This is a genomic window from Pseudomonas sp. PB101 (genome assembly GCF_009764265.1).
GTDB lineage: Bacteria > Pseudomonadota > Gammaproteobacteria > Pseudomonadales > Pseudomonadaceae > Aquipseudomonas.
Genome location: NZ_RWIR01000024.1, coordinates 115,344 through 173,014, shown reverse-complemented (window position 1 = coordinate 173,014; position 57,671 = coordinate 115,344). Strand labels below are relative to the sequence as shown.

Genomic DNA, 57,671 nt, shown 5'->3' with positions numbered 1-57,671 from the left:
TCCTTTAGCTGCACCGACAATCATGGCGGGTCTGAATCAGGCATTAATGTTGTCACTTTCCATGGTGGTGATCGCATCAATGATTTCGGTTGGTGGGTTGGGGATGATGGTACTTCGTGGGATTGGCCGCCTTGATATGGGCTTGGCAACCGTCGGTGGATTGGGGCTGGTATTGTTGGCGATTTTCCTCGACCGACTGACCCAGGCGATGGGCGAACGCAGTAACAGGGCAACCAAGGGTGAACACTGGTACCAGACAGGTCCGGCGGGTGTCATTTATCGCCTGAAGAAAAAAAACACGCTTACGAAAATAGAAGTCAGTCCCAAAAAAAGCTAACTCCGCTCAGCGGCGCGTCGTGAACCAAAAAAATACCAACTTCTTAATCCAGCCCAGGTAAACGATAATGAACTTCACAACATTCGGAATAAAACAGAAATTCATTCATTCTATCGCGCTTTTAGCAATAGCGGTTTCACCTGTTTTCGCATCGGCCGCGACGGCGCAGGAGCCCGGAAAAGGTGTATCTATCACCCCGATTTTTCCGACAATTGCCGAAGAGCGATTCCGCGGAGAGATTGCAGTGGCGGGCCTCAAGGAATTGGGCTACGACGTTGAAACTCCGAAGGAAACCGAGTTTTCCACCATGATGGTAGCGATTTCCAATGGTGACGCTGATTTTTCGGTTCATCTGTGGGAGGAACTACACAAATCCTTCTACCAGAAGGCCGGCGGCGATGAAACGATGGTGAAAACCGGCGACATTATGCCGGGCGTACTACAGGGCTACATGATCGATAAGAAAACGGCTGATGAGTATCACATCACCTCTGTCGATGATCTGAAAAAGCCAGAGATAGCCAAGCTGTTCGACAGTAATGGCGACGGTAAAGCCGACCTGACGGGTTGCAACCCCGGTTGGGGCTGTGAGCTGGTCATTGCCCATCATATGAAAGCCTATGGCCTGGAAAAAACCGTCACAAATAACCAGGGCTCCTATTTTGCCCTGATGGCCGACACCATTGCTCGTTACAAACAAGGCAAGCCGGTTCTCTATTACACCTGGGTACCTCAGTGGATCTCCGGTGTTTTGGTCGAAGGTAAAGATGTTGTGTGGTTAACCGTGCCGCGTACGGATCTTCCAGGTGGCAAAAACGATGTCAACACTACCTTTAATGGTAAAAACCTTGGTTTCGCGGTAGACAGTGTCAAAGCGGTAATCAACAAAGAGTTTGCCGAGAAAAATCCGGCTGCCGTGAAGTTCCTGTCTGAAATGCAGATTACTACCGACGATGAAAGCGCCCAAAATCTGAAAATGCACAATGGTGAAAAAAGTGCAGCTGACATTACTCGTCACGCCAAAGAATGGATCGCGGCCCATCGCGCGAAATATGACAGCTGGCTGGCAGACGCACGAGCCGCGGCTAATGCCGCCACCGCAAAAAATTAGTCCCTTCATTTAAATCTGCATAAAAGGTTGCCCTTCCCCGGGCAACTTTTTCATCCGTTTCGGCGTTCATCATTCAGGAATCATGAAATGCAGTTGTATTCATTCGTCCAGAATTTCAGTTACAAGGACGCGCCCCTGCATACACGCGAGTTGGTTAAAACTTGCCTGCTCGACATCATTGGTGTGGCCGCAGGTGCTCGCGACAATCAAACCAGCGTGACGCTCAAAACCTACGCTGACACCCACTACTCTGCCAACAAGCTGTCCAGCCGCCTTTGGTTCGACGGCAGAGCCGTACATCCATTGGGCGCCGCGTATGCAGGCGGTTTCTGCGTTGATAGCCTGGATGCACATGAAGGTCACTTCACCTCCAAGGGGCATGCAGGTGCAACTGTTGTCCCGGCCATTGTTGCATTGGTTGACGCGTATCGCAGTCAGGGCAAAGACATCAGCGGCGAAGAACTCCTCAGCGCACTGTGCATCGGTTACGAGACCGCCTTACGGGCGGGCCAGGCATTGATGGCCACCGCCCCTGAATATCATGCCTCAGGCGCCTTTTCCGGGATCGGGGTCGTTTGCGCCGGTGCCCGCCTGCTGAAGCTTGATGAAACGACATTCCGTCATGCACTGGGTATCGCGGAATACTTCGGCCCGAGGTGCCCGATGATGCGCCTGGTGAGCTTTCCGACAATGTTGCGTGATGCCCACGGCGCCGGGGCGTATGCCGGACTGAACGCATTACTTATGGCACAGCTCGGTGTCACTGGCGCTCCAGCCGCCACCGTTGAACCTTTGGAGATTTCCACTTTCTGGCAGGACATCGGAACCCGCTGGGAGATCGACGAGCAATATTTCAAACCGTGGCCGGTATGTCGCTGGGCGCAACCGGCACTCACGGCCATGACCGATTTGATGCGTGCACATCCAGTCATCACAGCTGAGTTGATCGAGACCATCGATGTCGAGACATTCCACGAGTCTGTGTGTTTGCAGGGGCATTTTCCGAAGAATGCGGATGAGGCCCAATATGCGCTCGCATTTCCACTGGCCGCCTTGATCGTTCGTGGAAAGCTGGGCCCTGACGAAGTCACCGGGGATTCCATTCATGCGCCGGACATCTTGAACATCAGCGGGAAGATAACCCTTCATGAGGCGCCCGACCTGTCCGCCAGGTTCCCTGAGGAAATTCTCTCCCGCGTCACCGTTACCCTGAAAGACGGCACGCGTCTTACGAGCCCAACCGCGACGGCCAAGGGCGACCCCGGCAACCCTATGTCGAGTGCCGAACTCACGGCTAAATATCATTTGCTGGCTGATGACAGTTTGGGATCCACGCTCAGCAATGCGATCAAGAACAGTGTTGAAACACTACCAGAGAGCGATGACTGCAAGGCATTCTTTGATTTGTTGCTGTCTGCTCCAAAAACCGCTGTCTAGATTGCGCAACGGTTTCGTAGCTATTGGTAAAGGTGTCAAAGAGGATTTATGCCATTCGTATTCGAGAGCGTGCTTAAAGACAAGAATATGGGGTACTCCTATACGGCGGAGAAACCATTAATGCCGCAGGCGGTGACTCGTGTAGCTTTCGTGCTTTTGAACAATTTCTCGATGATGTCGTTCACCGGCGCTATCGATGCGCTGGTGACCGCCAACCTGATTAGCGAGACACCGGCGTTTGAGGTGTTGACGGTCGGTATCAAGAACCGTCTTGTGATGAGCGATCTGGGAATCGCAATTTCAGCGGACCTGGAGTTATCCCAACTACCGGATCGTATCGACGTTCTCATTGTCGCTGGTGGTTTGCGAGTGAAGCTGATGAGCGACCCGCTGTTACGGCGCAAGCTACGTAACGTCGCATCTCTTGGCGCGACCATGGGCGGTTTGTGGAATGGTGCGTTTTTTCTGGCGGAAGCTCAATTAATGGACGGTGTCGAGTGTGCCTTCCATCCAGATGGGCGAGCGATGATGGAGGATGTTTTCCCCAAAGTCCTGGTCACTTGTCGGACTCACGTATTAGATAGAAACCGTATCACATGCGCCGGCGCCAGCAGTTCGTTACGAATGATGCTGGAGCTCATCACCGCTAAACAAGGCGTGTCGCTGACCCACGCTGTCGAGGAAATACTCAGTTGCGATCAAACCGCTGAAGTCTCCGGAATATCGACTGTCATCGTTGACACTGACCCCACCTTGCCACAAACCCTGAAGCTCGCTTTAGAACTGATGCAAAAGAACATCGAAGAGCCACTATCGATCGACGAACTGGCTGAATGTGTGAAAATTTCCCGACGACAATTGGAGCGGCGCTTCTGCCGTTTCGTGGGCGCCACGCCCACACGCTACTACCTTGAGCTGCGCTTGACTCGAGCGCGACAGCTTATTCTGCAGAGCAATCGGCCGATCACCGATATCGCGATTGCGACCGGCTTCTGTAGTTTCGCCAACTTCCATATGCGCTTTCGTGACTTCTTTGGCGTAGCGCCAAGCAGCTATAGAGCAACGTATGAGCGCAGGCGTTAAGTTTCGAAACCCGGGCGCGCGAAAAACATACGAAACCCGCACTGTCTAAGCCGAGTAAACGATGGCTAGCATCATCGATAAGGATTACCGAGAATTATGAATGCTCCATCGCCGGTGTTATTACCCACGACTAACCACAGCGAGCGGATGTCTACACGCATTGCCTTCCTCATCGCGGGCTTACTCATGTCCGCTTGGGCGCCTCTGGTTCCATTGGTTAAAGCACGCGCCGGCCTGGACGATGGTGGCCTGGGGTTGCTGCTGCTTGGCCTTGGCGGTGGATCTATTGTGGCCATGCCCTTCGCTGGGTATCTCACTGCACACTATGGATGCCGACCGGTCGTAATCTGGGCGACGATTGTCTTGTGTGCCGTTCTTCCGCTGTTGAGCACCTTGGTGTGGCTGCCGGGTCTGGTCATCGCTGTCATTATCTTCGGCGCCAGCATGGGCATGCTTGATTGCGCCATGAATATACAGTCCGTCATCGTCGAGAAAAACAGCGGGCAGGCACTTCAGTCCGGCTTCCATGGCCTTTACAGCGTCGGAGGCATATTGGGCGCCGGGGCGATGACCGCTCTGCTGACCTTGGGCCTGCATCCGTTGATTGCTGCGCTCTGCATCGTTGCCACAGTATTGGGAGCGCTTTACAAGGCAGCGCCTGCTTTTCTGACTTATGGCACTGAACGGGGTGGACCAATGTTCGCGGTGCCCAGGGGTATCGTGCTGTTTTTAGGGGCGCTCTGTTTCATCGTCTTCCTCACTGAAGGCGCAATCCTCGACTGGAGCGCAGTTTTCCTTGTCTCGAGCCGAGGGTTAGAGCCGAGCATCGCCGGCTTGGGCTACGCATCCTTCGCCGCTGCGATGACGGTGGGCCGCCTGACAGGAGATGCCATCGTTAGCAAACTAGGTGGCGTGCGCGTCGTTGCGCTAGGTGGACTTTGCGCGGCCGCAGGCATGATCGTGTCGCTTGGAATCGATGGCTGGGCCGCGTCCTTGATTGGCTACGCTCTGGTCGGTGCTGGGTGCTCAAACATTGTCCCTGTGCTCTTTACCGCCGTGGGCCGCCAGCAACGCATGCCACAGGCAGTAGCCATCCCCGCTGTCATCTCGATGGGCTACGCGGGGATTCTGATCGGTCCCGTATTTATCGGGGCTGTCGCCCATCTGAGCACCTTGTCATTCGCTCTTGGCTGCGTGATTGTTTTGCTGGTTTTTGTCAGTGCGACAGCTCGATTACTTCGCAATTAACCGAATCGTTTCAGGCGCGATTTCAGCATTGGCCATTGCGAATCGAGCTCAATCGTTCAGAAAGCCAAGAGACAGCTCGATGGATGTATCACTGAATTCTCAAAGTGACCTGCCAGGTACGTTCAAGAGGTAAACGGTCATGCAGCCGTATTCACAGATGTCGGAACAAGCACTCCTGATACAGGGAGTGGTGATGCGGGAGGCACTCCTGCGAATCCTGGCCCGGCATTCTCAAGTGAGTGGTGTTGATGGCGTGGATACAGAAATCTGTGTTCGCTCCTTGAGCAATGCGCGCCTGGACATCGGCTTACCTCCGTACTCGGGCACTTCCCTGCCCGCTTGCCTGGAGCCAACGGTAGCGCGGGCATTGGCGGATGCTCCCCGAACGGATCGGGACTTCAAGATTCTGCTATCGGCTCTTGAGACCCTGTTGTCCAGTAGTCGCTGGATAAAGCGATCCACTTCAGAAGGGGACGATGATGCGTTTGAAGAAAAGCACCGACATGCGCTGATTCTCGGCAAGGGCGCACTGCTTGAATGTTCAACTTTGACAGTGGGGTTGGCGGTAATGGAGCCCGAACTTTACTATCCGTACCACAAGCATCCTCCGGCAGAGTTTTATGTCGTTTTATCGGAAGGTTACTGGTACCGAAAAGATGTCGGCTGGTGGAACCCCGGGCCGGGCGGCGTAGTGTTCAACCCACCATCGGCTGTCCATTCCATGAGGTCAACCGACAAGCCGTTGCTGGCACTTTGGGGACTTTCCCATGCAGTGGATTGATGCACCGACAATCAGCAGACTGCTCGACTATCCAAGCTTATGTGCCGCTTTTGCCCAGGCACATAGAGAGCCGCTGCCCGTCATCGCCGATCTACACCTTGAGCACCCTGGTAGCGCTGATCGTTTCATGTTGCGCTCCGCTTGGAGTGAACGGCAAATGGTGGGAGTGAAGCTTGCCACCGAGTTTCCTGGCAACCAGCACCGACACCCGGCCTCCCCTTCGATACAAGGCGTCTATGTCGCGTTTGATGGCATCACCGGCTCCCCTGTATTCCTTGCTGATGGCGCGGCCCTTACGGCCCGCAAGACTGCTGCCGACTCGGCCCTGGGACTTGATCTGCTTGCACGCCAGGATGTCCGAACGATGCTGATGGTCGGTGCCGGTAACATGGCAGGCCCACTGATCGAGGCATTCACCGCGTTGAGACCCTCGTTGCGCCAGGTTTTTATCTGGAACCGCACGCGACCTCGCGCAGAGAAGCTGGCTGCCGACCTTCAAATCCCCGACGTTGAACTCACTGTTGTCGATGATCTAGACGCGGCATTACCTGAGGCTGAAGTTATCTGCGCCGCAACCATGAGCGACCAGCCTTTGATCCGTGGCGCCCAGGTTGCTCCTGGCACGCATGTCAATCTGGTGGGCAGTTGGCTGCCGCACATGCGTGAGGCCGATAACGAAGTTCTGATTCGCGGCCAACTCTATGCGGACTTTCGACCGACTGCTCTGGCAAGTGGCGAGCTCCAACTTCCGTTAGCAACTGGCGTGATCTCGGTCGACGATATAATTGGCGATCTCTTTGATCTGTGCGGTGGTAGTCCGCCTTGCTTCACTACAGATCAGATCACTGTGTTCAAGAATGCCGGGGGAGCCCACCTTGACCTGTTTACGGCTCAACTACTGGCGAGACGAATGGGAATCGAACAAGCGGCGCGACAGGTCGGAAACGAGTCCACCTAGCCCTTGCTCGCGCCTCGAAGAAAAAACATTTCGATCAGTGCCACCATCCCCGACCGAGCCACTCGGCCACGGCGCTCAGCATCCACCAGCCCGAACAGTATGGAAGCGAAGATCTCCGATAGCACAGGGGCTGCGATATCGATCCTGAACACACCCTCCGTCTGACCTCTCAGAAAAAACGCATCCAGAGCATCCGAGTAAGGCAACCAGCGATTACCTGCTTCTCCGTCCAGTGAGTCGGGACGCCATTGAACGATTAGGAAGACCAAGAGCTCACGGTGCGTCAAGTGTTGCTCAATGAGTTTGTGTAGAGCGTCAAGCGCTGGTGACTTTACAAGGTCCGCAGCAGCAATCGCTCGCTCCATCACCTCTGAGGCGTAATTCATCAGCATCTCGATTAGGTTATCTCGAGTGCCACAGAAGCGGTTCAGGGTCGCTTTGCTCACCCCGGCGGCTTGGGCGAGGTCTTTGAAAGTGCCTCGGGGACGATCAACGATGGCAATGGCCAGCGCTTTCAAAAGCTTCTCGTCAGCAGGGGTTAATTCCATTGCGTGACCTTCCAAATGAGTAGAAACATGCGCTCATTTTGCACATAAACAGTTCATTTTTGAAATAGATCTGCAATATTGAGCCTTAAACGCATCCAATGAGACACTATTGACTCTTTTGATGCGAAAGGAGGATCATGCGCGCCTTTAGCGATTAACGGGCAGCGCCCGAGGTGAGAAATGATCAGGTTGCGCAGTTGGCGTGTTTTGCCGGTATCCACGCTACTGGCCCTGGGGCTGGCGGGATGTGGTCAATCAGACCAGAGCGCCGAAACGGTGGCAGGTCCCAAGGAAGTGGAAGTCGTCCAGGTTCGTACCGAGAGTTTTACCCAGAAGGCTGAACTGCCAGGCCGTATCGAACCGGCGCGGGTCGCAGAAGTGCGAGCACGGGTGGCGGGAATTGTGCTCAAGCGCAATTTTGAGGAAGGCGCGGACGTCAAGGCTGGCGACCTGTTGTTCCAGATAGACCCTGCCCCATTCAAGGCCGCGCTTTCGCGCTCTGAAGGCGAACAAGCCAAAGCGCAGGCCGCGCTGATCCAGGCACAGGCCACGGTCAAGCGCTATGAGCCGCTGGTAAAACTCGAGGCCATCAGCCAACAGGATTTCGACGCCGCCACCGCCGCACTGCAGAGTGCCCTGGCAGCGAAACGCTCCGCTCAGGCCGATGTTGAAACGGCCCGACTCAATCTCGGCTACGCCACGGTCAAGTCGCCGATTACCGGTCGTATCGGCCGGGCGTTGGTGACCGAGGGTGCACTGGTGGGCCAAGGCGAAGCGACCATGATGGCGCGGATCCAGCAACTCGATCCGATCTTCGCAGACTTCACTCAACCGGTGGCCGAGGCACTGCGCATGCGCGCCGACATCGCCCAAAGCAAAGAGCCGGGTGGCGTGGATAAGGCCTTGTCGCTGCACATCGAGGGCACCGATCTCGAGAGCCGCGGCAAGCTGCTGTTCACCGACATCACCGTAGACCGTGGCACTGGCCAGGTATCGCTGCGTGGGCTTTTCCCTAATCCTGACGGCGTTTTGTTGCCGGGCATGTATGTACGCGTGTCCATCCCGCAGGCAACGGATGACTCGGCCATTTTCATTCCGCAGCGCGCTGTTCAGCGCAGTGCGGACGGCCAGGCGCAGGTACTGGTGGTCAGCAAGGAAGCCAAGGTCGAATCGCGGCCGATAAAAACCGGTGCAATGAATGGCTCTCGCTGGAAGATTACCGAAGGCCTGTCGGCAGGCGACACGGTGATCGTCGGCGCTCTGAACGGCCTGACTCCAGGCGATGACGTCATTGCCAAAGAGCCCGCTCCCTTGAAAGCCACGATCCAGTAACGGCCACGCTTGCGGCGCCCGAGGAAACATCATGCCCCTGTTTTTTATCAAGCGTCCCAACTTCGCGTGGGTCGTCGCCTTGTTCATTTCTCTGGCTGGATTGCTGGTCATTCCAATGCTGCCCGTCGCGCAGTACCCCAACGTCGCACCACCGCAGATCTCGGTGACGGCGACCTACCCCGGTGCTTCGGCCAAGGTACTGGTCGACTCGGTGACGAGTGTTCTGGAAGAAGAACTCAACGGGGCGAAAAACCTGCTGTATTTCGAATCCACCAGCAACTCCAACGGTGTGGCAGAAATTATCGTCACGTTTGACCCGGGCACCGATCCCGATCTCGCCCAAGTGGAAGTGCAGAACCGCCTGAAAAAAGCCGAAGCGCGCTTGCCGCAAGCGGTGTTGACCCTGGGCCTGCAGGTTGAGCAGACCAGCGCCGGCTTCTTGATGATTTATGCGTTGAACTACAAGGAAGGTGCCGCAGAACAGGACACCGTCGCGCTGGCCGACTACGTCGTGCGTAACGTGAACAACGAGCTGCGCCGGATCGATGGTGTCGGCAAGCTGCAGTTCTTCGGCTCCGAAGCCGCCATGCGTGTGTGGATTTCGCCACAGAAGCTGGTGGGCTATGGGCTGTCGATCGATGACGTGAGCACCGCCATTCGTGGGCAGAACGTGCAAGTCCCCGCGGGTAGCTTCGGCAGCTCTCCCGGCACCTCCGAGCAAGAGCTGACCGCGACCTTGGCCGTCAAGGGCACACTGGATAACGCCAATGAATTCGGGCGCATCGTGTTACGCGCAAATCAGGATGGCTCCACCGTTACACTGGCTGACGTCGCCCGTCTTGAAGTAGGCAGTCAGGACTACAACTTTGCCACCCGCTTGAACGGCAAGCCGGCAGTCGGTTCGGCGATACAGCTGTCGCCTAGTGCCAACGCGATACAGACCGCACGAGCTGTTTCCCATCGCCTGGAAGAGCTGTCGGCGAACTTTCCGGAGAACGTCGAATACTCGGTGCCGTACAACACTTCGCGGTTTGTCGACGTCGCCATCGAAAAGGTTTTGCACACTCTGCTCGAAGCCATGGTGCTGGTATTCCTGGTGATGTTCCTGTTCCTGCAGAACGTTCGCTACACGCTGATCCCGACCATTGTGGTGCCAGTCTGCCTCGCGGGCACGCTCACTGTGATGTACCTGTTGGGCTTCTCGGTCAACATGATGACCATGTTCGGCATGGTCCTGGCGATCGGTATATTGGTCGACGATGCCATCGTCGTGGTGGAGAACGTCGAGCGGATCATGGCCGAGGAAGGCCTGTCGCCTGCCGCTGCAACTGCCAAAGCGATGAGCCAGGTCTCGGGCGCCATCATCGGGATCACCCTGGTGCTGTCGGCGGTGTTTTTACCTTTGGCGTTCATGGCTGGTTCGGTGGGCGTTATTTATCAGCAGTTCTCGCTTTCGCTGGCCGTATCGATTCTGTTCTCCGGTTTCCTCGCGCTGACCTTCACCCCGGCCCTGTGCGCGACGCTGCTCAAGCCGATTGACCACGGGCACGCGGAAAAGAAAGGGTTTTTCGGCGCCTTCAACCGTCTGTTTGCGTCCATGACCGAACGCTACAGCAAGCTCAATAGCCGACTCGTGAAGAGTTCCGGTCGCATGATGCTGGTCTACCTGGGCATCGTCGTGCTGCTCGGATTCTTTTACCTGCGCCTGCCAGAATCCTTTGTGCCCGTGGAGGATCAGGGCTACATGATCGTCGACGTGCAACTGCCACCTGGCGCGACCCGCGCACGGACATCGGCCACCGGACAAGAGCTGGAGCAATACCTGGGCTCCCAGGACAGTGTCGCTTCAACCTTTCTGATTTTGGGCTTCAGTTTTTCCGGTATGGGCGAAAACGCCGCCATGTCCTTCCCTACTCTGAAAGACTGGTCGGAACGTGGCAAAGGCCAATCGGCTCAAGACCAGACTGAAGGCGTCAACCAGCGCTTCGCCAGTGTCAGCGACGGCACAATCATGGCCGTGTCTCCGCCGCCGATTGAAGGGCTTGGCAACTCGGGTGGCTTCGCATTGCGCCTGCAGGATCGCGGCGGACTGGGCCGAGAGGCATTACTGGCCGCGCGCGACGAGCTGATCGGCAAGGCCTACGGCAACCCGAAAATTCTTTACGCAATGATGGAAGGCCTGGCCGAAGCGCCGCAGCTGCGACTGGCCATCGACCGTGACAAGGCGCGCACCCTGGGCGTGAGTTTCGAATCGATCAGCAGCGCGCTGTCTACCGCTTTCGGTTCTGCTGTGATCAACGACTTCGCCAATGGTGGCCGCCAGCAGCGCGTCGTGGTTCAGGCTGAACAGGCCGATCGAATGACCCCGGAAAGCGTGTTCGAGTTGCGGGTTCTCAACGATAAAGGAGCACTGGTGCCCCTCAGCGCTTTCATCACCACATCCTGGGAAGAAGGTCCGGTGCAGCTTGCCCGTTACAACGGGTATCCGACGATAAAAATCTCCGGCGATGCAGCCCCCGGCGTCAGCACCGGTGAAGCAATGGCCGAGATGGAGCGCCTCGCCAGCGAACTGCCGCAAGGCATCGGGTACGAATGGACGGGGTTGTCGTTCCAGGAAAAAGTTGCCAGCGGTCAGGCGTCGAAATTGTTCGCGCTTGCTTTGCTGGTGGTGTTCTTGCTGCTGGTCGCGCTTTATGAGAGCTGGGCGATTCCGCTGTCTGTGATGTTGATCGTACCGGTCGGTGCTTTGGGCGCGGTACTGGCAGTCACGTTGGTGGGCATGCCCAACGACGTTTACTTCAAGGTCGGGCTGATCACCATCATTGGTCTGTCGGCGAAAAACGCCATCCTGATTGTCGAATTTGCCAAGCAGCTCCACGAGCAGGGTCGTTCGCTGCGTGATGCCGCGATTGAGGCTGCACGCTTGCGCTTTCGCCCAATTGTCATGACATCGCTAGCGTTCATTTTGGGCGTCATCCCACTGGTATTGGCCAGCGGTGCAGGTGCCGCAAGTCAACGTGCCATCGGCACTGGCGTGATCGGCGGCATGCTCAGCGCAACATTGCTAGGGGTCATTTTCATACCGATTTTCTTCGTTGTTGTGCTCTCGCTGATCGAGCGTAAATCGCCCAAGCCGGACCCAGTGTTCAGCCTACCCAAACACGCTGAAGAATAAGTCATGCACCTGACAAAGACTTCGCCCTTGCCCCTGCTGGCACTAGTCCTGGCGTTGCCCGACTACTCGTTGGCGCCGAATTACCTGCGCCCGGATTCACCAGTGGACGACTGCGCCACGAGCGTAGACCTACGACCTGGCTGACTGGCGTTCCTTCGTTCTCGGTCTGCGCTGCGAACGCTGGTCAAAACGGCGTTGGTCAACCACCGCGACCTGCGCCCGGCGTTGCTCAATATCGAAGCCGCCCGGGCGCAATACCGTATCCAGCGATCCGATCGACTGCCTTCGATCATCGCCAGCGTCACCGGTAACCACCAGCGGATGCCTCAAGATCGGTCCACCATCGGCGCAGCCGGAGTATCGCGCAGCTACCAGGTCGGCCTGGGCACTACCGAGTTTGAGATCGATCTGTTTAGCCGAGTCAAGAACCTGTCTGATGTGGCACTGGAAAGTAACCTGTCCACGGCCGAGGCGACGCGAGCAACGCAGCTCAGCCTCATCTCGAAAGTGATCCAGACTTATCTGACACGTACCGGTGCGCAACGGCGTCTCGCGCTGGTCGATCAAACCTTGCAGAGCCGCGAGCGTTCACTGAATCTGGTCATGCAACGGCGCCAGCCTGGAACCGCCACCGCGCTAGCACGCGCCGACTGGGAAAGTACCGTACGGCAGTTACGTCAGGCCGGCAACGCCCCCGGTGTTGCTCACGGGCACACGCAACAGCGTGCTGGCACTGACACCAGCCCGGTCGATCGATTGCTGCTGGTTCAGGACATCGCTCCCGGCACTTCCTCGGTGTTGATCGAACGCCGTCCGGACATTCTGGCGAGCGAGCTTCGCTTGAAAGCACGCCCCAGTCAGCGAACTGAAGGTCATGAGTCAGGGCTTGATGCTCTTCAGTTTGGTCAGCAGTACCAGTAACTGCTCAAGCTGCTCCTCGCCGAACTGCTCCTGGATCTTCAGATAGTTGCTTTCCATTCCCGCACTCATATCGACGAAACACTGCTGCCCCCGCTCGGTGAGAGCGACGAACACCCGACGCTGATCTTCGGACGACTTCCTGCGCCGCACGATACCGTCGCGCTCCAGCCGGGACAGGACGCCGGTCATGCTGGGTTTGAGGATGCACGCCAGATGAGCCAGTTGATGGCTCTCCAGTTCACCCTGCTGGCGCAGGATGCGAATCACCCGCCACTGCTGTTCGGTCAGATCATGCTCGTTGAGCAATGGTCGGAAAAATGCCATGGCCGCTTCGCGTGCCTGCAATAAGGTGAGCGTAAGGGACGGTCTGGGGGTTTGCATGGTTTACGCACAAAAGAGGTCGAAGCAACGAAGCTTAGAGTCGGTACTGAGCACTTGCAACATCGCATCGCGCAACAAGTCATCAACCTGAAAACAAATTATTGACCTCACGCTACAGCCTGTCCTTGCGAATACCCTCCTTTGAAAAGTGCAATCGGTTCCCTGTAAAAGCCATTTTTCAGGGCACCGACTACGGCCATGATTGCTCCACAACTGCGAGTGTTTTTTATAAGCCCATCGAGTAGCGAGCATGGCTGCATCAGCGCAAACCCGACTGCCGCAGGCGATATTCCCCAGGGGTCATCTGCGCATAACGCTGGAAGAACCGGCTGAAATAGGCCGGATCCTTGAAGCCCAACTGGTAGCAGACTTCATTGGCCGAACTGCCAGTGAACAGCAACAGGCGCTTGGCCTCTTGCATCATTCGTTCGAGGATCAACCGTTTCGACGGCAGGTCGGCAATACGCCGGCAGACATCGTTGAGCCTTGCCTCGGTAACACCAATACCGTCGGCATAGCGCGACAGTGGCCAATGTTGCAGGTAATGGTCTTCGATCAATTCGTTAAAGCGGTGAAAGATCCGCAGGTCTTCATGGCGCGCCGGGCGGGCTTCCAGGGAGTTGGCGCAGAGCCTGAGCAGACTGACCATGATCAATCGCGTCAGGCTGTCCAGCGCCGAACCCCGCCCTGGCCCATTGGCATTGATCTCGCTGCACAGTTCCTCGAACAGAAACTCCAGCCTTCTGACCTCGGGATGGAATTGCGGCGCCAGCCGCGCCAGCGCGACGCAAGCCGCCGGCAACTGCGGGCCGGGCGCCAGGCTCGGGTCAGCATCGATCAACTGCCAGACCAACTGCTGGCGCACCGTCAGCACATGCCCATCGGCGTCCGCTTCGGTGACGAAGGAATGAGCCACCGTCGGTGGCGTGAGGAAAAACATCGGTCCCGACTCGAGGTATTGCTGGTCATCCAGATAGACCCGAACTGCGCCGCTCTTCACGTAATGCACCTGGAAGAACCGGTCGTGTCGATGCACCGGCATGTTGCGACCGAAAAACTCCGCCAGGTTGCCGAGTTTGTCGTAGTGCACTTCGGCATCGCTGTAGCGCTGGTCGTAGACCTGACCGATGTTGATATTGGGGATCGGCTGACGATCGATCATCGCTTGGTTCTCTTTCTTTTTTTGGTATTGGCAGTGCAAGGGATTCCATCCTGCGCCGGTTTCAGGCGGCTAACCACTGCCAGAGGATATTGCCACGCTTGACGATAGTTAACATATTAATTATAACGTTAACAGGTTAACGAATATTTCACGGGGCAGTCACTGCCCCGCCACTGCCAGGAGAAAAGCATGAGCCGTGCCCTGCATGATGTTGCGAACGGCACCCTGTTCGGCGTTGCGCTGAACTACCAAGGGTTGCTGAACCAACGTATCGCCGAATTCGAGCAAGCGCCTTATCAGAAACCGCCGGTCAAACCGGTGCTGTTCGTCAAGACGCCCAATACCCGCAATGCCCATGACCGCGCAGTGGTTCATCCGCAAGGTGAACGCTTGCAACCGGGCCCTGCACTCGGAGTGGTGATCGGCAAAAGTGCCAGCCGGGTCAGTATTGAAAATGCGCTGGAGCATGTGGCCGGCTACACCATCGTCAATGAGTTCAGCCTGCCGGAAGACAGCTACTACCGCCCGGCGGTCAAAGCCAAGTGCCGTGATGGCTTCTGCTCACTGGGTCCGGAACTGGTGGCCCGTGACCAGGTCGCCAACCCGCATCAGTTGAGCCTGAAGCTGTTCGTCAACGGTGAACTGCGCCAGGAAAACTCCACGGCCAACTTTGTCCGCAACATTCCCCAGCTGATCGCCGAGATCAGCGAGTTCATGACCCTGCACGAAGGCGACGTACTGATTACCGGTACCCCTGAAGGTCGTGTCGATGTCCAGCCCGGCGACACCGTCGAAGTCGAAATCAGCGGCCTGGGCCGCCTCGTCAACCACATCGTGGCCGAGTAACAGGAGCTTCCATGAAACATGCCCGTATCTGCTTTGAAGGCGAAGTCCACCTCGTCCACGTCGAAGAGCACCCTACCGATAACAGCCATGCCCTTCGCCTGGCCGACGGCCGCCTGTTGGCCGAAGATCAGGTGCAATGGCTGCCACCGGCCACCGGCAGTATGTTCGCCCTGGGCCTGAACTACGCCGACCACGCCGCCGAGCTGGCCTTCAAGCCGCCGACCGAGCCCTTGGCGTTCATCAAGTCTCCCGGCACTTACACCGGCCACAACCAGACCACTTGGCGTCCGGATAACGTCGCCTACATGCACTACGAGTGTGAACTGGTCGCCGTCATCGGCAAGCCGGCGCGAAACGTCAAGCGCGAAAACGCCCTGGAATACCTGGCCGGCTACACGGTGTGCAACGACTACGCGATCCGTGACTACCTGGAAAATTACTACCGGCCCAATCTGCGAGTGAAGAATCGCGATGCCACGACGCCCGTCGGTCCGTGGATCGTCGACGTCGCCGACGTGCCGGATCCTAGCAACCTGAAACTGCGCACCTGGATCAATGGTGAGCTACGTCAGGAAGGCAGCACCAAGGACATGATTTTCGACATCCCTTTCCTGATCGAATACCTGTCCAGCTTCATGACCCTGCAACCCGGCGACATGATCGCCACGGGCACGCCGGAAGGTCTGGCCGATGTGGTGCCAGGCGATGAGGTGATTGTGGAAGTGGAAGGTGTGGGTCGCCTGGTCAATCGAATTGTCAGCGAAGCGGAATTCTTCTCCGCCTGTAAAGAGGCTTGAGCAACATGATCAAACATTGGATCAACGGCCGTGAGGTCGAAAGCAAAGACGTATTCGTCAACTACAACCCGGCTACCGGTGAAGCGATTGGAGAAGTCGCCAGCGGCGGCGCCGAGGAAGTCGCTCAGGCTGTGGCTGCGGCCAAGGAAGCCTTCCCGAAGTGGGCCAATACGCCGGCCAAAGAACGTGCCCGACTGATGCGCAAGCTTGGCGAACTGATCGAGCAAAATGTTCCGCGTCTGGCCGAACTGGAAACCCTGGACACCGGCCTGCCGATCCATCAAACCAAAAACGTGTTGATTCCACGTGCCTCGCACAACTTCGACTTCTTCGCCGAAGTTTGCACCCGCATGGACGGGCACAGTTACCCGGTCGACGACCAGATGCTTAACTACACCTTGTACCAACCGGTCGGTGTTTGCGCCCTGGTGTCGCCATGGAACGTGCCGTTCATGACCGCGACCTGGAAGACCGCTCCGTGCCTGGCACTGGGCAACACCGCAGTGCTGAAGATGTCCGAGCTGTCGCCACTGACCGCCAACGAACTGGGCCGTCTGGCCGTCGAGGCTGGTATTCCCAATGGCGTGCTCAACGTCATCCAGGGCTACGGCGCCACCGCCGGTGATGCGCTGGTTCGGCACCCGGACGTACGGGCGATTTCCTTCACCGGCGGCACCGCCACCGGCAAGAAAATCATGCAGACCGCAGGCCTGAAAAAGTACTCCATGGAACTGGGCGGCAAGTCGCCGGTGCTGATTTTCGAAGACGCGGATCTTGAGCGTGCCCTCGATGCGGCGTTGTTCACCATCTTCTCGCTGAACGGCGAACGCTGCACCGCCGGTAGCCGGATCTTCATTCAGGAAAGTGTTTACCCGCAGTTTGTCGCCGAGTTTGCCGCTCGTGCCAAACGCCTGATCGTCGGCGATCCGCAAGATCCGAAAACCCAGGTCGGCTCGATGATCACCCAGGCCCACTACGACAAGGTCACTGGCTACATCAAGATTGGCATCGAAGAAGGCGCCACGCTTCTGGCCGGTGGCCTGGAACGTCCGGCCAACCTGCCGGCGCACCTGAGCCGCGGCCAGTTCATCCAGCCGACGGTGTTCGCTGATGTGAACAACAAGATGCGCATTGCCCAGGAAGAAATCTTTGGCCCGGTGGTCTGCCTGATTCCGTTCAAGGACGAAGCCGAAGCCCTGCAACTGGCCAACGATACCGAGTACGGCCTGGCGTCCTACATCTGGACTCAGGACATCGGCAAGGCCCATCGTCTGGCTCATGGCATCGAAGCCGGCATGGTGTTCATCAACAGCCAGAATGTGCGTGATTTGCGTCAGCCGTTCGGCGGTGTGAAAGGTTCCGGCACCGGTCGTGAAGGCGGCCAATACAGCTTCGAAGTTTTCGCCGAGATCAAGAACGTTTGCATTTCCATGGGCAGTCATCACATCCCGCGTTGGGGCATATAAACCACCGGTAACGGCTGTCGAAGGCTGCGATGGGGCGCGCATCGGTCCATCGCAGACGTCGATCGGCGCCAGACTGAATCAAACAACAACACTTTCAGGAGAATCATCATGGGCGAAGTCGTCCTGGCCGCGAAGATCTGCCACGTACCCTCGATGTACCTGTCGGAACTGCCCGGCAAGCATCACGGTTGTCGCGAAGCGGCGATTGCAGGGCACAAGGAAATCGGTCGTCGTGCCCGCGAGCTTGGTGCCGACACTGCCGTGGTGTTCGACGTGCACTGGCTGGTCAACAGCGGCTATCACGTCAACTGCGGCGAGCATTTCGAAGGCATCTACACCAGCAACGAACTGCCCCACTTCATCAAGAACATGGAGTACGAATACCCGGGCTGTCCTGAGCTGGGTGAGCTGATCGCCGCCGAGGCCAATCAGGCTGGCGTGCGCACCATGGCCCATAACATCCCGAGCCTGGAGCTGGAATACGGCACTCTGGTGCCGATGCGCTACATGCACATGGGCGTCCCCGACGAGCAGAAGTTCAACGTGATCTCCATCGCCGCCTGGTGCGCCTGGCATCGCCTGGAAGACAGCTTTGCCTTTGGTGCTGCGGTGCGCCGAGCCATCGAGAAGAGCAACCGCAAGGTGCTGGTACTGGCCTCGGGCTCGCTGTCCCACCGCTTCTCCGACGACCGTGAAGCCGAAGCCAACATTCACAACTGGACCCGTGAATTCGACAAGCAAATGGACCTGCACGTGGTCGAGATGTGGAAGCAAGGCCGCTTCAAGGAGTTCTGCGCGATGCTCCCGGACTATGCCGAGCATTGTTTTGGCGAAGGCAAGATGCACGACACCGCGATGCTCCTCGGACTGCTGGGCGGGCCCGAGTACAACAAACCTGCCGAGATCATCACTCAGCCGTTCGGAAGTTCCGGCACAGGCCAGATCAACGCCATTTTCCCCCTCTGACACTCGCTCGTGGGCAGCCTGAAGGCTGCCCACGGCCCGGAGACTCACATGCCGCATTTCATCGCCGAATACACCGACAACATCGAACAGCAGGCGAACTTGCCCGCGCTGTTCGAAAAGGTTCACACCGTGCTGGGGGACAGCGGCGTGTTTCCCCTGGGCGGCATCCGCAGTCGGGGTGTGCGCCTGGACACCTGGCGCATGGCCGATGGCAAGCACGACTATGCCTTTGTTCATATGACGCTGAAGGTCGGCCATGGTCGTGATCTGGCGACTCGCCAGAAAGTGGCCGAGCACCTGTTCGAGGCCATCACCCAACACTTCGCCGAGCTTCAGGCCCAACGTCTGCTGGCCTTGTCGTTCGAGATGATCGAGCTGCACGAGCAACTCAACTTCAAGGAAAACAACGTCCACGCCTTTCTCAAGACTCAGGCCGTTTAAGGCAGCCTGCCCGTTCGTTCCATCGGCCTCTCAAACAAAAAGTATAAAACCATGAGCACAGCCAACACTGCCGAAGCAATCAACACCGTCGCCCGCGACCGTACCCATAGCCTCATCACTTGGCGGCTGATGCCGCTGCTGTTGATCTGCTACCTCTTCGCCCACCTCGACCGGATTAACATCGGCTTCGCCAAGATGCAGATGAGTGCTGACTTGAATTTCAGCGACACGGTCTACGGCTTTGGCGCCGGCCTGTTCTTCATTGCCTACGCGCTGTTTGGTGTACCGAGCAACATTGCCCTGGACCGTGTCGGCCCACGGCGCTGGATCGCAACGCTGATGGTGGTGTGGGGAGCGTTATCGGCCAGCATGTTCTTGATCGACAGCGCTGCCGGTTTCTATGTCCTGCGCTTTTTGCTGGGGGTGGCCGAGGCCGGTTTCTTTCCGGGCATTCTGGTGTTTCTGAACCGCTGGTACCCGGCCGGTCGTCGAGGGCAAATCACCGCATTGTTTGCAATCGCCGTACCGATGGCGGGCGTGATTGGTGGCCCACTGTCTGGCGGCATCCTCGAAAGCTTCCATGATTTTGCGGGCCTTCGCGGTTGGCAGTGGATGTTCGTCATTGAGGGCGTGCCCGTGATCCTGCTCGGGCTGGTGGTGCTCAAGTGTCTGCCGGACAGTTTCGAAACGGTCAAATGGCTGGCATCGGAGCAGAAGCAACATCTGCGCGAACAATTGAACAAGGAAGAACACCGCAAATCGATCACATCGTTCTCCGCCATCCTTAACAACCCGCAGGTGTGGCTGCTGGTGGCGGTGTATTTCGCGGTGATGCTGGCGGTCAACACCCTGGCGTTCTGGATGCCGACGCTGATCCACGGTGCCGGTATCGGCAGCGATGGCAAGGTCGGCCTGCTCAGCGCTGTACCTTACCTGGCGGGCTGTTTCTTCATGATCGGCTGTGGTCGCTCGTCCGACCGTCACAGTGAACGCCGCTGGCACCTCTGCGTGCCATTGCTGATGTCTGCCGCCGGCATTGCCATCGCTGGGCTCTCACCCGCCAACCCGACCCTGGTTCTGGCTGGCTTGATCGTCGCCGGCATGGGCGCCAGCGCCGCGTTACCGATGTTCTGGCAACTGCCTCCGGCCTTCCTTTCCAACAGTACCCAAGCCGCCGGCATTGCCCTGATCAGTTCCTTCGGCAGCATCGCGTCATTCTTCGCGCCCTATCTGATCGGCTGGATGCGCGACACAACCCAGAGTGCCAGCCTGGCCCTTTATGTCCTGGCACTGCTCATCGCTCTCGGTGGTTTTCTGGTGCTGCGCACCCAGGCCGCCATCGTCAACCCTCAGTAAGAGATCATTGTCATGCTTGATCAAAGTCTAATTCTGCAAGCCGCCGCCCGCCTCGACCACGCCGAGCGCTCACGCGAGCAGGTCCGTCAGTTTTCCCTGGATCATCCAGAGATCACCATTGAAGACGCCTATGCCATTCAACGCGCCTGGGTGGCCCAAAAGATCAAGGACGGTCGCAAGTTGGTCGGGCATAAAATCGGTCTGACCTCCCGGGCTATGCAAGTGTCTTCCAACATCACCGAGCCGGATTACGGTGCGCTCCTCGATGACATGTTCTTCGACGAAGGCACCGATATTCCGTTCGAGCGCTTCATCGTGCCGCGGGTTGAAGTCGAGCTGGCGTTCATTCTGGGCAAGCCTTTGAAAGGTCCGAATGTGACGGTGTTTGATGTATTGGACGCCACCGAATGGGTGATCCCGGCGCTGGAAATCATTGATGCGCGCATCCAGCAGGTCGATCCGCACACCAAAGCGACCCGCAAAGTGTTCGACACCATTTCCGACAACGCCGCCAATGCTGGCGTGGTCATGGGCGGTCGTGCCGTGCGCCCGACCGAGATCGACCTGCGTAAAGTGCCTGCGGTGCTTTACCGCAACGGCGTGATCGAGGAATCCGGGGTTTCCGCAGCGGTGCTTAACCACCCGGCGAAGGGCGTGGCCTGGCTGGCGAACAAGCTGGCGGCGTATGACGTCACCCTGCAACCAGGGCAAATCATCCTGGGTGGTTCCTTCACACGCCCTGTGGCGGCCAATCCCGGCGATACCTTCCATGTCGACTACGACATGCTGGGGTCCATTGCCTGCCGTTTCGTCTGATCGGAGGTCTACTCAATGGATATGCCTATCAACACCTTCAAGCTTCGCCTGCAAAGCGGTGAAGCACAGATCGGCCTGTGGCTCGGCCTGGCGGACGCCTACTGTGCCGAACTGGCCGCCAATGCCGGATTCGATTGGCTGCTGATCGACGGCGAACATGCGCCCAACGATCTGCGCGGGATGCTCGGTCAGCTTCAGGCCGTGGCGCCCTACCCCAGCCATCCGGTAGTACGCCCAGTGATCGGCGACACTGCACTGATTAAACAAGTGCTCGACATTGGCGTGCAGACCTTATTGGTGCCGATGGTGGAAAGCGCCGATCAGGCACGGGAACTGGTTCGCGCCATTCACTATCCACCTCGCGGTATCCGTGGTGTCGGCAGTGCGCTGGCTCGAGCGTCGCGCTGGAACAGCATTCCCGGCTATCTTGACAAAGCCGATGAACAGATGTGCCTGCTGGTGCAGATCGAGAACCGCGAAGGCCTGGCCAATCTTGATGCCATCGCGTCAGTAGACGGTGTCGACGGTGTCTTTATCGGGCCGGCCGATTTGAGTGCGTCGATGGGTTACCGCGGCAACCCGGGCCATCCTGAAGTCCAGGCTGCAATCGAAGACGCCATCGCGCGCATCCAGAAAGCCGGTAAAGCGGCAGGCATTCTCAGCGCCGATCAGAAGCTCGCCAAGCGATACATCGAGCTGGGCGCAGCATTCGTTGCTGTCGGGGTCGACACCACTGTGCTGATGCGCGGTCTGCAAACCCTCGCCGCCACCTTCAAAGATGCTCCGGCGCCCACCAGCTCCGGCGGCGTGTACTGATTTTTCGAGAAGACCGATGAAACTTAACGATTTGAAACTGTTGCGCGAACAGGCTTACATCAATGGCCAATGGATCGAAGCCGATGACAGCAATCGTTTCGCAGTGACGAACCCGGCGAACGGTGAAACCATCGCCGAAGTCAGTTCCCTCGGCCAGGCCGAAACCGCCCGCGCCATCGCCGCGGCCCAGGCTGCCCTGCCCGCCTGGCGTGGCAAGACCGCCAAGGAGCGCAGCAATATCCTGCGCAAATGGTTTGACTTGATCATGGCCAACCAGGAAGACCTTGCCCGGTTACTTAGTCTGGAACAAGGCAAGCCATTGGCTGAAAGCCGTGGCGAAATTGCCTACGGTGCCAGTTTCATAGAGTGGTTCGCCGAGGAAGCCAAGCGCATCTACGGCGATGTGATCCCACATGACAAGCAGGGTCGCCGCCTGGTGGTGATCAAGCAAGCCATCGGCGTGGTAGCCGCCATCACGCCCTGGAATTTCCCCAATGCGATGATTACGCGCAAAGTCGGCCCGGCGCTGGCTGCCGGTTGCACCGTCGTCGTCAAGCCTGCATCGGAAACCCCGTTGTCCGCGCTGGCCTTGGCTGAACTGGGTGAGCGTGCAGGAATCCCGGCCGGTGTTCTGAACATCGTCACCGGTAACCGTGCCCGTGAAATCGGCGCCGAGCTGACCGGCAACCCTGGCGTTCAGAAGGTGTCTTTCACCGGTTCTACCGGTATCGGCAAAACCTTGATGGCGCAATGCGCCGAGACCATCAAGAAAGTCAGCCTCGAACTGGGTGGCAACGCACCGTTCATTGTTTTCGAAGATGCCGACCTTGATGCCGCGGTTGAAGGTGCGATGGGTTCGAAATTCCGCAACACCGGGCAAACCTGCGTCTGCACCAATCGAATCCTGGTCCAGAACAGTGTCTATGATGAATTCACGCGACGACTGGTGGCTGCGGTCAATCAACTGAAGGTCGGCGCCGCAGATGTGGATAACGCACAACAAGGCCCGCTGATCAATGCCAAGGCCGTGGCCAAGATCGAGGAACATATCAGCGATGCGCTGGGCAAAGGAGCCACCTTACTGGCTGGCGGAAAAACCCACGCACTGGGCGGTAACTTCTTCCAGCCTACAGTTCTCGGTGACGTGACCTCGGCGATGCTGGTCGCGCGCGACGAAACCTTCGGCCCATTGGCACCGGTTTTCCGGTTCGAGACCGAGGCTGAAGCAATTGCGATGGCCAACGACACCGAATTCGGCTTGGCGTCTTACCTCTACACCCGCGACCTGGGGCGTGCATGGCGCGTCAGCGAGGCGTTGGAGTACGGAATGGTCGGTGTAAATGAAGGATTGATATCGACCGAAGTGGCGCCGTTTGGGGGTATCAAGCAGTCGGGGCTGGGCCGCGAAGGTTCAAAGTACGGAATCGATGATTACATCGAACAGAAGTACATGTGCCTGGGAATTGGCCAAGCCTGACACCTCTAAACCGGCAATAACACCTCCCCCCAGCGCAACGCTGGGGATGGGTCGGGTAAACACTCGTGACTATCGCTTAAGCGTTTTCAACTCATTGAGCAACGTCAGCAGCGCCTGCAACTTTTCCTCGCCAAATTCAGCCTGCAATCGCTGATAGTTGGCTTCCATGCTTTGGCTCATCGAACTGAAGCAGGCCTCCCCCTTTTCAGTCAGACGCACCAATACCCGCCGTTGATCCTGTTCCGCCTTGCGGCGTCCAACCATGCCGGCGGCCTCCATGCGCACCAGCACTCCGGTCATGCTCGGCTTGAGAATGCACGCTAGCTCGGCCAGGCGATTGATCTCAAGCTCATCATGTTGGCTAAGGATACGAATGATCCGCCACTGCTGCTCGGTCAAACCGTGTTGATTCAGAGAGGGACGGAAAAAACCCATGGCCGCTTCGCGAGCCTGGAGCAATGTCAGAGTCAATGATTGGCGAGGCTTGAGCATGGGGATACTGTCGAGACCGTATTTAGTTAATTTATTAACTAAAATTCTACCATCGCCGGAAGCTCAATGCTCGCATCATCACATCCTGATGGTCAGGCGCCTCATCGGCATTCGGCGCAAGCAAAAACGGCGCCCTTTGGCGCCGTTCTTGTCTTACCTTCAATCGTCGTCTCAAGCCCCCTGAATGACACCCTTGAGTACGGTTTTGAAATGTTCCACCTGTTCTTCGCTGAACTGCCCAAACACCTTATCCTGCTGCTCTTTGGCGATCGCCCACAGCCCTTCCGTTTCGTCGATGCCTTTGATGGTGAGCCGCACGCGATCACCCTCATCGTTGACCAGACCTTTGCGCTTGAGGTTGGCTACCGCCTCTTCAATCTCTCGAACAGGCATTGCTACTTCCCGCTGCAAATCGATCATGTTCAGACCCGCATCGTTCTCCAGCACCATCAACATCCGCGCTTCACTGGTGCGCAGCCCAGTGGACAATTGACGTGGCTGGTAACTGGCCTGATAGGCGCGCAATGCCTGGGTCATCAGGTAATAAAGATTGTGGCTCAGGCGACCCTGGAAGTGACTGCTGGGCAGCTGCCCTTCTTCACGCTTGGTCATGCGGGTATGCGGCAGTACCATCGAATAGGCGCCCTGGTGATAGAGCAACGGTGAACGCCCGAAATCGTCAAACGCCACTACCTTGCCAATCATGATCCAGTGATCGCCGCCGTCGACTTGCTGAAACTTTTCACAGTGGAAACGCGCCGAGCAGTCGACAAAAACCGGTGCCCCCCCCTCTCCTGCCTCGAATTCGATTTCGGCGAAGCGGTCTTCCTTGGGTTTGGCAAAGTTGTTCGACAGATCAATCTGATCGGCTGCCAGTACGTTCACCGCAAAGTGGCCAGCGGCTTCGAACACCTCATGACTACTGGAACGCTTGTCAATACTCCACAAAATCAGCGGCGGATCCAGCGATACCGAGTTGAAACTGTTGGCAGTGACGCCAACTTTGCGCCCGTCTTCAGTGGCTGCCGTGACAACGGTCACGCCTGTTGCAAAATTGCCAAGGGCCCGGCGAAACGCACGGGTGTCAAAGGCGGTATCAGAAACAATAGACATGCAAGACTCCTGGGCCATCGCGCTGGATGGCCTCAATTGTTGTTATCGGATCTCAGAGCTGGAGGATCAAACCATGGTGGGATCAGGCTCCAGGCCCATCAGCTCCCGACCCAGGATTTGTGCGCAGACGTCGTAGTCGGTGTAGGCGTGAGCGCCAGTCAGATGTGCATCACGGAACAGTCGTTGCAGTTCATTGGTCTCGAACCAAGCGCCGCCACCGGCAGCCTCCATCAAACGATCAACCGCCTGGATGCACATTTTGGTCGCGTAGCCCTGATTGGTCCGCCAGAACGCCAGAGTTTCCCGGCTTGGGTATTCATGTCGCTCGCTATGGTCAGCATGTTCCTGCCAGGTTTTCTCGAGGAAGGCACGAGCAGCCGCCACTTGATGAGTGGATTCCGCCAGCCGCATCAAGGCAGGTGTCGCAGCACCGACTGCCGCGCCGGTATAGGCCCGTACGCGGGTTCTGGTTTTCTCGCGGAAGACTTCAAGCATGCGCTCCGCCACACCCAGGCTTACCGTGGAGAATCCGCTGGCGAAGTAAGGACGATACGGCGAGTAAAAGATCTTGCTGTCAGGGTACAGACCGAATCCGCCGGACTTGCCCTCCATCATGTCCTTGGCTTTCTGGATGTGATGTTCCGGTACAAATGCGTTATCAATGATCAAGGTTTTGCTGCCGCTGCCGCGCATGCCCACGGCATACCAGTCATCACGAATTTCGTAATCACTGCGCGGCAAAACCGCAAAGCAATAGTCCTGGGTGCCCTCAGCGTTTTTGCGCCTGAAACCAACGATTGCCCACTCGGCATGATCGCAACCACTGCTCCATCCCATCTCACCGCTGAACATCACACCACCGTCGACCTCTTCAGTACGACCGAAGGGCGCAATACTGCTGCTGGCGGTGGCATCAGGATCATCGCCCCATATCTCCTGCTGAGTCTTTGCAGGGAACATCGCGAGCTGGTGACTGTGGGTGCATAGCAAGCTCATTGCCCACGCCGTACTGGCACAAGAACCCGCCAGCAGCGCAATGCAGTCGGCGAACTGCGGCAAGGAGATTTCCATACCGCCAAATTTTTTCGGCTGAAAGGCGCGATGCATACCAATACTTTTAAGCAGAGCGATGTTCTCGGCAGGTACGGTTCGATCCTTCTCCGCCTGGAAAGCATTAGCCGCAATGGCAGGCAGGAGGGACTTCAGGTCTTCGAGAAGCGGATTTGGCTTTTTCATGGACTGACTCTTTATTATTGGCGTCTGCTGATCCCGCCTCGCCTTGCACTCCATTGCTTCTTACGGTGCAGGAAATGGCGGTGATCAATCATGTGTACCGGGTCAGTATGCGTAAGCGGGACGTTATGAAAAATGCACGTTCCAAATGGAAGATTGCACTTTTCATAGCGGGAAAGTTCTCATGGAGAGATAGAGCGACAGGCTGACCGAAATCGTCATTCTCGCGGGCCAAGATAGCTGTGATACCTACGCCATCTATTGGCACGCTTTCACTTGGATGACAGCCGAAGGCTCTGGCGCGCTGAATCAAAAGTCCCGGCACAGAGAATCAAGACATCCGCCCCGCCAGGGCTCTTAATAGGAGTCATCCGGTACAGAGCTTCTCGAAGTCCCGAGCGCTTGAGTTTTCCTTCACTTTTTCAGGCTGCGCCATGATCAATATCGAAACGCCCACCTATTACACGGCCACCAAAAAATACAATCTCAGCTTCCCGACGCTGGAACAGGATGTGGAAGCCGACGTTGTGATCATTGGCGGTGGTTTCTCCGGCATCAATACTGCGCTGGAACTGGCCGAAAAAGGCATCACCAATATCGTCGTGCTGGAGGCGCGTTACCTGGGTTTTGGCGGCACCGGGCGCAATGGCGGGCAGATCATGGCTGGCATCGGTCACGACCTGGAGAAGATCAAGAAGGACGTGGGTGAGGAAGGACTGCGTCAGGTCTTCGAGATCAGCGACCTGGGCGCGGACATCATCAAGGATCGCATCGCCAAGTACGACATCGATGCCGACTTCTGCCACGGCTATGGCTACATGGGTTTCAACGCCCGCCAGGAAAAGACCCTGCGTGCCTGGGAAAAAGACTTCAAATCAATCAACACCAAGCATGAAATCCGCTTTCTCGGTGGTTCGGACGTCAAGCAAATCATCGGCTCCGATGCCTATAGCAGCGCCCTGCTGCACATGGGCGGCGGCCATGTACACTCGTTGAACCTGCTGCTCGGCGAAGCCAAGGCGCTGGCTGGTCACGGCGTGAAGATTTACGAGAACAGTCCGGCTTTGGAAGTCAGCTATGGCGAGCGCATCACGGTGCGCACCGGCCGCGGTTCGGTCAAGGCCAGCAAACTGCTGTGGGCCTGCGACAGTTTCCTCAACAAGCTGGAACCTGAACTGCATCGTTCGACCATCAACACGTACGCCTTCCAGATGATGACCGAGCCACTGTCGGACGAGCTGATCAACCGCATCAGCCCGATTCGCGGCGCCTACAGCGACATTCGTCCGGTGATCGACTACTACCGCGTCACCAACGAAAACCGTTTGCTATTCGGCGCGGCCACGCCGTTGGTCGAGCACATTCCCCTAGACCTGAAAGCCTGGAACCGCAACCTGATGCTGAAGATTTTCCCGTACCTCAAGGACGTGAAAATCGACCTGGCCTGGGGCGGTCCGATGGCCTGCAGCCCGAATCTGTTTCCGCAGATCGGTACCCTGCCGGGTCGCAGCAATGCCTTCTTCGTTCAGGGCTATTCGGGCTTCGGCGTCACCCCGAGCCACATCATTTGCAAGGTGCTGGCCGAAGGCATGAGTGAAGGCTCGGCGCGCTATGACCTGGTCAGCTCGATCCACCGCCCGACCATTCTTGGCAAAGATGCGTTTCGTCCGCTGTTGCTGACTGCCGGCAAGTCCTGGCACCAACTCTCGGGTTTCTGGAACGGGCGTCGCTAACGCCCGAAGCACTCTTCCCTTTTCTGTTTTTACTCATCAGGAGCAATTGCCATGACCCTTACCACCCTCAAAAAAGACATCCAGCTGTCCGAGTTGGACGGCTGGGGTACCGTCGCCGATCTCGGCTCTGAAATTCTGGAAGGCGAAGTCAATGTCTTCGGCAAAATGACCTTCGGCGCGCCGACGGACCCGGTAAGCAGTGGCTATTTCGGCACCACCCGGGGCAAGTTCCGGATGGTCTATCCATTCACTGAACAAGCCACCATGGTCACCGGTGAAGTGGTGCTGACCGACGAATCCACCGGCCAGAGTACCCGCTACAAGGCCGGTGACAGCTGGTTCGTGACCAAGGGCACCCCGGTGCTCTGGGAAATAGTCAGCGAAAGTTTCGTAAAACACTACTTCGCTGTCGTCTGATCGATCCCGGCTGCCGACTTCCACCGGCAGCCTTTTGGGCGAAGGTTACTTACCATGAACGCCATCCCCTCTCAGGAAGTCGCTGGCCAGTGCCTGCAGGCTTTCACTCAACTCGTTCCTGCCAGCCAGGCGGCGTTCTACTGTGTCGACCGGCAACAGCAAGCCTGTGATTTCCAGCTGCATTGCATGAGCGGCGAGATGCATCGCGACTATCTGGATAACTACCGTCAGTTCGACCCGCTGCAACCGCGCAATTGCCTGTCCAGCGGGCTGGCCGTGGTGCCGCTGGGCTTGGCCATGGCCCGACAGCCAACACGGGACAGTCGGCGCTATCGGGATTTCCTGCAGCGCTATGGCGTCGTCGATGTGGTGGAGATTCTCGCCCATCGCGCCGGCCAGCCTCAGGCCGCCATCTCGTTGTTACGCACCGCCGAACAAGGCGCCTTCACTGCCGACCAGTTGGCCCAGCTCAATGCCTTGCAGTCCCTTCTGCAACTGGCCGTGGCGAACATGCAGCCTTACGAGGATCCGCTGATCGGCCTGACGCCCAAGGAGCGGCAGATCGCATTGTTGTTGCGCCAGGGCGCCAGCAACAAGAAGCTGGCCCAGGAACTGGACGTCGGCCTGCCGACCATCAAGACCCACCTGATTAACCTGTTTCGCAAGACCGGCGTCAGCAGCCGCACCGAGCTGGTGGGAACCCTGTTTCTCTAACACGGTTCAACCATCCGGTTGATAGGCGAGCACGTCTGCGAACCGCATGCTCCAGTTGTTACTTCACACAACCGGAGCTTTGCAATGACGACATCATCCGACTGGATCACCGTTGGCGCCCTGGCCGAAGGCTTCGCCCCAGAAGCCTTCATCCTGCCGAACCTGGCCGACCTGAACGGCAAGACCTTCACGCTGTACTTCGCCAACGGCTGGCAGATCGAGCATCGTTTCGACAGCGAAACCCTGTCCTGGATCGCTGCCGATGGTCACTCCAATGGCACCGCGGACTATCGGGCAACCTCGGTGCGCCCCGGTCTGTATCTGGTGGATTTCATCAAGCACGAAGGTGCTCAGGCCTGGTCGGTGAGCCTGGTGCTGGACACCGCCAGCGCTGCGTTCACCGCCGTGATCGGCTGCATGCCAACCCAGGAGCAAACCCGTGAAGGACTCTACAGCCGTGCGCTGGCCGGTGAGAGCCTGACCTCAGTCGAGGTGGATTTTTTGCATGGCAGCCTCGATCGTCCGTGGCAGGACGGCCAATGCCCTCACGCACCGACCAGCGAACTGACCGGCCTGCGCAATCTGTATCGCTACAGCCCCAGCGAAGTCTATGAGCACATTTATCTCAACGATCAATTCTATTCCTGGCAGTGCCTTGAGGGTGTCGAAAAAGGCTTGTGCGATACCGATCGCTGCCATTACTACAAGATCGCCGATCAACTCTATCTGTTCGTCTGGCGCGAAAAAATCATCCCAACCCTCGGTCTGGTGCTGATCGATATGAAACAACACCGCAGCGACGGCAAGATCTTCGGTTATGCCGGGTCGTCCTTCGATGAGCTGTCGAACTTTCCGGTCAGCTCTTACTGCCAGGTCCTCAACCGCACGGAGTATCCCGATGCCTGAGCCACGTACCGTTGCAATCACCGGTGCCGGGACTGGCATCGGTGCCGCCTGCGCCCGACTGTACGCCGCCGAAGGCGTCAACCTGGTGTTGATCGGCCGCCGCCGCGAGCCGCTGGAGCAGGTTGCCCGGGAAACCGGCGGCCTGGTCCTGGTCGGCGATGCCGCCTGCCCAGACACCTGGGAAGGTTTCGTGACGCAGATTCGCCAACGCTACGCTCGACTCGATGTGCTGCTGGCCTGTGCCGGCGGCCTTGGCCTGGGCAGCGCCACCAAAACCAGCCCGCCGGCCTGGGAAGCGGCGTTGCGCAGCAACCTGGACAGCGCCTTCTACAGTGCCCGGGCCTGTCTGCCGCTGCTGCTGGAAAGTGCCGGCAACATCGTGCTGATCGGCTCCATTGCCTCACTGGCGGCGGGCCCCGAGGTCTGCGGCTATACCACGGCCAAACACGCGTTGCTCGGACTCAACCGCTCGTTGGCCAGGGATTACGGCCCGCGCGGTGTGCGGGTGAATGCCGTCTGCCCGGGCTGGGTACGCACGCCGATGGCCGATCAGGAGATGCAGCCGCTGATGGAGTTTTATGGTGAAACGCTGCAGCAAGCCTATGACCGGGTCTGCGCCGACGTGCCGTTGCGGCGTCCGTCCAGCGCCGAGGAAATCGCCAGGGTCTGTCGCTTCCTGGCTTCCCGCGAGGCTTCGATCATCACCGGTGCGATCCTGGTGGCCGACGGCGGTTCAAGCATCGTCGATGTGCCGACCCTGGCGTATACCCACATGGAGCCAACTCATGCTTGAAGACCTGAATTTCAGCGGCAAAGCCGTACTGGTGACTGGCGGCGCACAGGGCATTGGTCGCGGGATCGTCGAGGCCTTCTCCTTACGCGGTGCGCACGTGGTGATCGCCGACCTGCAACTGCCCCAGGCCCAGGCGCTGGCCGTCGAGTTGTCCGGGCGGTCGTGTGCGGTCGAAGCCGTGTGCGTCGATCTGGCCGATGCCACAGCAGTGCTCGAACTGGTTCAGGGCCTGGAGCAACGTTTGGGTCGGCTGGATATTCTGGTGCATAACGCCGGATATTTCCCGCTGACACCCTTCGCCGAGATCACCCCGTCCATCCTCGACCGCACCCTGGCAGTCAATCTCTCGGCGTTGTTCTGGCTGACCCAGGCAGCGTTGCCGATGTTCCGCCGTCAGGGCCTGGGGTGCGTGCTGGTGACCTCATCGGTCACTGGTCCGCGAGTGGCCTATCCGGGGCTTTGCCACTATGCGGCGTCCAAAGCCGGGGTCAACGGTTTCATCCGCAATGCCGCACTGGAACTGGCCGGGCACAATGTTCGGGTCAATGGCGTCGAGCCGGGAATGATCGCGACGCCAGCCATGGGTAATCTAGGGGGCGACCAAGTCACCGACGATATCGCCAGCCGTGTGCCTTTGGGGCGACTGGGCACTGCGGCCGATATCGCCGGGGCCATGTTGTTTCTGGCGTCGGATCTGGCGACCTACATTACCGGGCAGACGCTGGTGGTCGATGGAGGGGCGACCTTGCCAGAGGTTTGATACCGTTTTTTTTCATACTGAAAGGGGGGCTTTGGAAAGCCCCCCTTTTTACATCCAGTGTCAAAGACTCACGCCGCCCCAACCGCCTGCTGCAAATGACTGGAACGAAAATCCTTGGGCGATAACTCGAACTGCTTCTTGAACGAGCGGCTGAAATGCGCCGAATCAGTGAAGCCCCACTTGTAGGCGATCGAGGTGATCGTTTCAGTCTTCAGGAAAGGGTTGGTCAGGTCATCGGCGCTGCGTTTGAGCCGCGCCCGTTGAATGTAACGGCAAACGCTATCGTCCTGTTCTTCGAACAACCGATACAAATGCCGCACCGAAATGTTCAGTCGACTGGCCAGGCCCATCGGGCTCAGGCCAGGCTGGGTCAGGGATTCATCAATGACTTTCTGAACATAGCTGCGCAGGTTATTGCCCTGCAACGAGGCGCTGTCGTCCCGCGCATCATGATCCTGCTCGAACGCTGAGCCGAGCAGCGAAACAAACGCACACTGCAGGGCCTCGCCCTCGCCTACGGCTCCCTCGCCTTCCAAAGTGTCTTTGCACAGCTGATCCATCAGCACACGTAGCATTCGCCCGCAGGCTTTACTCGAGGAAATTTTGCCGAAGGTCTTGGGATCGCTGCCGAGCTGCTTGCACACTTCATTGCGTGACAAGGACAGGGAGGTATGTTCGATCAGGCCCAATGGGGTAATTTCGATGGAACCCGCCGAATCCATCAGCAGCAGATCCCCGGGTGCCAGTTGAATACTCTGATCATTCTGGGTGATCTGGGCGTAGCCGCTGCGCTGGCTGACCAGGAAGCAATGCTGGTCGTTATCGTGGTCGGAATTGGCTTTGGGGCGCTTGATCAGGCCCGCATTGGTGCGCAGGTTGGCCAGCGGCAGACCGCCTCGAGAGAACCTGGAAACCTCGCCGATGAACAGCGCACGATTGAAGGCCAATTCCGTGTCGAAGTGACCGCAAACAGTTCGCAGATCCCGGGTCCAGGTTTCCAGCCCGTCTTGCACAACCTGTTGGATGCTCATGGGTATCTCCACAATGGCTTTTGTTTTTGTAGCACAATAGTTAACATGTTATCTATATGTGCGCAACAAGTACCTTCCTGCCCGCGTGGAGCCACCAATGATGGCAAATCTAATATCAGAGCGTGCGCAACACCCGCTGTAAACCGGTCAAGGCTTCAAACAGCCAGTTGCGCTGTTCGCGGCTCAAGGCGATGTAGCGACGAAAGGCCGGCATCCGGTTGACGACTTCGCTACCGCCCATATGCTCCAGCCGCACGCACCACTGACGCCCCTCCCTATCGATGCGCAAGCGTTTGAAGTCCAGCGGCATCAAGGCCTGGTGCAGCGCCTTGTCCTCCTGCAACCTGGCCTGCAGCGCGGCTAGTAGCGCGGCGTCTCCAGCACGCTGTCGACAGCGGATCCCCGTCCGTCGAACAGCCCCGCTATGGTGCAGTTCGAAGCTCGCGGCGCCCTCCTGTAAGGCAGGCACCCGGATCACGAATTCGGTCATGACCAGGTGCATCAACAACTGCGACTCGGTGCGCTCGACGATCTCCAATTGCAGGCTGCCATCCTCCACATAGGCCCGGGCCGCCGTTGGCTCCATCTGTTCGAAACGCGCCATACCGAGGTTGCGCCTCAGGTGCTCAAGCGTTACCCCCGGCCGATAACCGGCGGGGGCGCGTTTGGCGCTGAACAGCTCAGACAGTTTTTGCAGCATGGTCGATATACCCGTTGTGAGGGAGCTCCGGTTCATTGGAAAACTCCTTGGCCAGCACTTCTTCCACCGACGCCGGCTTGAATGGATTGACCTTCTGCACGACTGAAGTCCAGAACAGCGCGTACGCCGCGGTGCAACCGAGCATCACCGCGAACGGTATATAGATGTCCGCCGGGTTCATGCCGGGCGGCGTAATGAACCACATGCCCAGCAAGATGCCGACGCTGGAAAGGATTTGCGGCAACGGGAAAAATGGCGAGCGATAGGCCCGTGGCAGATCGGGACGGCGGATCCGCAAGATCACCACCGACAGCGTCACCAGCAGATAAGCGAAACTCCAGGCGCATACGGCAGCCAGTACCAGGGGCGTGATGTTGTCGGCATTTCCACCCAGATACAGTGCATGCAGGCAAGGAATCAGCATCACCACCAGAATGCATAGTAGCGGCGTCTTGAAGCGCGGGTGCAGGTAGGTGAAGACCTTGGGCAACGCGCCGTCGACCGCCATGCCGTAGAGAATCCGTGGCACCCCGGCCATCAGCGTATTGATGGTCGCCGCCCCGGCAAACAGAAAGCCGATCCCCAACCACATCGGACCGATATCGCCCATCACCTGCTCGGCGAACTTTGGAATCGCCATTGGTGTATCGAGCAGATGCACGCCGCTGGCGGCATCGAGCAACACGTTCTCCACCTGACGTTTCATCGCCGCGCCGTAGATGAACATACACGTCGCCACGCTCAACAAACCGAGAATCATCGCCTTGGGCATGACCTTGGCCGAGTTGCGCAGGTCCGGCGCCAGCGGGGTGACGAACTCGCAGCCGACGAACATGAACATGGCCATGCCCACCAGTGACAGAATGGTGATCAAGTCAGTGCCAACCATCGATTCACCGAACCAGCCATCGAGTTGCACCGCTGGTGCGGCGATTAAACCCAATACGCCAAACACCATCAAGGTGGTCCACATACCGAAAGTGAGGATAATCTCGGCCCTGCCGAAAGCACTGACGCCGAAGGCATTGAGAACCCCGAACACAATGACGAAGCCCACTCCCAGCAACCAGGAACCGCCAGCCGATTCGGCCAGGGTATTGAGGTGCTCGAAGTTCACCAGCGCCATGACCCCGGAAAGAATGGTTTCCGCGGTTCCGGCGAACACATGGACAATCAGGTAGGCCGACAATGTGCCGGTGATCGCGAAGAAACGGCCCATGCCGCAGTTGATGTAGTCGTAGACCGAACCGGTGGTTGGCAGGATCGACGCGGCCTCAGCAAAGGTCGTCGCCTGGGCCAGCATCATCACTACGGCGATCAACATGGCCACCGCGAAGGCGCCGCCGCCAATGCCAAACCCCATGGTCGCGGTGAGAATCACCGGGCTGGCCATGATCAGACCGATGGTGCTGGCAAGCGCGGTGGGAAAACCGACCGTGCCCCGGTTCAAATGCGCGGTGAGTCTGTCATTGATCGACATGGTGCAGATCCTCGAAAGCGGATTTTTATAGGTGGATGTATCGAACCGTTCAAGAAGCCAGCGATAAAGCCCTCCCCAGCCAGTTCCTGATCCACTGTGCGCCGCTCCCGCCCTGATCGTCTTGCCCATGTCTGCCGTCGGTATTGTTGCTCCCTGCCAAGGTTCTGCGCTTGGCTGACAGATTCAATTATCGACTCGCAGGACCTGGCCATACCCATTCGGTCGCCTTCAGGAGCTATCTTGTGCTGCTCCTGAAGAGACTTACTGTTTGTGCTGGTGCAACATCGTCTGAATCTGATGAGTCGCCTGGCGGGTATTTTCCGCCAGCTTGCGCACTTCATCGGCCACCACTGAAAACCCACGCCCGACCTCTCCCGCCCTGGCCGCTTCGATGGCGGCGTTCAAGGCCAACAGATTGGTCTGGTCGGCGATGCCTTTAATCACGCCAACCACCGTCGCAATCTGGCCGTAGGTTGCCTTATTCTGCTCAAGCATCTGTTGATGGGTCGTCTTGGCCGAACGCTCGTCGCTGATGTCGCGTACCGCGCCGATCACACGGGTCAAACGTCCCTGATCATCACGGGCTGTACGGCCACGCTCGCGACACCAAACATAGTCACGGGTTTTGTGGCGCATTCGGTATTCAAAGACGTATTCGCCACTACCTTGGATTGCGAGGATCTCCCGATCGAAGATTGCCATAATCTTCGGCTGATCGTCAGGATGAGTGATGCTGACCTGAGTATCCCAGCCGTCAGGAAGTTCATGCAGGGCATAGCCCAAGAGGACGCGGAACTGATTGGAAAACCGCAGGCAGCTGGCTGGATCCTGCACATCGCCGTTGACCACGGTGATATCCCAGCAACCTTCGGTCAGCGTCGACTGCAACAGTTCCCAGATCTGCGCCTCCTGCTGATGCTGCCAGGACTGCTGCACATGCCGGCTTAACTCGATTTCAAGCGCTTGCTCGCGGTACCGAGCCCGCTCCAGTTGCTGGCGAAGGGCTTCGAGCGCCTGCTCGCTACGCTCCAGTCGGGAGATCTGATCCTCAACCACGCGCTCAGCCGCCAGCAGGTGTTGCATGGTTTGGGCTTTTTCTTGCGTGAGCTGTTCCAGTTGCAAGACCTCAGCGAGTGCCTGCAGCTGCTTATTTTTCTTGAAGAACATCAGCCTGTCCTTGGGTCACCGAGTCGAAACACCGGATCTAATAGCAAGCCGACCGTGATTGCTTGTACGAGGCTGCTGCGCCGTTGTTCCTGCCTGCCATGAGAACGACCCAAGCCTCGTACTCAGCTCTGGAACGTCGCTGGCATTCACGGACATGTATCTCGGCAGCCACAGTCAAGCCGAGCCAGAGCCTATGAATTAACCTCGGGCTTTTCTCTTGTTCGCGACCAGGAAAACCCCATGAGCGATATTCCACTGCTACCTCAAGTTGAAGCCTTCCTCAGTCGACACCATGCGCTGTTCATTGACGGCGGCTACGTCCAGAGCCATTCCAGTCAGACGCTGGAGGTAATCAATCCAGCCACAGGCCAAGTCATCGCCCGCGTCGCCGACGCTGATTCAGCCGATATCGATGCGGCAGTGGAATCGGCCAAGCGCGGTTTCAAGCATTGGTCGCAGGTAGCACCAGCGACCCGTGGCAACGTGCTGCTGAAACTTGCGGACCTGCTGGAGCGTAACCGCGAAGAACTGGCGCAGATCGAAACCTGCCAATCGGGCAAGATCATCCAGATTTCCCGGGCCTTCGAAGTCGACCAGGCCGCCCACTTCCTGCGTTATTACGCCGGCTGGGCGACCAAGATCAGCGGTCAGACCATCACCCCGTCACTGCCCTCCTTCGCCGGCGAACGCTATACCGCCTTCACCTTGCGCGAACCCGTCGGGGTGGTGGTCGGCATCGTGCCGTGGAATTTCTCGACCATGATCGCCATCTGGAAACTCGCCTCGGCGCTGGTAACCGGTTGCAGCATCATCATCAAACCTAGCGAATTCACCCCGTTGACCATCCTGCGGATCGCCGAACTGGCCATTGAAGCGGGTCTCCCGGCCGGCGCACTGAACGTATTGACTGGCGGTGGGCTGGTTGGAAAAGGACTGATCGAGCACCCCGGTACCGACAAAGTGTCATTCACCGGTTCCGTGCCGACCGGCATTTCCGTCGGTCGGAGTGCCATGGGCTCTGGGTTGACCCGCGCCACCCTGGAATTGGGTGGCAAAAACTCTGCGGGTTTCCTGCGCGATGTCGATCTGGACAAAGCGGTCAACGGCATCATCGAAGCCGGTTTCCTGCATTCCGGGCAAATCTGTGCCGCCGCTGAGCGCTTCTTCGCCCATCGCTCCCAAATCGAGCCGATCATGGACAAACTGGCCCAACGCCTGAGCAAGCTGAACATCGGCTCGCCACTGGATGAGCGCACCGAGTTCGGCCCGGTCACCAACCGCCAGCATCAACTCAAGCTCGAAGGCTTTTTCGCCAAGGCGCGTGCCGAAAACAACACCATCATCCACGGCGGCAACCTGCTCGACCGCCCCGGCTGCTACGTCGAACCGACAGTAATCCTCGCCAACACCATCGACGATACCCTGCTCAACGAGGAAACCTTCGGCCCGATAGCCACCTTCTTCCCCTACGACACCGAAGAAGAGCTACTGGAACTGATGAACAACACACCCTATGGCTTGAGTGCCAGCCTCTGGACCAATGACCTGAGCAAAGCCCTGCGCATGGTGCCCGCTATCGAGGCCGGCACCGTGTGGGTGAACATGCACACGATGCTGGATCCGGCGGTGCCCTTCGGCGGTAACAAGTCCTCGGGGGTGGGTCGCGAGTTTGGCAGCGCCTTTATCGATGACTATACCGAGCTCAAGTCGGTCATGATTCGCTACTAAGAGGTCCTTCGGCAAAGCGCATGGATGCGCTCATTGGTCCGACGGTCACGACTCGATGCAAGGAAAGCAGAGAGGGCCGCAAAGCCCTCTCGAAAACTTCAGTTTGGAATGACACCGTCGGCGTACATGTCTGCGACGATTCTCCAACCCTGAGATTCCAGCTTCCAGACGAAGAGGCTCTTCATGTTGAAGGTCTCGGCGGCATTTGACAGCACTTCCCAGGTTACCCAGGTGTATGCAACGCCTGGTGCCAGTGCGCGCAGTCGATCAATACGAATGCTGGCTGAACGAGTATCCCCCACCAAGGCAGCGACAAGATCGCCTATAGCGGAGCTTCCAAAGTAAAGCTGCGACGCTCCTGCACCAGTGATTTCTGTTTCATCCGAATAGAGTTGGTGCACGATTGCCGAAGCATCCTTCTGTTTCCAAAGCGTCTCGAGTACGTCCAAACGCTCTCTGAGGGCAACGTTCAATTCATTCAACTGCAACATTGTGAGATGACCCTTTTCCTGGAGGTAAATGTTCCGGTTTCAACGGCGCCCATTGAAATAGCCGCCGAGTTGATGGGTGACCTTGCCGAAGGTACAAATCAGCGATCGAAATTGTTCTTTCCCATAAATTTGGGTGCGGGGAATCGAGCTCATGACGTTGTAATGTTTTGAACCGCCCATGATTCCTTCCGCAAGCACCCGGCTTACCACATGGCTTGGGGTGACACCGAACCCCGAATACCCTTGAACATAGAACGCATTCGGGCGTCCGGGCAAAGTGCCGATCTGCGGAAACAAGTTCGCCGAACACTCCATTGGCCCCCCCCATGCAAGATCGATCTTGACGTCTTTGAGGTAAGGAAAAATATTCAACATCAACTTCCGATTCCATTCCTTCAAATTGTTGGGGATGTGGTCGATGCAGTAAGTCGCGGCACCAAAAAGCAGGCGATTTTCATTAGTGACCCGGAAGTAGTCGATCACAGGACGAATATCACTGAAGGCACCACGAATGGGACTGATTTGTTCAATCAGTGCATCTGATAGAGGTTCCGTGACCAGTTGAAAGGCATAAGTATTGATCATGGTCTTGTGCAGCTCTGGCTCAAGACGATCAAGAAAGGCGCCACAAGACCAAAGAATTTTCTTGGCTCTCACCGAACCTTTGGCCGTACGGACATGGATAGTGTCGCCATAGGTCACTTCCAGAACCGGAGTATTTTCAAAAACCCGACCGCCGTGGCTGACGAGCGCCTTGGCCTCCCCCAGTAACAAGTTCAATGAGTGGATATGACCATTACCCATGTGCATCAACGCACAATCGTAGGCGTCCGAACCTACGATCTTCTTGACATCGGCACCTTCCAGATAAGCAATTTCGCAGTCAGGGCTGAGCTCCTTGTATTCTTTCTCCCAGGCCTGCAGCAGCTTGCCCTGGCGTTTGTTGAAGCCAAGGTAACCGTAGCCGTGACGAAAATCCGCATCAATACCGTACTTACTTATACGGCTCTGGATAATGGCGGCACCTTGGTCGCTGATCTCGAAAATGGCACGAAGTCCATCTTCGCCGACATCTTTTCGTATCTTCTCCAGGTCATGACCAATGCCTGCCATGACGTGCCCGCCATTTCGTCCCGATCCGCCAAACCCCAGGTAACGCGCCTCAAGAACTACCACGTTCTTGACGCCTCGCTCAGCTAGTTCGAGTGCGGTATTGACACCGGAGAACCCGCCACCGATCACGACTACATCAGCCTCGATGTCTTGTTCGAGGTCGGGGAACTTCAGATCGTATTTACGGGTAGCCGTATAATAAGTAGTGGGTGTTTCAACAGAGAGCATGATACTTCCTCACATTAGTGCGTCCATCATCGGGTGAGGCGTCAGGACAGAACGAACTTTTTGGTTCAGCTCGCATCGGTAACGCTACTTCCAGTTAGAACCTATTCAGCGTCTGATCGCGGTGATCCCGCTCGATCCTTGAAAACCTTTACTCATCGAAGCTCGTCGGATACCGGGTAACGTTGAGCGGCGTCGCCTTGGAGCCGAACATCAGGTGAACCAGCTTGGCGGGCTTGGGATCCCAGCAAAAGAACCGGCCGATCGAGCGCATCTGTTTCAAGTCCACGGCAATTACCGACTCCACTGGCATGACGGTTTCACTCCAGAACAGTACATAGAGATCTTCGGCAATATCGTAGTACGCACACTTCTCTACATCGGCGAGGCCTTTTTCAGCGCCGTTCACACAATGCCAAGCCATGGTTTCGGAACCAAAATAAACATGCTCGTACCAATCGTCCGAGCTATAACGGTAGAGCACCCGCTTGCCGACCAGGCTGGACGACTGCAGAATCGGCGCACCACCAGGCATGCCCTTGATCACCGCAGTAGCGAAGTCGGTACGAGTACGTTTTTCGCCTTCGCGATCGTAAAACGACGATACCGCTGCCAGCACATCGCCAGTCTCGAGTTTCCAGATGAGCGTTACTGACTCCTGGAAAGCCGGTTTCAAGAATTCGATGAAGAATATTCCTGGACGCACTTCGACCGCTTCATAAGTGTCGGTCGAGGTCAACCCGGCACCCTCGCCTTCAACAATGGTCCAGTTCAACGTGTTTGCGTCGACAAAGTTGTGCTCGATCAGCCAGCCATTTTCAAACTGCAGATTGACGACCTTACCTGCAAGCGCCGTGGTGGCCGGATATTTGTGTTCGCCAAAGCCATCGGCCATCTCAGCCAGAGTCGGCCATTGTTCTTCAGGCACATAGCGCTGGAGCTTGAGTTCTTCTTCGATTTGATAGCTCATGGGAGTTCTCTTGCTATTAAGAGGCCGGGGCCTTTCGAGAACTCAATCCTATGAACATGCGGCGTTGAAATCTTGGCTCTCTATGCCATGGCTTGTCTGCCAGCGACAAACTCGCGCGATCAGCTAGCCAGCCAAATCCTGTTCATTCGCATCTTGACGGCCCTTTGGCGAAGGCGTTCTCCGCGCGAAAATCACGTGGTGACTGTTGATACAGGCGTTTGAAAATCTTGCTGAAATGTGCGAAATCCGAAAAACCCCAACTGTAAGCGATATCGGTGATGCTCTGATCACCCAGGCAAGGGTTACTCAAGTCATTCGCACATCGCTCCAGCCGAGCAAGCTGGACATAACGGCTAAGGCTCTCATCACTGTGCTCAAACGCACGATACAAATGCCGGACAGAGACACCGAGCCGGGCCGCCATCCATTCCGGCGTCATGTCATTGCGCTGCAAGTGCTCCATGACCAGACGCTCGATCTGCCTGCGCAAGCTATTACCTTCCATAACCTGCTCGAGCGCCCCCACCTCGGCTCGCCCATTCAGAGCCGGTACCAGTAACGCAATGAGAGCATCCTGCACGCGACTGCCTTCCCCCCCCAGATAACCTTCGCGATGATCCTTCATGACCTGAAACACCAACGAACGCAGCAATCGGCCGCCAGCAGACTCTGTGTGCAGCTTGCCTGACAGAGGTCGATCCGGAATCATACTCTGCACCCGCTCTCGGGAAATCGAGATGGATACATGCTCGATCAGACCCCTGGGTTCAATCAGGCATTCTCCCGCCTGATCCATCAACGCCAGTTCGCCAGGCATCAGGTCCATTGACTGACCATTGAGTTGTAGGTGGCATGAGCCTTTACGCTGCAGCACCAAAAAGCAGAATCGATCATCGGCATTGTCGATACTCTGTAAACCTTTGGAGATTCGACCTGCATTGGTACGCAATTCTGCGAAGCTGAAGCCACCCAAATCGTGCTGATCCATTTCACCGATAAATAGCGAATGCTCGGGACGAAGCTCGGTTGTAAATGCCCCGCAAGCATCTCGAATGGCCCTGTTCCAGCGTGTGGAGTCATTGATATCTACAACACGGTTCATGTTCGGCCCTCTCGGTACCATCAACGCCAAAGCTTTAAAAGATGACTGCCAGCGCTACCGTACCCGAGTGGCTAAAGCCGGCCTTATCGGAATTTAGAAGCAAGACTCATGACAAAACCACAACCCCGACATAATCGGGGCTGCGTTTTCAATGCCCTCAAGCCTTCAAGCCTTCAAGCCTTCAAGCCTTCAAGCCTTCAGCGCTTCAGACCTCGCTGAGTATTCTGGAGAGGTTTTGATAAAGCTGTGGCTTGGTCCATTTCAACCAGCCCGCCAACAGTATGCCCATCCCGCCCACCAGCAACATGGCCAACGGAATCAGAACATTGAGCACTGATTCACCGCCGGTCAACAGATCCATATGCGTGATGATCATGTACAACACCCATCCCAGACCCACAGCACTCGCCAAAGGCGCAATCAGTCGTTGCCAGACGGTGGTACCACGATGCTCTCTACGGAAGAAACCAATCACTGCCAAACAGGTCATCAGTTGAACCGAAAGAATGCCGATTGTCGCTGGCGCGCTGCCCAACGGCATCACCTGAGTCATCGGATCGGCTCCTGACACACCAAATAGAGCCAGCAATATAACGCTGACCACTGTCTGGAACGTACTGGCAATATAAGGTGTCTGGTGCTTGGAGTGGGTTCGAGAGAAACACTTGGCAACTATACCTTCACGCCCCAGTGAGAAAAGGTAACGCGACAGCGAGTTGTGGAAGCTCAGCAGTACCGCGAACAGGCTGGTGATCAACAACACATTGATCGCGTCTGCCAGGATCGGCCCTACCAATTGTGTGGACAGCGAGAACCAGATGCCACCCGGATCCTGTGCTAAACGATCAGTGAGTTGCGCAGGACCAATCGCGACGATAAACAGCCAGGAGGACAGTGCGAAAAACCCCATGATGATGAGCAAGGCCACGTAGGTTGCTCTGGGTAACGTGCGTACAGGATCGCGAGCCTCTTCGGCATATATTGCCGTGGTTTCAAAGCCCATGAACGCACCGCCGACAAAAACCAGCGCGGCGCCCAACCCGGGAACCAATACATTAGATGGCAAGAATGAAGTGGCGCTGAAGCCTTCGGGACCACCACCATTAAGCACTACCGCCACATCAAAAATGACGACTACGGCCATTTCCGCAAGCATCAACAATCCCAGGAAGCGGCCGTTAAACGCCACATTACGGGTGCCAAAGAACTGCACGAGTAATGCCACCACAATGCTGATCACCCACCATGATGCGGTGACGCCCAAGCCCGCCAAGGCTTGCGAGGTAAAAAAACCGATCAATCCATAACAGGCGATCTGCATGCCTGCGTATGCCGTCATTGCCAGGAAGGCCGCCGCAGTCCCCAGTGGCCGACCAAGCCCAGTGCTTACATAGGCATAGAAGGCTCCGGCATTACGAATGTGGCGGCTCATTGCCACAAATCCTACGGCAAACAACAGATACATCAGCCCAACGATTAGAAACGTGCTTGGCAAGCCGACCCCATTGCCCATCAGAATCGCAGTGGGTATCACCCCCACCAGCGCGGTCAACGGACCATTGGTGGCGATCACGAAAAATACAATGTTCCACATGCCTAATGCGTCTTTACGTAACGTACCGGCATTTTTATTAATTGAAGTCATGCTGCAACCCTCGACCCAACAGTTAAAGACGAACTACCCCTGCACCGTGGCATTGAAGCCCCCCCCGCGTCTTGCCCACGGCACTGCAGGACTTGTCCATTTGTGCCATCCAGGCTTACCCCCCGGGTCTGGCACTCAGAGACAAGTGGATGGCTCTGTGAGCAAAGACTGTAACTCCCAAAAGCCCCAGCCTGCGCTCGGCACCGGCAACGAAAGCACCGGCGGCCCTATCTTGCACCCCGTGTAAGTACTTATTCCGGTTTGGAGAAAATACGTGATAACAAAAACAAAACGTGCATCGCTGCCTTATCGATCGGCTTCGCTTACATTGCTGCTGGCATTATCGCCCCTGAGCCATGCGCTGTCCTTGTACGCTGACGATGAGACCACTGTCGACGCAAAATTAGCTGCAGCTTTTGGCACCTACTACAGCCGGGAAAACTACGCGCAAACCGGGACTCGTTCCGAGGGCTCAAGCAGCTGGCAGGAGTCCATGTTTCAGTATGGCCTGGACATCAAGCACGCGAACAAGGACTTCGGTACGACCTATGGCGCCTTGAACTGGGTGTCTACCGGCACCTATGGCGATGGCGATGCGGCCGGCTGGACTGACGGTACCGAACGGACAACCAAGATCGAGGATGCCTATGCAGGCTGGCGCTCAGCGGACCTGTTCCCGGCATTTGGCACCGACGGGATCGACCTTTCGTTCGGCCGCCAGTACTTTTTGATCGGCGATGGCTTCCTGCTGTCCGGGGATGCCTTGAATTTTGGTAAAGGCATTGCCAATGGTCACCTCAATCGTGGCGGCGCTTACTACCTGACGGCACGCAAGGACTTCGACCGCACGGCAATATTGCGCCTGGGAGGTAAACGGGGCTGGCGCAGCGACCTGGCATGGCTGAAATCCGACAACCCTGCACAAGCCAAACCCGAATTAGCGGTCGGCACCCTTGAGCATGTGGCTGAGCAAGGCACGGTAGGCCTGACTTACATCAAAGTGGTGGATACCGACAAAGCCCTGGCCGACCAACTTTACCCAGAGCGCAAGGGCATGAAGCAGTACAGTGTTCGTGCGCAAGGCAACGCCGGAGTGCCGAACCTGTTCCTGTCGGGTGAATATGCCTGGGAACACACCGACACCAAGCAAGTTAACGCCTGGTACATGGAAGCAGGATGGACCTTCAGCGAATTGCCAATGAAGCCAGTGGTCAACTACCGCTATAGTCGCTTCGAAGAGGGTTATGATCCCTTGTTCTACGGCAACGGCCGGGCACTGGGTACCTGGTTCCAGGGCGAGGTCGCATCCAACTATGCCGGCCCCTTTAATACCAATACCCAGGTCCATCACGTTGGCGTAAAAATGGCCGTCTCTCCGACCGTGAATGTCGGCACGTTGCTCTACGACTTCTCGACCCTGGACAGCGGCGTGCAAAACCTCAACGCACGCGAGGCAGACCTCTACGCAGAGTGGGCGATCAGTGAGCATTTCATGCTGATGCCACTGGTCGGGCTATATAAACCGGAACACAGCACCGAAAGTGGCGGTACTCAATTGGGCAACAGTAATACCAATCTCTATGCGCAGGTGATATTGGGCGTTAATTTCTAACGAACCCGAGCTTACTGCGGCGGATGGAATGTAGTGTTATTAGTGCTTCGATGCGATGTTCCAACATGGCATCGAAGCGAGCCTTTACGCCGAGATGTTTAATCTTTTCCTTGTGTTGTCCAAACGCTGTTGCCACAAATGCACAGGCCAGCTTCTGCTTAATATTCATGAATTCTTCCGCTGGTATTTACAAGAATTGATACTTGGTCTTAAGCCGGTCAAACGGTCTGAACCCGGGTTTTTCTCTCGCTCCAGACAGGCCTATCGCATTCTCTTCAGGCCGCCGCATCGAAACCAAGCTCGGTAGATAGTTCTAGTATCCTCTTGAATAGAACTGTTGCGCGCTGAGTCTGGCTTTGTCGTTCAGTGCAGAGCATTAAATCCCCATGCAGTCATCCCGGATGGCAGCGCCTTATAGGATGAAAACGTACAGCCATGGCGAACTATATTTCTTGAATGGGGCCCCAGTGCTGGGCGTCGTCGGCGTTGAAGCGCTGGCTGGGAGTGAAAGGAGTACCAGCGCTGCCTGCAATCCTCGCGCGGCCGACTATCCCAGGCCACAGTGAGATTCTGCCGGAGACCACTGGTGCGTTCTGTTGCAGCGGTGTAAGACCGAAGGTGTAAGCGATGGGGAGGTCGGCGGGTCGGCCGTCCTCGCTCTCAGTATTGGCGAACAGGCGCTCGCCGCGGTGGAAGAAGCGCCAGGCCGCGCCCACCTCGATGCGATAGACGACATTGCCGAAGTCACTGGGTAAATTGCTAAGGTGTGCCTAGCGCATTATGCGAGACGGGCTAGGCCGTAGCCTCGCCGGCGTGACAGTCGGTGCAGCACTCCTGTGCAACGTAGCCTTCACCCAGGCACGGCACAGCACACGTCAACAGCGGCAACAGCATCAGCAACGGGCTGAGTTACTGCTCCCACCCGGCCGGGAATCGGGATCATCTGCACTCGCATCGTCTGTATCTCTTGCTCTTTAGCCGACCGGGTCGTCGACGGCTCGATCGGCTAAAGAGCACTCAGTAACCGCTGACCTGGTCGGGCAGGATCACGTTGTTGTCGCGGGCGTACTCGGCCCACAACTGCTGTAGTTCGGCCAACTTTTCCGGGTGCTTGCCGCTCAGGTCGCGGCGCTCGGCCAGGTCGCTTTGCAGATTGAACAGCTGCCACTTGCCGCTGCCCCAAGGCTTGGGCATGTGCACCAGCTTCCAGTCGCCCTTGCGGATGAAGTACTTGCCGAACAGCTCACCACCCTGCACCCGCACCGCAGCCTGCTCACCCTTGAGTACGGGCAGGATGGACACGCCCGACATTGGCGCGATCGCACGGCCCTTGTAGCTGTCGCCCGGGTGCTTGACACCCGCCAGTTCCAGCAGCGTGGGCGTGATGTCCTTGACGCTGACCAGTTCGCCCACGATCTGCCCGTTGTGGGTCACGCCGGGAACCCGGAGGATGCCAACCGTGTGGATACCACCCTCCGTCTGGAACCCCTTGTACAGGCTGAACGCAGGGGCGGAAGCTCTGGCCCAATTCGGTCCGTAGAGCGTATAGGAGCCCGGGCGCCCCATCTGCTCGTAGCTAAAATCGTGGCTCTCGTCGATCACTTTGCGGATCTTCGGAAACAGCTCGGCCGGCCAAGTTTCGTCGAGGTCGTGCCCTTCCGCGCCATTGTCGGAGATGAACAGCACGATGGTGTTGTCGTACAGGCCGTTCTTCTTCAGGTAGTCGAATACCCGGCCGGTATTGGCGTCCATCTGATCCACCATGGCGGCGTAGACCTCCATCGCCCGGGCCTCGACTTTCTGCTGCTCCGGCGTCAGGCTGCTCCAAGCCTTTCCTTTGGGAGAACGCGCCGCACCTTCCGCATTGACGGGGATCAGTCCCAGCTCCTTCTGCTTCTGCAAACGCTGTTCGAAGACAGCGTCAAAACCAGCATCGTAACGACCGCGATATTTGGCGATGGCCGCGTCTGGCGCCTGCAGCGGCCAGTGCGGCGCGGTGAAACTGAGCATGCCGAAGAACGGCTTACCGCTGCCCTTGTCGGCCGCGATGTAGTCGATCATCTTGTCGGCATAGAACTGCGACGAGTACTTGAAGCGCACCGGCAGCTTGTCCAGCATCTTGCCATCTTCCGCATAGAGAGCCTTGGCGTCCGGTGTCGGTGCGTAGGCGGGGCGCATGTCCGGCCAATGGCTGGCCCCGCCGCTCAGCATGGCGAAGGAGTGCTCGAAGCCCCGATCATCCGGACCGGTATCCTCGGTCTTACCGAGATGCCACTTGCCGGAAAGGTAAGTGTTGTACCCGGCATCCTTGAGCAGCGCAGCGATGGTGACGACTCGCTCGTTCAGATGACCCTCGTACCCCGGCTTGCCCTCCTGGTTGGGCGCCAGTTCTTCTGCCATGTTGCCAAGTCCAGCCAGATGCGGATCGACACCGGTCAGCAGCGCCGCGCGGGTAGGCGAGCAGGCCGGCTCTACCTGGAAGTCGCTCATACGCACGCCGGAGGCGGCAAGGGAATCCAGGTTGGGGGTATTGATCTCGCTGCCGTAGCTGCCCAGATCGGCATAGCCCATGTCGTCCGCAACGACCAGCAGAATATTCGGACGCGCCGGGTCGGATGATGCTGCCAGCACCGACTGACTGAGTGAGAGCACGGGGATGGCGAGGGATATCGCAAGCGACAGACTGGAAAGCTTTCTACGCATCACGTCTTCTCCTTAGATTGAAAACTACTTCGTAGTTGTATTTGGATACTGAAGTCGGGAAAGCATCGGCCTCGCCCCACCCACTCCATCCTGATGCGATGCCCCGCGGCAGCGGAGCATCGCAACCTTTGTCACACAAGAGCGATGATGTCCTCCGGTAACTGGTGCTGGCCTGAAAGGCCTCGCGATCAGAAGCCGAAGGACACCACCAGTTGGCTGTACAGATTCAGATCGTCACTGCCCTGCTGCGAGCCGCCTTCCGCAGCATTCTTCTCCGGGCGGTAGAGACCGACCAGCGGGCTGATGGTGAAGTAGCCAACTGTCCAGTCCATGTACACGTCCACTTCCTTGCCGCTCAGATCGCCCGTACGAGGGTTGAGGGGGGCGAGAGTGTCGAAGTCGAAGTACAGCACGCCCATGACCACGTCGGGCCCAGGGGTCAGTCCGAGACTGAGCATGTGAATGCCGGCGTTGCTTTGGAAGGGGCCGGAGTAGTTGCCAGCCACCTCGCCCTGGAACCAGGTGCCGTAGCCGCGGCTGAAACCGCTGAACAGCGGGTCATAGTTTTCCGAGTAGCGCGTGTAGCGGTAGCCGACGCGCGGCTGCCAGGCTACGTCGGAGAAGGTCCAGCCGCCCTCGACGTACCAGGCGCTCTCGTCGCCCAACTGCTTATCCTGGCGGGCGTACTCGAAGGACAGGAATAGATCCTTGACCCCGACATTTCCTTGGCCACGCAGGCTGGTCACCTCCAGGCCATCGCGCTGGACGCTGAACGGGTTGGCCAGTTTGTCGTCGACGCCCAGGCCCTTAACGTAGGTGAGGCCCAGAGTGCCGGTGTCGCCGACGTGTTCGAGTACCGCAACGCCCAACTCCGGCTTGGCCTTCGCCTCGTTGTCCGATTTGATCCAGATGAGGTCGCCGCGCAAGCCCTGCTTGCCGCCCAAGCGCAGCCAGGCAGTCTGCTCGAAGGCGTTGCGCGGGGTCAGGTAGTACGCACCGCCGCGGTTGCGGCTGCCGTCGCCGAAGCTCTTGCCGACGCTCAGACCATCGCCGTTGATAATGAAGCCATCGCCAACGCTGACCTTCTGGCTACCGACGGAGATGTCGATGCCGTCCTTGCCGAGCGCCGGGAGCAAACCGCCCGAGCGCCAGCCGGCGTAGGCCTTGTCGAACGCGGTGCGCCGCTCGCTGCCGTCGGTGAAACCACCGGCGTCGCCCTCGCCCCAAGTGCCGTAGCTCGCCACGTTGAGTTCGCTGTAAAGTGAAGAGTCGGTGGCGCTGGGAAAACGCTGCTCGCCGCTCAGGCCGTAGCGCACGAAGCCCTCCTGCCACCTCACCGAACCCGGACCTAGAGCGCTGTCGTAGCTCTCGTCGCTGTGGAACATGCCGAAGGCACCCCGGACGTCCAGATTGATTGTCAGGCCGTCCGCGGAGTGGAGTTCGTAAGCTGACGCACCGGTCGAAACCATGACGATCTCCACGGCCAGTAGAGAAACCTGCAGGCCCTTGCCCATGATCATGCTTACCTCTGTTCTTGTTGTTGGGTGGTACACGGCGCTCGAACGGCTACCCCTCCTGGCCCTATGCATGGACCTCGAAGCGCCTCGTGACAGGGATGCGTGCTTCCTGCACGGAGCAATAATCCCATGGTGACAGAGCAACCGGCTTGTCCCTGCCTGCCATGCTGCTTAGCCGTGCGTGCCTGGACCACCCACTCCGGTAGCTATCCCTGGCTATGCTTGCGCCGACGATCAGCATGCGGATCATCTGCTGAGGATCAATCGAAGGACGTCCAATGGAGCTACAGAAATTGGCGAGGTAACGGTGCAGGTCGCTGAGATCGAGGCACCGATTAATGCTGCGCAGAAGGTGATTGCCAAGGGTGTGATCTTCAATGTTGAACGAGTAAAACAGCCGTTCCCGCTCACTCGATACGGAATACCCGACCTGTCATTCATGGCGCGCTACATCACAGGCAGAGGCGGTGATGGCTCGGACATCCCCGCCTCCAGCTCCTACGCAAAAGTGGGCTTCAAGGGAGAGGAACGTGATCTGAAACTGAGATACGTCGTGCAGAACGGAAAAGCTATCGACCTGGCCTTCCGTCTGGTCTTCGCAACTACTCGGACAAACAACGCCAAGCCCCGCGGCGACATGGATGAGGTGCGGATAATTACGCAGTACCCTTTCAAAGTGTTCTAAACAGTCAGGCTCGTCCAAGCGCTGTCCTGGAAGGTAACCCCCGATCTCTGTGTCGTTGTGCATGGCAGCAGCTGCTGTACCTGCTTAACCTAGACGCCAGGACAGAGCCAAAAATAGCATGCCCATTTCTTTTTAGAGGCGCAGGCCGCGGGCATCCCGGTCTTGCACCGGGACTACCCTGCCGCTGCGAACTATATCCTCATAGATCTAGCACGAGCTTTTCTGATTTGCAGCGCGACACGCAAATCATCATGCTCTGGCCGCTAGCACGCTCTTTCTCACCGAGCACAACGTCACGGTGATCGGGAGCACCTTCCAAGACAGTCGTCTCGCAGGTGCCGCAGACACCGCTCTCGCACGACGAGTAGATCGAGAGTCCAGCTTCCCGTACCGCATCCAGCACTGTCTGATCCTTACGTACGCGCAGCGTCTGTTCGGACCTGCGCAGCTCCAGGTCGAACTCGGTGTTCTCGGCGGTCGAGGCCGGGGGGGCGGGGGTAAAGTGCTCGACGTGCAGCGATACGCTCGGCAGCTTGGAACATACGGATGCCAGCGCATTGAGCAGAGGTCCCGGTCCGCAAGCACAGACCGCCGTATCACTCGGTGCATCGCCCAGATAGGCCGTAAGATCCAGAAGGCCATGAGTATCCTGCGGCGCGATGGTCACTCGGTCACCGTAGGCACGCAGTTCATCCACAAATGCCATCGAAGCGAGACTGCGCCCACCATACAGCAGTTGCCAGCTCTTACCCTGCCGCTCGGCCAGCTGGATCATCGCCAGGATTGGGGTAATACCAATGCCGCCAGCAACGAAGCGATAGTGTTCGGCCTCGGGAAGAGGGAAGTGGTTGCGCGGGCCGCGCACCTTGACTCGCCCCTGCGCCTGCAACTGTTCGTGCACATAAGCCGAGCCGCCACGCGAGTTGGGCTCGCGAAGGACACCGATCCGCCATTGGCTGGTATCACCAGGGGCGTTGCAAAGCGAGTATTGGCGCTCCAGCCCGTTGGACAGGATCAAATCGATATGCGCACCGGCCTGCCATTCGGGCAGTCTGTCGCCGTCATGCGGTTTCAGCGTGATCACTGCGACCCCTTCGGCACCCGGCTCGAATGCAGCGATTTCGAGCTCGCCTTCCCATGCACGTTTAGCGCCTGAGGTGGCGAATCTCCCTGACCCCTCTTCATTCGCCCCGTCGATCGCGTCGACTTCCACGACATGCAGGTTGATCGTTTGCGGCGCGCTCCCGCCTACATGCGCAAGGCGTTGATCCTGCTGCAGGGCACGCCAAGTACGGCGCTGGAACATCTGGATGGAGGCTTCGCGATGCGCCATCAAACGACCCTGAGGGATCATCCCGCTGATATATCCCCTTTGCTGTGCAGCGACGACCTCTTTGTCTTCCTGGAAAGTGCGATCATATACATCAAGCCATTGCTCGACCGCAACGGGATCGGCGCCTGGCGGGATGAAGGTATCGACCGTGAACCGGGTGCGTTGTGGCCCTGTGGGGGTGATGCGCGCTACGATCCCGACAAAGTCGTCCACCGAGATGAATGTGCACGGCCAGACGAAGATCAGGCGAAAGCCCTTCAGCGCACTCGCGTCGTCCACGCCCGGTGCCAACGTGATCGGCGCATACTGCGATAGCACGTTCTCGAATTCGCTAGTGATGTAATCCTTTGGCAGTGTTCCCACATGCGCGGCAAACGTATGCTGGTGCACTAACGGACAGTGATAGCATTCCAAGGAGTTCTCGGCAAAGAGCTTCCAGTCTGCGTCAACGTCGTAAGTGATCGTTCCCATGTGATCCCAGTTGGCGAAGTCAATAGCGTACTTCTGAGCAAGCTCTTCTGCATTGCCGAGGAAGGAATGCAAATCCTCGGCATCCATATCGGCATTGGCGAACACGAAGCCGCGAAACGTGTCGACACGGATCGGAATCAGGCCCAGGTCCTCCTTCTGAAAGCCTGAACATCCCTCCACTCCGGGCGCCGCTCGTAGTGCGCCTTCATGGGTATAAGTCCAACCGTGATACCGGCACTGGAACAATTGCTTGCAGCCGCTCTCACCCAGTGCCACCGGGTGAAGACGATGGCGACAAGCGTTCACGTGACCAAGGAGACGTCCTTCGGTATCCCGAACGACCACGATAGGGACGTCCCCTAACTGCCCGGTGATATAGTCGCCCGCTTTGGCTAACATGGATTCGCGACCCACGCATTGCCAAGCTTTCTTAAAGATCGCGTCCTGCTCGATTTGGTGGATGTGGGGGCCAGCGTAAAGTTGCGCGGGCATCTGCCAGCCATTTTCAATGGATTCGGAAATCGCCGCGCTGACAGGGGAATGGTTAGTCGGTGCGAGAGTCATTGTAATCTCCAACATCATATGGCAAGCCAATCGAGGGGCTGTGCCTGGTTATTGTTTTAAGATTCAATCGAGCACATTTCATTTGCGTGCCAAGGCAAAGGTGCAAAGCAGCACTCCGCGATTCGGGCAGTCGCATATACTCGTGGTGGTCTCAGGTGAGCAGGTCCTTGTAACCACCGCTCACCCGCATGCTTAGCGCACCTCTTTGGAAGCTGCACTGGTTGCTAACGGTTGCTCGATAATCGTCTCGCGCCAAACGAGCGGCTCTCGGTCCTGCACCAACTTGCGGTAGACGTAAAGGACAACGCCCACCAGTAGAAGACCGATACCCAGCAGGACTTCCTTCACTCCACCGGAATAGCTCAACCCTGGATTGAGGATTCCGACCATGAGGATGAAGACATTGAACCCCGCCACGACGAACGCGATCGGAATCCAAACATTCGAAAGTTTGATCGGGCGCGGCCAATCCTTGCGGTCGCGACGTAACAGCAGGAAGGCAATCACCGCAAGAGTAATGGCAAGGATGTAACCCAGATTACTGGCGATCAGGATCGCGACAGGATTGCCAATCACAGCCAGAATGACCAAATTGACAATCATCGTCACCCACAAGGCCCGGCTGGGCACGCCATTACGGTTCAACTGGTCGAACTGCTTGATCGACATCTTCTCGGATGCGATGCCGTAGAGTGCGCGGCCCGCATCGGCCGATGAAGAAATCATGCTCAGAAACAGTGCGCCGCACAGAATCGCAGTGATCACGTTCGAAAGGCCGCCAGACATCTGCTGAACGGCGACTACACCGTAGGTGATCGGATTCGTAGCGATGACGCTTTCGCCGAGCTGGCCAGCGGCAGCGATCGGAACGAGGGTGTAGGCGCCTACCATGAACAAGGCAATCGAGTTCAGGGCGCGTGATGTGTCACGTGTTGTGTCCTTGTACTCCGGAGCGAATATGGCACACAGCTCGGAGCCGTAGATTGCCCAGGCGGAGACATACATCCAGACCACGAAGCTTTTCCAGCCACCCTCCACATGCCAAGTCAGGTTGCCAAAGCTCCAGTGCCCGGTTACGAATGGACCGAGCGCTATAACGCCCAACACAACAATGAACGCCACGCCAATGACCTGGTTAAACTTAACAGCTACCCTGATCCCCGCGACGTTGAGCGCCGTGCACAAAACGATCGCAATTGCCGAGACGAGGTGCGGGAATCCGAAGCCCACCCCAGCGAAGGTGAACAGTGTCCAAGTGGCCTCCGGAAACCACTCCGCCTGCACCAACGAGCCCAGCGTCAGCCCGACCAGTGAAAGCACCAATGCCCATCCACACCAGTAGCCGAACGCTGCGATAGGAGCAATCGGTGCGAAATATGGCTTCCACGCCTCGATGGCGAAAGTGGCGATACCACCTGCCTTGTCGGGAAACATGGTGGCCATCTCCGAAAACAGTTTGTTTTGCAGAAGGGCGACAACCGATAGGATCAAGCAAATCAGTGCAGCAGGGATGGCTCCGATTGCACCGATTAGATAGCCGACCGAGATTATCAACCCGCAAGCAATGGGCAGAGCCAATAGAAAGCCGTGATACCAGCGCAAGCTTTTCTGCAGATGAGTGGAGCTGTTTTGTTCGGACATAATAATTGTTCTCGTATCCGTTTCTTCAGGAAATTATTCGGCAGATCAGTTGCGAGGCCGCAATACTAGTTCGGCAAAATAACCCGCATTTCTAACGCGCTCGTCATTACTGACTCATCTTTGCGAAAGCTCGCCTTGCTTTGATTGATATCACCTCTATCGAATACATTATAAATACAATGTACCGAGCGGTATTTTTCAACGGGGTAGCCCATTTTTATTTTCCTTATTTTTGGGAGCAACTACTCACACAAGTCTGCGTACAGAAATGAGAGAAATAGGATGTAATACAACGCTAGGACTTACGTCGCTAGGGGGACATGTTCATAGACGGCCTCGTTCTTGTTTTCTTCTATGCGCAAGACCGGAAAGTCGACAACTGTACCGTCCGGACGGTTCAATCGTATGGCAACATCTCCTTCCGTGCAAGGCCTGGCTAGCGTTTTTCAGAGCGCACAACGCCTGGGTGACAGGCGGTAAAGGCTGAATCGCCCCGGGTTTCGTAGACACCTCTTTGCCTTAAACTGAGGCCAATTAGGAGGTCCCATGAGCAACCCGCGTTACCCCGAAGAATTCAAAATCCAAGCGGTCAATCAAGTGACCGAAAAGAAGCTGCCTGTCGCTGATGTAGCGGCCCGCCTTGGCGTGTCGACACATAGCCTCTACGCCTGGATAAAGCGCTACAACAAGCCTCAAGAAGAACGGCAGCAGGACGATGATCAGCACGCTGAACTGCGTCGTCTGCGAGCAGAACTCAAGCCGGGTCACTGAAGAGCGAGACACCTTAAAAAGGCCGCCGCGTACTTTGCCAAGGAGTGCGGTTGAAGTACGCCTTTATCAAGCAGCGAGCAGATGACTATTCCATACGACGGCTTTGCCTGACGCTGAAAGTCCACCCCAGCGGTTATTACGCTTGGTTGTCTGAGCCGCAATCTGCACGCGCTACAGACGACCAGCGATTGCTGGGTTTGATCAAGCATTCATGGCTGGAGAGCGGCGGAGTTTATGGCTATCGCAAAATCCATGACGATCTGCGAGAGGTCGGTGAAGAGTGTGGTCGGCATCGTGTGGCGAGGCTGATGCGTCTTGAATGTCTGCGCTCTCAGACAGGGTATCGACGACGCCCTGGAAAGTACGGCGGTAAGCCAGCGGTCGCCTCACCCAATTTGCTGAAGCGCCAGTTCGATGTCGTAGAACCCAACAAAGTTTGGGTCACCGACATCACCTACATTCGTACGTATGAGGGCTGGCTGTATTTGGCTGTGGTGCAGGATCTGTTCTCTCGTCAGGTCGTTGGCTGGTCAATGAAGTCGCAGATGACCAGTGATTTGGCCATTGATGCGTTATTGATGGCGGTTTGAAGGCGAAAACCGAAGCAGGAGGTGATGGTTCACTCCGACCAAGGCAGCCAGTACAGCAGCTCCGATTGGCGCAGTTTTTTGAAGGTGAACAATTTGGTTGCCAGTATGAGTCGCCGAGGCAACTGTCATGACAATGCCGTGGCCGTGAGCTTTTTCCAGCTTCTAAAGCGGGAACGAATCAAGAGGAAAATCTACACCACGCGGGAAGATGCTCGTAGCGATGTGTTCGATTGCATTGAGATGTTCTACAACGCAAGAAGCCGCCATGGTTTCAACAATCAGCTGTCACCGGTAGAGTTTGAAAGCGTTACGCAATGAGCTTGCAAGGTGTCTAGAGAATCCGGGGCGATTCAGGCAGCCCGCTCAGATCTACTTCAGCTAAGGGCTCAGAGAGTCAGGTGCGAGGAAACGATGACGGTGAAATTCTTGTGTGTACAAGGTGTTTCACATTGGCGAGCTCATCAATTAACATAGCCTGTTACGCTAGGTGACCAAGATCAAAGCATCGCTGGGTATCTATTTATCCCTGCACTTCTGGATGAAGGATCGAAAAAATTGAGTCAAATTGATACCCGAATCGCAATCATCATGGCCGCCGAAGTGATCATCAAGACCCAAGGCCTTGCCAAATTAACTCTCAGCCAAGTCGCCAAAGAAGCCGGAGTAAGCAAGGGAGGACTACTCTATCACTTCCCAAGCAAGGAGGCCTTGATTCAGGGAATGCTGGAGTACTCCTTGAACGTATTCGAAGACTTTATTGAAAAACACATAAAGCACGACAAGGAGAATGGTGCTTGGGCGCGCGGATATATCAAAGGGACCTTCTCTCCGAAAAACTCTGTCACGGGTAAAGAAGCAGCGAGCGCTTCGGCGTTGGTGGCCGGCTCCGGGCTAAACCCTTCACTTCTCAAACCGTACATAGACCTTCAACAAGAATGGATTCCTAGCTTGTGCAATGATGGCCTGGACGAAATGACCGCGCTTCTCATTCGCTTTGCAGTTGATGGACTATGGCTTAACGAGGCATTAGGCATAAAACCCCTCAACTCCAAGGACCGCAATCGATTCATTGAACATCTGCTGTTGATGACGAGAAGCAAGGAAACCCCATCAGCATCTGATTAAATCTCACTTGAAAGTAGCGCCGAACTGCTGTCGGGTGGGTCCGACAGAAATAAGTACATGGCCACGAGGTGATCAAGTGCTTCTTAGTATCAGAAAATGGTCGCGATAATCATTTGGTCGCGAACATTCTGCAATTACCCAGCTGACTGCTACCGCGGCATCTGAACCAGGTTTATAGATGCCAGCTACTAGCGGTTTTTCTCCGCCCGATTTTAATTAAGACATTGACACTCAGTGATCGCGAGCAGCAAGCCAAGGATAATTTACTAAGGTTTTCTAATTTAGCATATAAGTGGGCTCCTGATTGTCCATGGGTGCAACTTCTGCTTCTCCTCTGGGCGGAAAGAAAAAATGTCAGCGCGGCATTACCAGCGGACGTGATCTTGACCTGGGAGAAACTTGCATTTATCCCGTACGAGCCACATGGTCCCAGACCCAAGGTCAGATTGAATATGCTCTCAACAGAGTCAGAGGCCGCTTGGCGTCGTCAGCTTAGAGACTCTATCGGGAATAATCGCTTGTTGAGAATGGCCGTGACCGAACTGCTTTTCTGGTTCGGTCATGCCGATCATGATCGCTCGATTATTTTTACAATATTGGAAGTCTGGGGGGATCATGTAGGTGAGGTTTTGTCTGAGATGGCGAGCCACCCTGACTCGCTGGTAAGGCTAAGCCTGCGGCAGGTGTCACCACACGTCTTCGCCTTCTCCAAGATCGCTTGCTCACCGAACTGAAGACTGCCACCGCGCCGGAAGCCTCCTATGCTTCGATGGCCAACGCCTGGCTTGAACAGTTCACGGCGGAGCTGCGCCTGTAAAGCAACCGATTGGTTGACTACACAAACTGTCCTGGATGGATGGCAGTCCAACCAGAGGAAGGGGGTTCCCAGCCCACTAGCCTCTGACGCAGGCGGTGGGACCAATTCCCCGAAGTATCTGAGAGCAATACCATGGAGCATTTCATCCACCTCACAAGAGGTTTTAGGGACGGTAAAGAAACAAGCCAGCAGCTTCGACAATCATCAGGTGTCGTTTTACTAACGGAATGGCGCCCGTCGGGACGCTAATTCAAGTGGTACGCCCCGCCGATGGAAACGGCCACAGTAAACGTAACCTTGGCAATGCTTGCATGCGGATAGCGACTTGAAACTTCTCACGGCTATCAACTGCTCACTCACATTTTGAAATGAGCCCGTGCAAACTCCGCGTCATCTCAGCAACCTCATTGCTGATATTCACCGTATTATCCGCTTGGCTCGCCGTGCATTCACTCAACGCTTTAATCTCAAAAGTATTCTGCTCAACGCCCTGTACAACACAGGATTGTTGCTCTGTGGCTGAAGCAATCTGGAGATTGTGATCAACGATTTGTTCCATGCTGCGGGTAATGTC

Annotated in this window: 51 protein-coding genes and 2 pseudogenes (2 of these 53 cut by a window edge); 32 read left to right on the top strand and 21 right to left on the bottom strand. The window is 57.1% G+C overall.

Going from position 1 to position 57,671, the window contains the following annotated elements; all coding sequences use genetic code 11:
* From proW to EI969_RS07385, 7 genes are all read left to right on the top strand, one after another.
* Positions 1-337: the final stretch of a glycine betaine/L-proline ABC transporter permease ProW gene (gene proW / locus EI969_RS07415; protein ID WP_371925890.1), read on the top strand. Its footprint begins 668 nt before the window's first position; only the last 337 of its 1,005 coding nucleotides appear in the window; its start codon lies off the left edge, out of view; it ends in the stop codon at positions 335-337.
* Between the two features lie 67 nt (positions 338-404).
* The gene (proX, locus tag EI969_RS07410; protein WP_160386872.1) at positions 405-1,448 is read left to right on the top strand and encodes a glycine betaine/L-proline ABC transporter substrate-binding protein ProX; all 1,044 of its coding nucleotides are present in this window, start codon (positions 405-407) and stop codon (positions 1,446-1,448) included.
* Between the two features lie 87 nt (positions 1,449-1,535).
* The gene (locus tag EI969_RS07405) at positions 1,536-2,885 is read left to right on the top strand and encodes an MmgE/PrpD family protein (protein ID WP_160386871.1); all 1,350 of its coding nucleotides are present in this window, start codon (positions 1,536-1,538) and stop codon (positions 2,883-2,885) included.
* 48 nt (positions 2,886-2,933) lie between these two features.
* On the top strand, positions 2,934-3,968 hold the full coding sequence (locus EI969_RS07400; protein WP_160386870.1) for a GlxA family transcriptional regulator: 1,035 nt from the start codon (positions 2,934-2,936) through the stop codon (positions 3,966-3,968).
* A 96-nt stretch (positions 3,969-4,064) separates the two neighbouring features.
* Positions 4,065-5,216, top strand: a complete 1,152-nt coding sequence (locus EI969_RS07395; RefSeq protein WP_160386869.1) for an MFS transporter — start codon at positions 4,065-4,067, stop codon at positions 5,214-5,216.
* A gap of 139 nt (positions 5,217-5,355) precedes the next feature.
* Positions 5,356-5,997 (top strand): dimethylsulfonioproprionate lyase family protein, encoded by a 642-nt coding sequence (locus tag EI969_RS07390; RefSeq protein WP_256678265.1) that lies wholly within the window; start codon positions 5,356-5,358, stop codon positions 5,995-5,997.
* Complete coding sequence (locus EI969_RS07385; RefSeq protein WP_160386868.1) at positions 5,984-6,955, top strand: ornithine cyclodeaminase family protein; 972 nt, start codon at positions 5,984-5,986, stop codon at positions 6,953-6,955. The genes EI969_RS07390 and EI969_RS07385 overlap by 14 nt, the downstream gene beginning before the upstream one ends.
* Here EI969_RS07385 and EI969_RS07380 read toward each other — a convergent pair.
* The gene (locus EI969_RS07380; RefSeq protein ID WP_160386867.1) at positions 6,952-7,503 is read right to left on the bottom strand and encodes a TetR/AcrR family transcriptional regulator; all 552 of its coding nucleotides are present in this window, start codon (positions 7,501-7,503) and stop codon (positions 6,952-6,954) included. The genes EI969_RS07385 and EI969_RS07380 overlap by 4 nt on opposite strands.
* Before the next feature lie 180 nt (positions 7,504-7,683).
* Between EI969_RS07380 and EI969_RS07375 the strand changes: the two genes are divergently transcribed.
* From EI969_RS07375 to EI969_RS07365, 3 genes are all read left to right on the top strand, one after another.
* A complete protein-coding gene (locus tag EI969_RS07375; protein ID WP_160386866.1) occupies positions 7,684-8,835 on the top strand; it encodes an efflux RND transporter periplasmic adaptor subunit in 1,152 nt (383 codons plus the stop codon).
* Between the two features lie 31 nt (positions 8,836-8,866).
* Entirely contained in the window at positions 8,867-12,010 is a 3,144-nt protein-coding gene (locus tag EI969_RS07370) for an efflux RND transporter permease subunit (protein ID WP_160386865.1), read from the top strand.
* A 144-nt stretch (positions 12,011-12,154) separates the two neighbouring features.
* Entirely contained in the window at positions 12,155-12,931 is a 777-nt protein-coding gene (locus EI969_RS07365) for a TolC family protein (RefSeq protein WP_160386990.1), read from the top strand.
* Here EI969_RS07365 and hpaR (EI969_RS07360) read toward each other — a convergent pair.
* Both hpaR (EI969_RS07360) and hpaA read right to left on the bottom strand, forming a co-directional pair.
* Complete coding sequence (gene hpaR, locus EI969_RS07360; RefSeq protein WP_160386864.1) at positions 12,890-13,312, bottom strand: homoprotocatechuate degradation operon regulator HpaR; 423 nt, start codon at positions 13,310-13,312, stop codon at positions 12,890-12,892. The two genes, EI969_RS07365 and hpaR (EI969_RS07360), sit on opposite strands and share 42 nt — an antisense overlap.
* Positions 13,313-13,571: 259 nt before the next feature.
* A complete protein-coding gene (hpaA, locus tag EI969_RS07355; protein WP_160386863.1) occupies positions 13,572-14,474 on the bottom strand; it encodes a 4-hydroxyphenylacetate catabolism regulatory protein HpaA in 903 nt (300 codons plus the stop codon).
* Positions 14,475-14,663: 189 nt separating this feature from the next.
* On the opposite strand from hpaA, the gene EI969_RS07350 reads away from it, so the two are divergent.
* The 9 genes from EI969_RS07350 (at position 14,664) to EI969_RS07310 (ending at position 23,455) form a co-directional block, all read left to right on the top strand.
* Positions 14,664-15,320, top strand: a complete 657-nt coding sequence (locus tag EI969_RS07350; RefSeq protein WP_160386862.1) for a fumarylacetoacetate hydrolase family protein — start codon at positions 14,664-14,666, stop codon at positions 15,318-15,320.
* An 11-nt stretch (positions 15,321-15,331) separates the two neighbouring features.
* Positions 15,332-16,117, top strand: coding sequence for a fumarylacetoacetate hydrolase family protein (locus EI969_RS07345; RefSeq protein WP_160386861.1), 786 nt, complete (start codon positions 15,332-15,334; stop codon positions 16,115-16,117).
* Positions 16,118-16,122: 5 nt separating this feature from the next.
* Positions 16,123-17,583 carry a 5-carboxymethyl-2-hydroxymuconate semialdehyde dehydrogenase gene (gene hpaE / locus EI969_RS07340; protein ID WP_160386860.1) on the top strand — a complete coding sequence of 487 codons (1,461 nt, stop codon included), beginning with the start codon at positions 16,123-16,125 and terminating at the stop codon, positions 17,581-17,583.
* Between the two features lie 108 nt (positions 17,584-17,691).
* Positions 17,692-18,549, top strand: a complete 858-nt coding sequence (hpaD, locus tag EI969_RS07335) for a 3,4-dihydroxyphenylacetate 2,3-dioxygenase (protein ID WP_160386859.1) — start codon at positions 17,692-17,694, stop codon at positions 18,547-18,549.
* A gap of 48 nt (positions 18,550-18,597) precedes the next feature.
* Complete coding sequence (locus EI969_RS07330; RefSeq protein ID WP_160386858.1) at positions 18,598-18,990, top strand: 5-carboxymethyl-2-hydroxymuconate Delta-isomerase; 393 nt, start codon at positions 18,598-18,600, stop codon at positions 18,988-18,990.
* 51 nt (positions 18,991-19,041) lie between these two features.
* A complete protein-coding gene (locus EI969_RS07325; protein WP_160386857.1) occupies positions 19,042-20,346 on the top strand; it encodes an MFS transporter in 1,305 nt (434 codons plus the stop codon).
* Between the two features lie 12 nt (positions 20,347-20,358).
* The gene (gene hpaH, locus EI969_RS07320; protein WP_160386856.1) at positions 20,359-21,162 is read left to right on the top strand and encodes a 2-oxo-hept-4-ene-1,7-dioate hydratase; all 804 of its coding nucleotides are present in this window, start codon (positions 20,359-20,361) and stop codon (positions 21,160-21,162) included.
* A 15-nt stretch (positions 21,163-21,177) separates the two neighbouring features.
* Entirely contained in the window at positions 21,178-21,978 is an 801-nt protein-coding gene (gene hpaI, locus EI969_RS07315) for a 4-hydroxy-2-oxoheptanedioate aldolase (RefSeq protein WP_160386855.1), read from the top strand.
* Between the two features lie 16 nt (positions 21,979-21,994).
* Positions 21,995-23,455 (top strand): NAD-dependent succinate-semialdehyde dehydrogenase, encoded by a 1,461-nt coding sequence (locus tag EI969_RS07310; protein ID WP_160386854.1) that lies wholly within the window; start codon positions 21,995-21,997, stop codon positions 23,453-23,455.
* A gap of 69 nt (positions 23,456-23,524) precedes the next feature.
* On the opposite strand, the gene hpaR (EI969_RS07305) is transcribed toward EI969_RS07310, so the two are convergent.
* The 3 genes from hpaR (EI969_RS07305) to EI969_RS07295 form a co-directional block, all read right to left on the bottom strand.
* Positions 23,525-23,947: a homoprotocatechuate degradation operon regulator HpaR gene (gene hpaR, locus EI969_RS07305; RefSeq protein WP_160386853.1), complete on the bottom strand. Its 423-nt coding sequence runs from the start codon at positions 23,945-23,947 to the stop codon at positions 23,525-23,527.
* Between the two features lie 171 nt (positions 23,948-24,118).
* Positions 24,119-25,060 carry a p-hydroxyphenylacetate 3-hydroxylase reductase component gene (locus tag EI969_RS07300; RefSeq protein ID WP_160386989.1) on the bottom strand — a complete coding sequence of 314 codons (942 nt, stop codon included), beginning with the start codon at positions 25,058-25,060 and terminating at the stop codon, positions 24,119-24,121.
* 66 nt (positions 25,061-25,126) lie between these two features.
* Complete coding sequence (locus EI969_RS07295; protein ID WP_160386852.1) at positions 25,127-26,296, bottom strand: p-hydroxyphenylacetate 3-hydroxylase oxygenase component; 1,170 nt, start codon at positions 26,294-26,296, stop codon at positions 25,127-25,129.
* Between the two features lie 431 nt (positions 26,297-26,727).
* Here EI969_RS07295 and EI969_RS07290 point away from each other — a divergent pair, with 431 nt between their 5' ends.
* From EI969_RS07290 to EI969_RS07265, 6 genes are all read left to right on the top strand, one after another.
* Positions 26,728-28,026: an FAD-binding oxidoreductase gene (locus EI969_RS07290; protein WP_160386851.1), complete on the top strand. Its 1,299-nt coding sequence runs from the start codon at positions 26,728-26,730 to the stop codon at positions 28,024-28,026.
* Positions 28,027-28,077: 51 nt separating this feature from the next.
* Positions 28,078-28,443, top strand: a complete 366-nt coding sequence (locus EI969_RS07285) for a cupin domain-containing protein (protein ID WP_160386850.1) — start codon at positions 28,078-28,080, stop codon at positions 28,441-28,443.
* A 54-nt stretch (positions 28,444-28,497) separates the two neighbouring features.
* Entirely contained in the window at positions 28,498-29,157 is a 660-nt protein-coding gene (locus EI969_RS07280; RefSeq protein WP_160386849.1) for a LuxR C-terminal-related transcriptional regulator, read from the top strand.
* 84 nt (positions 29,158-29,241) lie between these two features.
* The gene (locus EI969_RS07275; protein WP_160386848.1) at positions 29,242-30,063 is read left to right on the top strand and encodes a molybdenum cofactor biosynthesis F family protein; all 822 of its coding nucleotides are present in this window, start codon (positions 29,242-29,244) and stop codon (positions 30,061-30,063) included.
* A complete protein-coding gene (locus tag EI969_RS07270; RefSeq protein WP_160386847.1) occupies positions 30,056-30,856 on the top strand; it encodes an SDR family NAD(P)-dependent oxidoreductase in 801 nt (266 codons plus the stop codon). The genes EI969_RS07275 and EI969_RS07270 overlap by 8 nt, the downstream gene beginning before the upstream one ends.
* A complete protein-coding gene (locus EI969_RS07265) occupies positions 30,849-31,616 on the top strand; it encodes an SDR family oxidoreductase (protein ID WP_160386846.1) in 768 nt (255 codons plus the stop codon). Before EI969_RS07270 ends, EI969_RS07265 begins: the two co-directional genes overlap by 8 nt.
* Positions 31,617-31,684: 68 nt before the next feature.
* Here EI969_RS07265 and feaR (EI969_RS07260) read toward each other — a convergent pair whose 3' ends face one another.
* The 4 genes from feaR (EI969_RS07260) to EI969_RS30770 all read right to left on the bottom strand — a co-directional run bounded on the left by feaR (EI969_RS07260) (position 31,685) and on the right by EI969_RS30770 (position 35,994).
* Positions 31,685-32,647, bottom strand: coding sequence for a transcriptional regulator FeaR (gene feaR, locus EI969_RS07260; protein ID WP_160386845.1), 963 nt, complete (start codon positions 32,645-32,647; stop codon positions 31,685-31,687).
* Between the two features lie 115 nt (positions 32,648-32,762).
* Entirely contained in the window at positions 32,763-33,347 is a 585-nt protein-coding gene (locus EI969_RS07255) for a DUF3156 family protein (protein WP_160386844.1), read from the bottom strand.
* Entirely contained in the window at positions 33,328-34,827 is a 1,500-nt protein-coding gene (locus EI969_RS07250; RefSeq protein ID WP_160386843.1) for an APC family permease, read from the bottom strand. The genes EI969_RS07255 and EI969_RS07250 overlap by 20 nt, the downstream gene beginning before the upstream one ends.
* A gap of 261 nt (positions 34,828-35,088) precedes the next feature.
* On the bottom strand, positions 35,089-35,994 hold the full coding sequence (locus tag EI969_RS30770) for a methyl-accepting chemotaxis protein (RefSeq protein ID WP_160386842.1): 906 nt from the start codon (positions 35,992-35,994) through the stop codon (positions 35,089-35,091).
* A gap of 240 nt (positions 35,995-36,234) precedes the next feature.
* Between EI969_RS30770 and EI969_RS07240 the strand changes: the two genes are divergently transcribed.
* Positions 36,235-37,722, top strand: coding sequence for an aldehyde dehydrogenase family protein (locus EI969_RS07240; RefSeq protein WP_160386841.1), 1,488 nt, complete (start codon positions 36,235-36,237; stop codon positions 37,720-37,722).
* 98 nt (positions 37,723-37,820) lie between these two features.
* Here EI969_RS07240 and EI969_RS07235 read toward each other — a convergent pair whose 3' ends face one another.
* The 5 genes from EI969_RS07235 to EI969_RS07215 all read right to left on the bottom strand — a co-directional run bounded on the left by EI969_RS07235 (position 37,821) and on the right by EI969_RS07215 (position 43,268).
* Positions 37,821-38,213, bottom strand: coding sequence for a DUF4440 domain-containing protein (locus EI969_RS07235; RefSeq protein WP_160386840.1), 393 nt, complete (start codon positions 38,211-38,213; stop codon positions 37,821-37,823).
* A 39-nt stretch (positions 38,214-38,252) separates the two neighbouring features.
* Entirely contained in the window at positions 38,253-39,554 is a 1,302-nt protein-coding gene (locus EI969_RS07230) for an FAD-binding oxidoreductase (RefSeq protein ID WP_160386839.1), read from the bottom strand.
* A gap of 148 nt (positions 39,555-39,702) precedes the next feature.
* Positions 39,703-40,521, bottom strand: coding sequence for a molybdenum cofactor biosynthesis F family protein (locus tag EI969_RS07225; protein WP_160386838.1), 819 nt, complete (start codon positions 40,519-40,521; stop codon positions 39,703-39,705).
* 142 nt (positions 40,522-40,663) lie between these two features.
* The gene (gene feaR, locus EI969_RS07220; RefSeq protein WP_160386837.1) at positions 40,664-41,623 is read right to left on the bottom strand and encodes a transcriptional regulator FeaR; all 960 of its coding nucleotides are present in this window, start codon (positions 41,621-41,623) and stop codon (positions 40,664-40,666) included.
* A gap of 205 nt (positions 41,624-41,828) precedes the next feature.
* On the bottom strand, positions 41,829-43,268 hold the full coding sequence (locus EI969_RS07215; RefSeq protein WP_160386836.1) for an APC family permease: 1,440 nt from the start codon (positions 43,266-43,268) through the stop codon (positions 41,829-41,831).
* Positions 43,269-43,761: 493 nt separating this feature from the next.
* On the opposite strand from EI969_RS07215, the gene EI969_RS07210 reads away from it, so the two are divergent.
* A complete protein-coding gene (locus EI969_RS07210; protein ID WP_305989797.1) occupies positions 43,762-44,880 on the top strand; it encodes a hypothetical protein in 1,119 nt (372 codons plus the stop codon).
* Here the strand turns inward: EI969_RS07210 and EI969_RS07205 are convergent.
* From EI969_RS07205 to EI969_RS30480, 4 genes and pseudogenes are all read right to left on the bottom strand, one after another.
* Positions 44,870-45,049: a hypothetical protein gene (locus EI969_RS07205; RefSeq protein ID WP_160386835.1), complete on the bottom strand. Its 180-nt coding sequence runs from the start codon at positions 45,047-45,049 to the stop codon at positions 44,870-44,872. The two genes, EI969_RS07210 and EI969_RS07205, sit on opposite strands and share 11 nt — an antisense overlap.
* Before the next feature lie 848 nt (positions 45,050-45,897).
* Entirely contained in the window at positions 45,898-47,583 is a 1,686-nt protein-coding gene (locus tag EI969_RS07200) for an arylsulfatase (protein WP_160386834.1), read from the bottom strand.
* Positions 47,584-47,771: 188 nt separating this feature from the next.
* Positions 47,772-49,103: a hypothetical protein gene (locus tag EI969_RS07195; protein WP_160386833.1), complete on the bottom strand. Its 1,332-nt coding sequence runs from the start codon at positions 49,101-49,103 to the stop codon at positions 47,772-47,774.
* Between the two features lie 223 nt (positions 49,104-49,326).
* Positions 49,327-49,479: pseudogene (locus tag EI969_RS30480) on the bottom strand (IS5/IS1182 family transposase); the annotation flags it as partial.
* On the opposite strand from EI969_RS30480, the gene EI969_RS07190 reads away from it, so the two are divergent.
* Positions 49,408-49,785 (top strand): OprD family outer membrane porin, encoded by a 378-nt coding sequence (locus tag EI969_RS07190; RefSeq protein ID WP_160386832.1) that lies wholly within the window; start codon positions 49,408-49,410, stop codon positions 49,783-49,785. The pseudogene EI969_RS30480 and the gene EI969_RS07190 sit on opposite strands and share 72 nt — an antisense overlap.
* Before the next feature lie 199 nt (positions 49,786-49,984).
* Here EI969_RS07190 and EI969_RS07185 read toward each other — a convergent pair whose 3' ends face one another.
* Positions 49,985-52,153, bottom strand: a complete 2,169-nt coding sequence (locus EI969_RS07185; RefSeq protein WP_160386831.1) for an SRPBCC family protein — start codon at positions 52,151-52,153, stop codon at positions 49,985-49,987.
* A 192-nt stretch (positions 52,154-52,345) separates the two neighbouring features.
* A complete protein-coding gene (locus EI969_RS07180; RefSeq protein WP_160386830.1) occupies positions 52,346-53,794 on the bottom strand; it encodes an APC family permease in 1,449 nt (482 codons plus the stop codon).
* Between the two features lie 546 nt (positions 53,795-54,340).
* Here EI969_RS07180 and EI969_RS07175 point away from each other — a divergent pair.
* The 4 genes and pseudogenes from EI969_RS07175 to EI969_RS30930 all read left to right on the top strand — a co-directional run.
* A pseudogene (locus EI969_RS07175) lies at positions 54,341-55,473 on the top strand (IS3 family transposase).
* A 237-nt stretch (positions 55,474-55,710) separates the two neighbouring features.
* Positions 55,711-56,280: a TetR/AcrR family transcriptional regulator gene (locus tag EI969_RS07170; RefSeq protein ID WP_160386829.1), complete on the top strand. Its 570-nt coding sequence runs from the start codon at positions 55,711-55,713 to the stop codon at positions 56,278-56,280.
* 533 nt (positions 56,281-56,813) lie between these two features.
* Positions 56,814-57,014: a hypothetical protein gene (locus tag EI969_RS07165; RefSeq protein WP_160386828.1), complete on the top strand. Its 201-nt coding sequence runs from the start codon at positions 56,814-56,816 to the stop codon at positions 57,012-57,014.
* Between the two features lie 640 nt (positions 57,015-57,654).
* Positions 57,655-57,671: the 5' portion of an SEC-C metal-binding domain-containing protein gene (locus tag EI969_RS30930; RefSeq protein WP_160386827.1), read on the top strand. It continues 160 nt past the right edge of the window; only the first 17 of its 177 coding nucleotides appear in the window; it begins with the start codon at positions 57,655-57,657; the stop codon falls past the right edge of the window.

What these genes read in the sequence shown, in the direction of transcription:
- proX (WP_160386872.1), top strand. Translation starts at nt 405, where the DNA reads ATGAACTTCACAACATTCGGAATAAAACAGAAATTCATTCATTCTATC.
- EI969_RS07405 (WP_160386871.1), top strand. Translation starts at nt 1,536, where the DNA reads ATGCAGTTGTATTCATTCGTCCAGAATTTCAGTTACAAGGACGCGCCC.
- EI969_RS07400 (WP_160386870.1), top strand. Translation starts at nt 2,934, where the DNA reads ATGCCATTCGTATTCGAGAGCGTGCTTAAAGACAAGAATATGGGGTAC.
- EI969_RS07395 (WP_160386869.1), top strand. Translation starts at nt 4,065, where the DNA reads ATGAATGCTCCATCGCCGGTGTTATTACCCACGACTAACCACAGCGAG.
- EI969_RS07390 (WP_256678265.1), top strand. Translation starts at nt 5,356, where the DNA reads ATGCAGCCGTATTCACAGATGTCGGAACAAGCACTCCTGATACAGGGA.
- EI969_RS07385 (WP_160386868.1), top strand. Translation starts at nt 5,984, where the DNA reads ATGCAGTGGATTGATGCACCGACAATCAGCAGACTGCTCGACTATCCA.
- EI969_RS07380 (WP_160386867.1), bottom strand. Translation starts at nt 7,503, where the DNA reads ATGGAATTAACCCCTGCTGACGAGAAGCTTTTGAAAGCGCTGGCCATT.
- EI969_RS07375 (WP_160386866.1), top strand. Translation starts at nt 7,684, where the DNA reads ATGATCAGGTTGCGCAGTTGGCGTGTTTTGCCGGTATCCACGCTACTG.
- EI969_RS07370 (WP_160386865.1), top strand. Translation starts at nt 8,867, where the DNA reads ATGCCCCTGTTTTTTATCAAGCGTCCCAACTTCGCGTGGGTCGTCGCC.
- hpaR (WP_160386864.1), bottom strand. Translation starts at nt 13,312, where the DNA reads ATGCAAACCCCCAGACCGTCCCTTACGCTCACCTTATTGCAGGCACGC.
- hpaA (WP_160386863.1), bottom strand. Translation starts at nt 14,474, where the DNA reads ATGATCGATCGTCAGCCGATCCCCAATATCAACATCGGTCAGGTCTAC.
- EI969_RS07350 (WP_160386862.1), top strand. Translation starts at nt 14,664, where the DNA reads ATGAGCCGTGCCCTGCATGATGTTGCGAACGGCACCCTGTTCGGCGTT.
- EI969_RS07345 (WP_160386861.1), top strand. Translation starts at nt 15,332, where the DNA reads ATGAAACATGCCCGTATCTGCTTTGAAGGCGAAGTCCACCTCGTCCAC.
- hpaE (WP_160386860.1), top strand. Translation starts at nt 16,123, where the DNA reads ATGATCAAACATTGGATCAACGGCCGTGAGGTCGAAAGCAAAGACGTA.
- hpaD (WP_160386859.1), top strand. Translation starts at nt 17,692, where the DNA reads ATGGGCGAAGTCGTCCTGGCCGCGAAGATCTGCCACGTACCCTCGATG.
- EI969_RS07330 (WP_160386858.1), top strand. Translation starts at nt 18,598, where the DNA reads ATGCCGCATTTCATCGCCGAATACACCGACAACATCGAACAGCAGGCG.
- EI969_RS07325 (WP_160386857.1), top strand. Translation starts at nt 19,042, where the DNA reads ATGAGCACAGCCAACACTGCCGAAGCAATCAACACCGTCGCCCGCGAC.
- hpaH (WP_160386856.1), top strand. Translation starts at nt 20,359, where the DNA reads ATGCTTGATCAAAGTCTAATTCTGCAAGCCGCCGCCCGCCTCGACCAC.
- hpaI (WP_160386855.1), top strand. Translation starts at nt 21,178, where the DNA reads ATGGATATGCCTATCAACACCTTCAAGCTTCGCCTGCAAAGCGGTGAA.
- EI969_RS07310 (WP_160386854.1), top strand. Translation starts at nt 21,995, where the DNA reads ATGAAACTTAACGATTTGAAACTGTTGCGCGAACAGGCTTACATCAAT.
- hpaR (WP_160386853.1), bottom strand. Translation starts at nt 23,947, where the DNA reads ATGCTCAAGCCTCGCCAATCATTGACTCTGACATTGCTCCAGGCTCGC.
- EI969_RS07300 (WP_160386989.1), bottom strand. Translation starts at nt 25,060, where the DNA reads ATGTCTATTGTTTCTGATACCGCCTTTGACACCCGTGCGTTTCGCCGG.
- EI969_RS07295 (WP_160386852.1), bottom strand. Translation starts at nt 26,296, where the DNA reads ATGAAAAAGCCAAATCCGCTTCTCGAAGACCTGAAGTCCCTCCTGCCT.
- EI969_RS07290 (WP_160386851.1), top strand. Translation starts at nt 26,728, where the DNA reads ATGATCAATATCGAAACGCCCACCTATTACACGGCCACCAAAAAATAC.
- EI969_RS07285 (WP_160386850.1), top strand. Translation starts at nt 28,078, where the DNA reads ATGACCCTTACCACCCTCAAAAAAGACATCCAGCTGTCCGAGTTGGAC.
- EI969_RS07280 (WP_160386849.1), top strand. Translation starts at nt 28,498, where the DNA reads ATGAACGCCATCCCCTCTCAGGAAGTCGCTGGCCAGTGCCTGCAGGCT.
- EI969_RS07275 (WP_160386848.1), top strand. Translation starts at nt 29,242, where the DNA reads ATGACGACATCATCCGACTGGATCACCGTTGGCGCCCTGGCCGAAGGC.
- EI969_RS07270 (WP_160386847.1), top strand. Translation starts at nt 30,056, where the DNA reads ATGCCTGAGCCACGTACCGTTGCAATCACCGGTGCCGGGACTGGCATC.
- EI969_RS07265 (WP_160386846.1), top strand. Translation starts at nt 30,849, where the DNA reads ATGCTTGAAGACCTGAATTTCAGCGGCAAAGCCGTACTGGTGACTGGC.
- feaR (WP_160386845.1), bottom strand. Translation starts at nt 32,647, where the DNA reads ATGAGCATCCAACAGGTTGTGCAAGACGGGCTGGAAACCTGGACCCGG.
- EI969_RS07255 (WP_160386844.1), bottom strand. Translation starts at nt 33,347, where the DNA reads ATGCTGCAAAAACTGTCTGAGCTGTTCAGCGCCAAACGCGCCCCCGCC.
- EI969_RS07250 (WP_160386843.1), bottom strand. Translation starts at nt 34,827, where the DNA reads ATGTCGATCAATGACAGACTCACCGCGCATTTGAACCGGGGCACGGTC.
- EI969_RS30770 (WP_160386842.1), bottom strand. Translation starts at nt 35,994, where the DNA reads ATGTTCTTCAAGAAAAATAAGCAGCTGCAGGCACTCGCTGAGGTCTTG.
- EI969_RS07240 (WP_160386841.1), top strand. Translation starts at nt 36,235, where the DNA reads ATGAGCGATATTCCACTGCTACCTCAAGTTGAAGCCTTCCTCAGTCGA.
- EI969_RS07235 (WP_160386840.1), bottom strand. Translation starts at nt 38,213, where the DNA reads ATGTTGCAGTTGAATGAATTGAACGTTGCCCTCAGAGAGCGTTTGGAC.
- EI969_RS07230 (WP_160386839.1), bottom strand. Translation starts at nt 39,554, where the DNA reads ATGCTCTCTGTTGAAACACCCACTACTTATTATACGGCTACCCGTAAA.
- EI969_RS07225 (WP_160386838.1), bottom strand. Translation starts at nt 40,521, where the DNA reads ATGAGCTATCAAATCGAAGAAGAACTCAAGCTCCAGCGCTATGTGCCT.
- feaR (WP_160386837.1), bottom strand. Translation starts at nt 41,623, where the DNA reads ATGAACCGTGTTGTAGATATCAATGACTCCACACGCTGGAACAGGGCC.
- EI969_RS07215 (WP_160386836.1), bottom strand. Translation starts at nt 43,268, where the DNA reads ATGACTTCAATTAATAAAAATGCCGGTACGTTACGTAAAGACGCATTA.
- EI969_RS07210 (WP_305989797.1), top strand. Translation starts at nt 43,762, where the DNA reads ATGTTTCAGTATGGCCTGGACATCAAGCACGCGAACAAGGACTTCGGT.
- EI969_RS07205 (WP_160386835.1), bottom strand. Translation starts at nt 45,049, where the DNA reads ATGAATATTAAGCAGAAGCTGGCCTGTGCATTTGTGGCAACAGCGTTT.
- EI969_RS07200 (WP_160386834.1), bottom strand. Translation starts at nt 47,583, where the DNA reads ATGCGTAGAAAGCTTTCCAGTCTGTCGCTTGCGATATCCCTCGCCATC.
- EI969_RS07195 (WP_160386833.1), bottom strand. Translation starts at nt 49,103, where the DNA reads ATGATCATGGGCAAGGGCCTGCAGGTTTCTCTACTGGCCGTGGAGATC.
- EI969_RS07185 (WP_160386831.1), bottom strand. Translation starts at nt 52,153, where the DNA reads ATGACTCTCGCACCGACTAACCATTCCCCTGTCAGCGCGGCGATTTCC.
- EI969_RS07180 (WP_160386830.1), bottom strand. Translation starts at nt 53,794, where the DNA reads ATGTCCGAACAAAACAGCTCCACTCATCTGCAGAAAAGCTTGCGCTGG.